Annotated in this window: 49 protein-coding genes and 1 other RNA gene (2 of these 50 only partly in view); 37 read left to right on the plus strand and 13 right to left on the minus strand. The window is 45.3% G+C overall.

Features of this window, described 5'->3' with window-relative positions:
• Positions 1 to 631 carry the beginning of a multifunctional CCA addition/repair protein gene (locus tag QQ041_RS22930; protein ID WP_285955138.1) on the minus strand. The gene continues 686 nt to the left of window position 1, outside the view, so only the first 631 of its 1,317 coding nucleotides appear in the window; the start codon lies at positions 629 to 631; the stop codon falls past the left edge of the window.
• Between the two features lie 36 nt (positions 632 to 667).
• Between QQ041_RS22930 and QQ041_RS22935 the strand changes: the two genes are divergently transcribed.
• Entirely contained in the window at positions 668 to 2,335 is a 1,668-nt protein-coding gene (locus tag QQ041_RS22935; protein ID WP_285955139.1) for an ExeA family protein, read from the plus strand.
• Entirely contained in the window at positions 2,335 to 3,288 is a 954-nt protein-coding gene (locus tag QQ041_RS22940) for a general secretion pathway protein GspB (protein WP_146490507.1), read from the plus strand. The genes QQ041_RS22935 and QQ041_RS22940 overlap by 1 nt, the downstream gene beginning before the upstream one ends.
• Positions 3,289 to 3,392: 104 nt before the next feature.
• Here QQ041_RS22940 and QQ041_RS22945 read toward each other — a convergent pair whose 3' ends face one another.
• The 3 genes from QQ041_RS22945 to QQ041_RS22955 form a co-directional block, all read right to left on the minus strand.
• Positions 3,393 to 4,004, minus strand: a complete 612-nt coding sequence (locus tag QQ041_RS22945) for a TIGR04211 family SH3 domain-containing protein (RefSeq protein ID WP_019826861.1) — start codon at positions 4,002 to 4,004, stop codon at positions 3,393 to 3,395.
• Between the two features lie 205 nt (positions 4,005 to 4,209).
• On the minus strand, positions 4,210 to 5,472 hold the full coding sequence (locus QQ041_RS22950; RefSeq protein WP_017061418.1) for an inorganic phosphate transporter: 1,263 nt from the start codon (positions 5,470 to 5,472) through the stop codon (positions 4,210 to 4,212).
• A gap of 128 nt (positions 5,473 to 5,600) precedes the next feature.
• Positions 5,601 to 6,281 carry a TIGR00153 family protein gene (locus tag QQ041_RS22955; protein ID WP_010434644.1) on the minus strand — a complete coding sequence of 227 codons (681 nt, stop codon included), beginning with the start codon at positions 6,279 to 6,281 and terminating at the stop codon, positions 5,601 to 5,603.
• Between the two features lie 207 nt (positions 6,282 to 6,488).
• On the opposite strand from QQ041_RS22955, the gene QQ041_RS22960 reads away from it, so the two are divergent.
• Positions 6,489 to 8,006, plus strand: a complete 1,518-nt coding sequence (locus QQ041_RS22960) for an inorganic triphosphatase (protein WP_146490509.1) — start codon at positions 6,489 to 6,491, stop codon at positions 8,004 to 8,006.
• A 51-nt stretch (positions 8,007 to 8,057) separates the two neighbouring features.
• On the opposite strand, the gene QQ041_RS22965 is transcribed toward QQ041_RS22960, so the two are convergent.
• A complete protein-coding gene (locus QQ041_RS22965) occupies positions 8,058 to 8,807 on the minus strand; it encodes a potassium channel family protein (protein WP_146490510.1) in 750 nt (249 codons plus the stop codon).
• Positions 8,808 to 8,904: 97 nt separating this feature from the next.
• On the opposite strand from QQ041_RS22965, the gene QQ041_RS22970 reads away from it, so the two are divergent.
• The 3 genes from QQ041_RS22970 to hldE all read left to right on the plus strand — a co-directional run bounded on the left by QQ041_RS22970 (position 8,905) and on the right by hldE (position 14,786).
• A complete protein-coding gene (locus QQ041_RS22970) occupies positions 8,905 to 10,161 on the plus strand; it encodes a methyl-accepting chemotaxis protein (RefSeq protein WP_146490511.1) in 1,257 nt (418 codons plus the stop codon).
• A gap of 224 nt (positions 10,162 to 10,385) precedes the next feature.
• The gene (glnE, locus tag QQ041_RS22975) at positions 10,386 to 13,235 is read left to right on the plus strand and encodes a bifunctional [glutamate--ammonia ligase]-adenylyl-L-tyrosine phosphorylase/[glutamate--ammonia-ligase] adenylyltransferase (RefSeq protein ID WP_285955140.1); all 2,850 of its coding nucleotides are present in this window, start codon (positions 10,386 to 10,388) and stop codon (positions 13,233 to 13,235) included.
• Positions 13,236 to 13,355: 120 nt separating this feature from the next.
• On the plus strand, positions 13,356 to 14,786 hold the full coding sequence (gene hldE / locus QQ041_RS22980) for a bifunctional D-glycero-beta-D-manno-heptose-7-phosphate kinase/D-glycero-beta-D-manno-heptose 1-phosphate adenylyltransferase HldE (RefSeq protein WP_285955141.1): 1,431 nt from the start codon (positions 13,356 to 13,358) through the stop codon (positions 14,784 to 14,786).
• Between the two features lie 116 nt (positions 14,787 to 14,902).
• Here the strand turns inward: hldE and tolC are convergent, their stop codons facing one another.
• The gene (tolC, locus tag QQ041_RS22985; protein WP_285955142.1) at positions 14,903 to 16,228 is read right to left on the minus strand and encodes an outer membrane channel protein TolC; all 1,326 of its coding nucleotides are present in this window, start codon (positions 16,226 to 16,228) and stop codon (positions 14,903 to 14,905) included.
• A gap of 228 nt (positions 16,229 to 16,456) precedes the next feature.
• On the opposite strand from tolC, the gene nudF reads away from it, so the two are divergent.
• The 6 genes from nudF to parC all read left to right on the plus strand — a co-directional run bounded on the left by nudF (position 16,457) and on the right by parC (position 23,434).
• Positions 16,457 to 17,086 carry an ADP-ribose diphosphatase gene (gene nudF, locus QQ041_RS22990; RefSeq protein WP_146490514.1) on the plus strand — a complete coding sequence of 210 codons (630 nt, stop codon included), beginning with the start codon at positions 16,457 to 16,459 and terminating at the stop codon, positions 17,084 to 17,086.
• A gap of 4 nt (positions 17,087 to 17,090) precedes the next feature.
• Positions 17,091 to 17,531: a DUF1249 family protein gene (locus tag QQ041_RS22995; protein ID WP_008222561.1), complete on the plus strand. Its 441-nt coding sequence runs from the start codon at positions 17,091 to 17,093 to the stop codon at positions 17,529 to 17,531.
• Positions 17,532 to 17,590: 59 nt separating this feature from the next.
• On the plus strand, positions 17,591 to 18,415 hold the full coding sequence (gene cpdA / locus QQ041_RS23000) for a 3',5'-cyclic-AMP phosphodiesterase (protein ID WP_285955143.1): 825 nt from the start codon (positions 17,591 to 17,593) through the stop codon (positions 18,413 to 18,415).
• Between the two features lie 31 nt (positions 18,416 to 18,446).
• The gene (gene yqiA / locus QQ041_RS23005; RefSeq protein ID WP_146490516.1) at positions 18,447 to 19,052 is read left to right on the plus strand and encodes an esterase YqiA; all 606 of its coding nucleotides are present in this window, start codon (positions 18,447 to 18,449) and stop codon (positions 19,050 to 19,052) included.
• A gap of 239 nt (positions 19,053 to 19,291) precedes the next feature.
• Complete coding sequence (gene parE, locus QQ041_RS23010; RefSeq protein ID WP_017061428.1) at positions 19,292 to 21,172, plus strand: DNA topoisomerase IV subunit B; 1,881 nt, start codon at positions 19,292 to 19,294, stop codon at positions 21,170 to 21,172.
• A 3-nt stretch (positions 21,173 to 21,175) separates the two neighbouring features.
• Entirely contained in the window at positions 21,176 to 23,434 is a 2,259-nt protein-coding gene (gene parC / locus QQ041_RS23015; protein WP_146490517.1) for a DNA topoisomerase IV subunit A, read from the plus strand.
• Positions 23,435 to 23,536: 102 nt separating this feature from the next.
• On the opposite strand, the gene degS is transcribed toward parC, so the two are convergent.
• The 3 genes from degS to zapG all read right to left on the minus strand — a co-directional run bounded on the left by degS (position 23,537) and on the right by zapG (position 26,699).
• A complete protein-coding gene (gene degS / locus QQ041_RS23020; RefSeq protein ID WP_060983027.1) occupies positions 23,537 to 24,601 on the minus strand; it encodes an outer membrane-stress sensor serine endopeptidase DegS in 1,065 nt (354 codons plus the stop codon).
• 159 nt (positions 24,602 to 24,760) lie between these two features.
• Entirely contained in the window at positions 24,761 to 26,116 is a 1,356-nt protein-coding gene (locus QQ041_RS23025) for a DegQ family serine endoprotease (protein ID WP_285955181.1), read from the minus strand.
• A 127-nt stretch (positions 26,117 to 26,243) separates the two neighbouring features.
• Entirely contained in the window at positions 26,244 to 26,699 is a 456-nt protein-coding gene (gene zapG, locus QQ041_RS23030; RefSeq protein WP_017629363.1) for a Z-ring associated protein ZapG, read from the minus strand.
• A gap of 220 nt (positions 26,700 to 26,919) precedes the next feature.
• Here zapG and zapE point away from each other — a divergent pair, with 220 nt between their 5' ends.
• The 8 genes from zapE (at position 26,920) to sspB (ending at position 33,258) form a co-directional block, all read left to right on the plus strand.
• A complete protein-coding gene (gene zapE / locus QQ041_RS23035; protein WP_285955144.1) occupies positions 26,920 to 28,023 on the plus strand; it encodes a cell division protein ZapE in 1,104 nt (367 codons plus the stop codon).
• Positions 28,024 to 28,270: 247 nt separating this feature from the next.
• Entirely contained in the window at positions 28,271 to 28,699 is a 429-nt protein-coding gene (rplM, locus tag QQ041_RS23040; protein ID WP_010434689.1) for a 50S ribosomal protein L13, read from the plus strand.
• Between the two features lie 13 nt (positions 28,700 to 28,712).
• A complete protein-coding gene (gene rpsI / locus QQ041_RS23045) occupies positions 28,713 to 29,105 on the plus strand; it encodes a 30S ribosomal protein S9 (protein ID WP_004740758.1) in 393 nt (130 codons plus the stop codon).
• A 330-nt stretch (positions 29,106 to 29,435) separates the two neighbouring features.
• The gene (gene petA / locus QQ041_RS23050; protein ID WP_004740757.1) at positions 29,436 to 30,026 is read left to right on the plus strand and encodes a ubiquinol-cytochrome c reductase iron-sulfur subunit; all 591 of its coding nucleotides are present in this window, start codon (positions 29,436 to 29,438) and stop codon (positions 30,024 to 30,026) included.
• Positions 30,026 to 31,291 (plus strand): cytochrome bc complex cytochrome b subunit, encoded by a 1,266-nt coding sequence (locus tag QQ041_RS23055; RefSeq protein ID WP_017629361.1) that lies wholly within the window; start codon positions 30,026 to 30,028, stop codon positions 31,289 to 31,291. Before petA ends, QQ041_RS23055 begins: the two co-directional genes overlap by 1 nt.
• Positions 31,288 to 32,025, plus strand: a complete 738-nt coding sequence (locus QQ041_RS23060) for a cytochrome c1 (protein ID WP_048658023.1) — start codon at positions 31,288 to 31,290, stop codon at positions 32,023 to 32,025. The genes QQ041_RS23055 and QQ041_RS23060 overlap by 4 nt, the downstream gene beginning before the upstream one ends.
• Before the next feature lie 97 nt (positions 32,026 to 32,122).
• Positions 32,123 to 32,758 carry a stringent starvation protein SspA gene (gene sspA / locus QQ041_RS23065; RefSeq protein WP_009848943.1) on the plus strand — a complete coding sequence of 212 codons (636 nt, stop codon included), beginning with the start codon at positions 32,123 to 32,125 and terminating at the stop codon, positions 32,756 to 32,758.
• A gap of 5 nt (positions 32,759 to 32,763) precedes the next feature.
• Entirely contained in the window at positions 32,764 to 33,258 is a 495-nt protein-coding gene (sspB, locus tag QQ041_RS23070) for a ClpXP protease specificity-enhancing factor (protein WP_061019061.1), read from the plus strand.
• Positions 33,259 to 33,347: 89 nt separating this feature from the next.
• Here the strand turns inward: sspB and QQ041_RS23075 are convergent, their stop codons facing one another.
• Genes QQ041_RS23075 through QQ041_RS23090 form a run of 4 tightly spaced genes read right to left on the minus strand, consistent with a single transcriptional unit; the run spans position 33,348 to position 36,765 of the window.
• Entirely contained in the window at positions 33,348 to 33,953 is a 606-nt protein-coding gene (locus QQ041_RS23075; protein ID WP_146490520.1) for a BON domain-containing protein, read from the minus strand.
• A gap of 16 nt (positions 33,954 to 33,969) precedes the next feature.
• Positions 33,970 to 34,560 carry a phosphoheptose isomerase gene (locus tag QQ041_RS23080; protein ID WP_004729817.1) on the minus strand — a complete coding sequence of 197 codons (591 nt, stop codon included), beginning with the start codon at positions 34,558 to 34,560 and terminating at the stop codon, positions 33,970 to 33,972.
• 2 nt (positions 34,561 to 34,562) lie between these two features.
• Positions 34,563 to 34,961: a YraN family protein gene (locus QQ041_RS23085; protein ID WP_146490577.1), complete on the minus strand. Its 399-nt coding sequence runs from the start codon at positions 34,959 to 34,961 to the stop codon at positions 34,563 to 34,565.
• Positions 34,948 to 36,765 carry a penicillin-binding protein activator gene (locus tag QQ041_RS23090; RefSeq protein ID WP_285955145.1) on the minus strand — a complete coding sequence of 606 codons (1,818 nt, stop codon included), beginning with the start codon at positions 36,763 to 36,765 and terminating at the stop codon, positions 34,948 to 34,950. Before QQ041_RS23090 ends, QQ041_RS23085 begins: the two co-directional genes overlap by 14 nt.
• 61 nt (positions 36,766 to 36,826) lie before the next feature.
• Here QQ041_RS23090 and rsmI point away from each other — a divergent pair, with 61 nt between their 5' ends.
• The 17 genes from rsmI to secA form a co-directional block, all read left to right on the plus strand.
• Positions 36,827 to 37,693, plus strand: coding sequence for a 16S rRNA (cytidine(1402)-2'-O)-methyltransferase (gene rsmI, locus QQ041_RS23095; RefSeq protein WP_019824587.1), 867 nt, complete (start codon positions 36,827 to 36,829; stop codon positions 37,691 to 37,693).
• Positions 37,694 to 37,868: 175 nt separating this feature from the next.
• An RNA gene (gene rnpB, locus QQ041_RS23100) (RNase P RNA component class A) lies at positions 37,869 to 38,308 on the plus strand.
• Positions 38,309 to 38,536: 228 nt separating this feature from the next.
• Complete coding sequence (gene rsmH, locus QQ041_RS23105; RefSeq protein ID WP_017059280.1) at positions 38,537 to 39,487, plus strand: 16S rRNA (cytosine(1402)-N(4))-methyltransferase RsmH; 951 nt, start codon at positions 38,537 to 38,539, stop codon at positions 39,485 to 39,487.
• A 3-nt stretch (positions 39,488 to 39,490) separates the two neighbouring features.
• Positions 39,491 to 39,808, plus strand: a complete 318-nt coding sequence (gene ftsL / locus QQ041_RS23110) for a cell division protein FtsL (RefSeq protein ID WP_061019056.1) — start codon at positions 39,491 to 39,493, stop codon at positions 39,806 to 39,808.
• A complete protein-coding gene (locus QQ041_RS23115) occupies positions 39,805 to 41,562 on the plus strand; it encodes a penicillin-binding transpeptidase domain-containing protein (RefSeq protein WP_146490522.1) in 1,758 nt (585 codons plus the stop codon). Before ftsL ends, QQ041_RS23115 begins: the two co-directional genes overlap by 4 nt.
• 18 nt (positions 41,563 to 41,580) lie before the next feature.
• Positions 41,581 to 43,065 carry a UDP-N-acetylmuramoyl-L-alanyl-D-glutamate--2,6-diaminopimelate ligase gene (murE, locus tag QQ041_RS23120; protein WP_285955146.1) on the plus strand — a complete coding sequence of 495 codons (1,485 nt, stop codon included), beginning with the start codon at positions 41,581 to 41,583 and terminating at the stop codon, positions 43,063 to 43,065.
• Complete coding sequence (gene murF, locus QQ041_RS23125; RefSeq protein WP_146490524.1) at positions 43,065 to 44,438, plus strand: UDP-N-acetylmuramoyl-tripeptide--D-alanyl-D-alanine ligase; 1,374 nt, start codon at positions 43,065 to 43,067, stop codon at positions 44,436 to 44,438. The genes murE and murF overlap by 1 nt, the downstream gene beginning before the upstream one ends.
• The gene (mraY, locus tag QQ041_RS23130; protein WP_048658030.1) at positions 44,435 to 45,517 is read left to right on the plus strand and encodes a phospho-N-acetylmuramoyl-pentapeptide-transferase; all 1,083 of its coding nucleotides are present in this window, start codon (positions 44,435 to 44,437) and stop codon (positions 45,515 to 45,517) included. The genes murF and mraY overlap by 4 nt, the downstream gene beginning before the upstream one ends.
• A 57-nt stretch (positions 45,518 to 45,574) precedes the next feature.
• Positions 45,575 to 46,891, plus strand: a complete 1,317-nt coding sequence (gene murD / locus QQ041_RS23135) for a UDP-N-acetylmuramoyl-L-alanine--D-glutamate ligase (protein WP_285955147.1) — start codon at positions 45,575 to 45,577, stop codon at positions 46,889 to 46,891.
• 22 nt (positions 46,892 to 46,913) lie between these two features.
• A complete protein-coding gene (gene ftsW, locus QQ041_RS23140) occupies positions 46,914 to 48,110 on the plus strand; it encodes a cell division protein FtsW (protein WP_146490526.1) in 1,197 nt (398 codons plus the stop codon).
• 12 nt (positions 48,111 to 48,122) lie between these two features.
• The gene (gene murG, locus QQ041_RS23145) at positions 48,123 to 49,184 is read left to right on the plus strand and encodes an undecaprenyldiphospho-muramoylpentapeptide beta-N-acetylglucosaminyltransferase (RefSeq protein ID WP_285955182.1); all 1,062 of its coding nucleotides are present in this window, start codon (positions 48,123 to 48,125) and stop codon (positions 49,182 to 49,184) included.
• 13 nt (positions 49,185 to 49,197) lie between these two features.
• On the plus strand, positions 49,198 to 50,658 hold the full coding sequence (murC, locus tag QQ041_RS23150) for a UDP-N-acetylmuramate--L-alanine ligase (protein ID WP_146490528.1): 1,461 nt from the start codon (positions 49,198 to 49,200) through the stop codon (positions 50,656 to 50,658).
• Positions 50,659 to 50,849: 191 nt separating this feature from the next.
• Positions 50,850 to 51,629 (plus strand): cell division protein FtsQ/DivIB, encoded by a 780-nt coding sequence (locus QQ041_RS23155; protein ID WP_285955183.1) that lies wholly within the window; start codon positions 50,850 to 50,852, stop codon positions 51,627 to 51,629.
• Complete coding sequence (gene ftsA / locus QQ041_RS23160; protein ID WP_010434747.1) at positions 51,622 to 52,890, plus strand: cell division protein FtsA; 1,269 nt, start codon at positions 51,622 to 51,624, stop codon at positions 52,888 to 52,890. The genes QQ041_RS23155 and ftsA overlap by 8 nt, the downstream gene beginning before the upstream one ends.
• 31 nt (positions 52,891 to 52,921) lie before the next feature.
• Positions 52,922 to 54,151, plus strand: a complete 1,230-nt coding sequence (gene ftsZ / locus QQ041_RS23165) for a cell division protein FtsZ (protein WP_146490529.1) — start codon at positions 52,922 to 52,924, stop codon at positions 54,149 to 54,151.
• Positions 54,152 to 54,247: 96 nt separating this feature from the next.
• Positions 54,248 to 55,165: a UDP-3-O-acyl-N-acetylglucosamine deacetylase gene (gene lpxC, locus QQ041_RS23170; RefSeq protein ID WP_010434751.1), complete on the plus strand. Its 918-nt coding sequence runs from the start codon at positions 54,248 to 54,250 to the stop codon at positions 55,163 to 55,165.
• A gap of 388 nt (positions 55,166 to 55,553) precedes the next feature.
• Positions 55,554 to 57,671: the 5' portion of a preprotein translocase subunit SecA gene (gene secA / locus QQ041_RS23175; protein WP_061019049.1), read on the plus strand. 609 nt of this gene lie beyond the right edge of the window; the window shows 2,118 of its 2,727 coding nt (coding positions 1–2,118); it begins with the start codon at positions 55,554 to 55,556; its stop codon lies beyond the right edge, outside the window.

Below are 57,671 nucleotides of genomic sequence, written 5' to 3' on the forward strand. Positions count from 1 at the left end.
TGTGCCACTCTTGCCAAACTCGTTCGGCTGTAAGGTGTGCCAGTTCTCCTGATTCAACGATTGTTGCCATCATCACCATGGTTTCTGGGGCAACTGTAAAGTTGAGATGGTGAAGCTTGGCGGCGAAGCGAGCCACACGTAGCACGCGAAGAGGATCTTCAACAAAAGCGTCCGATACGTGTCTTAAGATACGATCGGAGAGATCTTTCTGGCCATGGTAAGGATCATAAAGTTGGCCTTCATCATCTTGAGCAATAGCGTTGATAGTCAGATCGCGACGCATGAGGTCTTCTTCCAAACTCACATCTGGTGCAAAGTAACACTCGAAACCTGTATAACCCGAACCTGACTTTCTCTCCGTACGAGCCAGTGCGTGCTCTTCTTTGGTTTTTGGGTGTAAGAATACAGGGAAATCTTTTCCGACAGCAGTAAAGCCAAGGCTTTCCATTTCTTGAGGGGTACTTCCTACCACGACCCAATCTCTATCATAACTATCAATATTGAGCAGCTTATCGCGTACCGCTCCACCGACTAGATAGCGCTGTAGCCCATTGTCTTTTGGTAGGCTATCGTATATTTGCAACTTATCACCTCGAAATGTTTTATCACTGCTGGACTTTACTGCGAGCAATGGTACTTTCCATTAATCGTAATTATAGGGCAGCACATGTATAAGGAATATTTTGGCTTCGTTGAGATGCCATTTTCGATTGTACCAAATTCTCGCTATTTGTTTTTGAGTCAGCGCCACCAAGAGGCAATGCAGAACCTACAAGCCGGTTTAGGCGAGGGTGGGGGCTTTGCGATGCTTACTGGTGAGGTGGGTACAGGGAAAACAACGGTCGCTAAGGCGATGTTGTCTTCACTCGATAATCAGACTCAAGCCGGCCTTATACTTAACCCTACATTTTCCAATACAGATTTACTTGAAGCTATCTGCGATGAGTTTGAGGTCGAGTACCCAGAACAAGCATCGCTGAAGCAGCTGAGTCAGGCGATTCACTACTTCTTATTGGATAGCCATGCAGAGGGCATTCAAACCTTATTGGTGATAGACGAAGCTCAACACCTTGCTGCCGATGTGTTGGAGCAGCTTCGCCTTCTGACCAATTTGGAAACAGACAGTCGTAAGCTATTAAAAGTATTGTTGGTTGGTCAACCTGAATTACAACAGCATTTGCAGACCACGCAACTGCGTCAATTGGCGCAGCGTATTACAGGGCGTTACCATTTATTGCCTCTCAATATTGAAGAGACCGGTAAGTACATCGCGTTTCGTCTGGAGACGGCAGGTGGCGAGCAGATGTTGTTCTCGAATCGCTCCGTCAAGCTGATTGCTCAATATACTCATGGCATTCCAAGGCTGATTAACTTGGTGTGTGATAAGGCGCTGCAGTTAGCTTTTCATGAGGGAGAGCAAACACCGAGCAATGAAACGGTTAACCGAGCGTGTCAGCAGGTTATGTCCTTTCAGGCCGAGGTTTATCATGTCGATAAACCTCGCGCAGCGAGCGTGCTACCAAAGCTCGTTCAGTACGCTGGTGCAGCTACCTTGAGTGTCGCACTTGCGATGGCAACCTTTAACTTTGCCCCAACGTACATAGATTCATGGTTAACAACCAAACCTTCAAATGAAGTCCAAGCTGTAGGCTCAGCAAAGATGCAACGGTCGTTAGTCGCGGATACGCCTGAGGTGGTTGAGTTTGAGACAGACAAGTTCGCACTGCCAGCACATATTCAACAACACTTGATGCAAGGGACTAACCGCTCGCTGGCTATCAAGGATTTATACACCCTTTGGGGATACCAGTCTTCATTGCGAGACGGTTTATGTCTAAGCGAGCCGCAAAGTGTTTTCGTATGTGAACAGCAACAATCTAGCTTGGATGACCTACTTGAGTTAGGTGTTCCTGTGGTGTTGAACTTAGACATAGAACAAGAATCTGTGTTTGCTGTGCTTTATGGCGTATCACAAGATTCTGTCGAACTACTGGTTAACGAAAAACTCTTAGTCATGCCTAAGCAATCTCTAGAGCAGATCTGGCAGGGTGATTATGTCGCGGTTTGGAAACAGCCGCTGCGAGAGACGCTGAAAGAGGGTTACCAAGGTGAAGCTGTGGCTTTGCTCGATTTGTTGCTTTCTGAGGTGTTGGGAGAGGTTGTGTCTGGTAGTGATGTATTTGATTACGAATTAAAAATGAAGGTTGAAGCGTTTCAAACTTGGCAAGGTATGTCGGTTGACGGCATCGCAGGTCAACGAACATTAGCAAGGTTGCAAAGATTAGCTCAGCTTGATTCTCCGAAGTTGATGTCATTAAGTGGAGGGGCAAGCTAATGTCACGTATTATGCACGAGCTGAATCAGTCTTCGGTTACACAATCATCTATCAATAAACCTAGCTTTAAAGGCTACCAAAATCACCATGTGCCGAACTCGGCAAAGGGCATCAGCAACAAACGTGGTTCGTCGTTAGCCATGGGGTTACTTCTTTTGCTTGTGCCTTCTTTGTTGGTAGGCGGTACCTTGGTTTATCAATCATACAATCAACAGCAAAACTCGATTAGCCAAGTTGCCAATGTAGATCTACCAGAGTTAAAGCTTCCGTCAGACTTTGACTCTCAAATATCTGAGGCTGACATAGCAAGCATGGAAGCCGCGTCAGCGGGTGCGGAAGACGAAGTACTGTTCGCCGTTCGTCCGGCACCGGCAAGCCAACCTTTGAAAACACTTCCGCGCCAAGAAATGTATGCAAAGATTGACTCTGAAAGTACGAATGTCGCTGGTGGAGCTATTGTGCCTGTTGCTAGCTCGGAGAGCAGTGCGCGAACATCAGAAGAGTCAGAGCTATCACTGGCTCAGCCTGAGGTTCAGCCAGGTGCAAGCAATGAGGGTAGGGCTCTGCAATCGGACAGTGATTTATTGCAAGGGCTAGACCTCAGTGAGTTACCACCTGATTTAGCATTGAAGCTTGAATCTATCATGGGTGATCAACAAAGCGCACCTGAACCGATGGATTCAAGACCTGCAGGACAAGTAGGGTCACAGGTCATTGAGTTGGAAACGCATACCAATAGCTTGTCTGGGGTGTTACCTAAGTTAGACTTACAAACTCACATGTATTCGAGTAGCGAAACCAAGCGTTGGGTCAAAGTGAATGGCCAAGAGGTGGCGCAAGGGGATTGGATTGGGCGAGACATTCAGTTACTCGAGATTAAGCCACAATCGGTGATCATAGAGTTCAACCAGCAGAAGATAGAAATCCCAGCTCTGTACGAGTGGAAAGGCTAGCGAGTTTCAAGGGCACTAGATGACAGGCAAATAAAAAGGAGCACCTCGGTGCTCCTTTTTGATATTCGATACTGAATTTACTGTACCTGAGACAAGCGTTAAGTCTACGCCCAACCGTTTGGTGACTTTCTGCGACGAGGCATAATGTGTGGCAGAACAAGGCCTAGAAGTAGACCAATACCCGCAACACCACCACCGTACATGAAGTACTTTAATAGTAGGTCGTCTTTTTGAGTGTCTAGCTTAGCGCGCAGTTCACGGTTCTCTGTTTGAGAGCTCGTTAGCTGTTGGCTAATCTCGCTGTAGTTTTGCTCAAGTTCAGCAATCTGCTTGTTACGAGAATCTAGAGAGCTCGCTAGGCCTGCTTTTTCGCTGTCAGCACTCTGGCGAGCGTTCGCTAGCTTGCCTTTAACTTCAGTCAGCTCTTTCTCTAGCTTGGGCATACGTAGTGCCATGCTTTCTTTTGTGCTTACAAACTTACTTTCAACCCAACCTTTACGGCCGCGGTTGTCTTGAATCTGGGTGTAACCCGTGCTCTTGTTAGTTTGTAGGTATGTAATCTTTTCACCAGCATCAACACTGCCGATGATACGGAAGGTGTTGTTTGGGCCAGAATGCATATAAGTAAATAGTTTGTCAGCAATATAACGGTCTTGTGCAAAGGCAGCTGGAGCCGCAAGCATTGCGAACAAAACTAAGCTAATCAGTTTTTTCACAGTAAATCCCTTAACGATTCAAATTGGGTAGGCGTATGAGTCAGCCTCAATCAGCAAATAATATTTAGTTTCTTTATGCGGTGCAACAAAGAAGGGAGGCAAAGCCTCCCTTTCTGTGCGTTTGAGTCAATAATGACATGGCATTTACATATCGTTACTGAAGCTCACACTATTCTGACGCTAGTATTCACTAACGCAGTCGCGATTACATAGTAAACGCAGCTTGAATTCCGTAGAAGAACACAACAGCAAGTAGAGCACCTGCTGGCAGTGTCACAATCCAAGAAGCCACGATATTACGTACAACGCCTAAGTTTAGTGCTGCGATACCACGAGCAAAACCAACACCTAATACCGCACCAACGAGTGTTTGTGTAGTAGAGATTGGAAGACCAGTACCTGAAGCTAGTACAACCGTACATGCCGTTGCAAGTTGTGCAGCAAAGCCACGGCTTGGTGTTAATTCTGTAATACCAGTACCAACGGTTGCCATTACTTTATGACCCATTGTTGCAAGACCAACAACGATACCGAAACCACCTAGAGGAAGAATCCACCATGCGATAGTACTCTTACCTGTGATTTCACCCATGTGTTCAACGGTTGATACAACAGCAGACAGTGGACCAATCGCGTTCGCAACGTCGTTTGAACCGTGTGCAAATGCCATCGCACACGCTGTGATAACCATTAGTACCGAGAAGATGCCTTCAACACCGGCAAAGCCGTGGTCTTCTTCACGATTAGCAAATTTCTTCTGGATGTATAGGTAACCGCCGATCATAACAAGTGCAGAAACGCCAGCAGCCCAAACCCATGCTTCAGTGTTGCTTAGGTGAAGACCAACGTGCTTAAGACCTTTCTTGATGGTTACAAGTGCAATTACCATTGTTGTAATGAACATGTACACCGGTACAAAGCGCTTCGCGTTGAATAGCGGGTTCTCTGTATCAAAAATCAGTCGTTGAGCACTTACAAATATCACGTAAGCGAAGAAGCCGGAAATAACGGGTGTGATAATCCAACTGCCCACAATACCTTGAACACTGTTCCAGTCTACCGCTTCAGTACCTACAGAAATACAAGCAAAACCGATGATTGCACCGATGATTGAGTGAGTCGTAGAAACAGGCCAGCCCATGTAAGAAGCGAGAAGTAGCCATGTACCAGCAGCAAGAAGTGCTGACATCATGCCGTACACAAGTACATCAGGTTGATGAGCGAATAGAGACGTTTCGATAACACCTTTACGGATCGTGTCTGTTACTTCGCCGCCCGCAAGGTAAGCACCTGCGAATTCAAAGATCATTGCGATAATGATCGCTTGTTTAACGGTTAGAGCTTTAGAGCCTACTGAAGTGCCCATTGCGTTCGCAACGTCATTTGCACCAATACCAATAGCCATCAAGAAACCGAAAGCTGCTGCAACAATAATCAGGACAGTGCCGTAGTTAGCAAGGATATCCATCGTAATACCTAGTTGTTTGATAACAAGCGGAACAAATTTAGACGCAAAAAACCGCTCAGCGAGAGAAATACTCAGCGCATAAGTGGTTTGTTCAAAAAATGCTCTTCGTTATATGGTTAACGTATGATTTAAGATCGAGAAAGCATTACTTCAAGACGAGCGCCAACACGCTGTGCTTGATCTGCAATACCACCAACCCATTCAAGAATTTTGTATAAGAACATGATATCAACTGGATTCAGGTCGCCTTCAATCGCCATTAGTTGTTGGCGTAGTTCGATCTGCATCGCATCCGTGTCATCTTCAATTACATCTAATTGATGAATCATTTCGGCAACGAGTGTTACTTCACGGCCTTTAAAGCCAGTCTCAAGTAATTCGTCTAATTCATTGATTACGTTTTGTGCTTGGTTCGCTGCATCTAGACAACGTTTAACGTAAGCGATGAAGTTTTCTTGCATAGGAGCAGGAATGACAAGTTGACGACCATATACACGGCCAGCAATGTCTTTCGCTAGGTTTGCGAGTTTGTCTTGTTGCGTTAATAGCTCCAACATATCGGTGCGATCAACTGGCATAAACAAACCACGAGGAAGTTTAAGGCGAATTTCACGTTTTAGTACGTCAGCTTCTTTCTCAAGGTGAGAAATTTGAGCTCGAATTTCTGATGCTTTTTCCCAGTCACCTTTTGAAGAAACTTCAAAGAAATTAACTAGGTGAGAACAACATTCGTTCACGCATACTACGTGACGCTGCAAAGGTTTAATTGGGGACTTTGCAAATAACCCCATAATTGTATTTACTGGCATGGTCATCCAACCTAATAAATAATAACCTTAAAACAACATACACCATATTCATGGTGAAATGTTAAGCGATGGCTACAAAGTCGCGCATGTTAACCTAATCAATCTCTCATTAAAACTGTTTTAGATCATCATAAGGGCGATATTTCTGACTTGCCGACTTTTCAAATTGGCAATATCCTGTCCCTATCTTCACAGAAAGGTATAACTATGGAAACCGAGATAGAACTGAAGTTTTTTGTTTCTCCTGAATTTTCAGAGACTTTACGCAATAAAATTGCTGAAACTAAAGTACTTCAGCACAGTTGTCGTGAGCTAGGTAACATCTACTTTGACACCGCTGACAACTGGCTACGTAAGCACGATACAGGCTTACGCATTCGACGCTTTGATGACGTATTTGTACAAACCGTAAAGACGGCTGGTCGTGTGGTTGCTGGCCTACATCAAAGGCCTGAATACAATGCAGAACACGACAGCAACGAACCTAAGTTAGCCCTGCACCCAGAGGACATCTGGCCAGCAGGTAAAGACATCGAAACGTTGCAAGCTGAGCTGACTCCTCTATTCTCTACCAACTTCACGCGTGAGCAGTGGTTGATTGGTATGCCTGATGGTAGCCAAGTCGAGGTCGCATTCGACCAGGGCTTCGTTGAATCAGGCGACCTGCAAGAACCGATTTGCGAAGTCGAATTGGAGCTTAAATCCGGTCAAACGGATGCGCTATTTACATTGTCTCGTCAATTCTGCGAGCAAGGTGGCATGCGTTTGGGTAACCTAAGTAAAGCAGCTAAGGGTTACCGCCTTGCTCAAGGTTATCAAGGAGATGAAGTTACTCCTTTGACTTTAGTTGATACTGATAAAAGTGATACCGTTGAATCGTGTTTCATTCAATCTTTAGAGCACGCTCTCGCTCATTGGCACTATCATGAGCAGATCTTCACCGAGCGCCAATCTATTGAAGCACTGCATGAGATCAGCCACTCGCTCAGCTTTATTCGTCAAACCTTCACTATCTATGGTGGTATTGTCCCAAGACGTGCAAGTGCTATTTTACGCCAAGAGCTCAAGTGGCTTGAGCAAGAGCTCGATTGGCTGAAAAGCTATGATCACTTCGAAGACTTGTTGGAAGATAAAGGCCATGTGCTACGTAAACTCGATGCGCGCAAGTTCTTGGTTGCTGAGCTTAAAGAGATGCAAGAGCAACTTCCCGATCGTGAAGAGCTGCTTACCTTGTTGAGCTCTGCTCGTTACACTGGTTTATTGTTAGATCTGAGCCGCTGGATCTTATCTCGTGGCTGGCAACCTTTCTTAGATGAGAAAGCGCGTGAACAAATGGGGCGTGGTATCGAATGGTTTTCGGTGCAGCAACTCGATCGTACATGGGCTGACTTGATGGAAGCTTTCCCTCCAGAGCGAGTGATGACCAGCCAAGCGTATATCGATCAGCAATACCGTTTGATGCGTAATCTATACTCTGGCGTCGGTTTTGCGAGTTTGTATGACGACGATGAGCGCAACAGCTTCCGTTTGCCATGGGCCGATATGGTGCAAGGCATTGATGACTTGCTGGCACTGAAAACATTAGAGCCGTTAACTGAGAAGTTGGAAGGCGATGAGAAGGTTCAGCTAGAGCGTTGGTTGGCTCGTCAAGAAGTGTCCATTTTGCATGCGATGGAACAGACACGCCAAATCAGTGTTGAGGTTGAGCCATATTGGCAAGACTAAATTCAACACCTGTATCAATATAAGTATGAATTTGAAAATAGGGCTTCGGCCCTATTTTTTTATTTGTTGTTCGAGCTTCTCTAGTCGTTCGAGGATTTTCTGTTGTTGCTCAATGATCTTCTCAAGATGCTTCTCTTTGCTTTCAGCGCGTTGATTCTCAAGGTGAGTTGGGGAGGTAATCAAAGAAGTGATCAAGCCTGAAATCATACCAAACACACCCACACCGCAAATGATTACCAGAGAAGCGACTAATTTTCCTGAACTCGTGACTGGATAATGATCGCCATATCCTACGGTACTGATGGTAACGAAAGCCCACCACAAAGCATCTTGTCCAGTGGTAATGTTGGCGTTGGGGTCTTTGTGCTCTAACAGCAGTATTGTTCCGGCTCCTATGGTCAGGAGAATGACCAGCAGCAATATAATCGAGGCGAGGGTGGTTTCTTTGCGGTTGCGAAATAGCTCTCTGAGAACGCGTTTACCCGAACGAAGAACAAGAATGACACGCAGGATCTGAAAAATGCGAGCGAAACGAAGAGGCTCGATCATTGGGATGCTTGCCAAGAAATCGATCCAGTGTACTTTTATATATTCTTTTTTGTTTTGTGATCTGAATAGATCAATAGTGAGCTGAAAAAGAAAAACACTACAGATTATAAAATCGAGGCCGATAAGGACTTGTTTCGATTCTTTATCGATCGGTACGAACAATAAGCCTGAGATCACAAATAACGCTAAGAAAGAGAGAATCAGTGACAATAAGCTCATCGGCTTAGTGGCGTCTTTGGTATTATTCAACATTCATACGAGGCTCAAAATAAATCGCGAACTTTGACTGACATAGCCACCTCGCGGATATAGAAGCCATCAATATATAAGAATTAATGGAGAACTGACAATGACTAAACTGTCATTCAAGCCGTGGGAAAGGATAATCTCTGACGTTCGTCTCGTTCCGAAAATGATTATGCTGATGATATTCAGCACTATCTTGATCATTTCGAAGCAGCTTTGGGACGCAAGTACGTTTTACGATTCATTGCTTGCTGTAACCAACAATGCGCAAGTCGCACAACAGCATTACGAGACTTACCTAGTTCAAGTGGCTTGGCAAACAGCCTTGATGATCATTGTGTTTGTGATTCTTCTATTAGCTGCGGCTCGCGTTATGCTGCGTCAGACTCAATACCTTAATGACGCAATTAAAACTATGGCCGATAAGAACCTATCAGTGCCGATTCAAATGGATTGTAAAGATGAATACGGCGATGTGGCACGTGAACTTGAAAAAACTCGTGTCCAACTGAACGACATGATCAAAACTCAGGTGGCCTCTTCTGATGAACTGTTTGCTCTGACGGAAGTGATGACCATCAGCATGTCTGAAACCAAAGAGTCAGCTCAAGAAGAGTTCAATGAGATCGATCAGCTTGCGACAGCAATGAGCGAGATGACCTCTACGGTGCAAACTGTAGCCGAGCATGCACAAAGCGCTTCTTCATTGACGGAACAGGCATCAGGCCAAGCATTGACCGGTCAGAAGTTCGTTCAAGGCTCAGTTTCTAAGATGAGTGAGTTATCTTCAGATATCGCAGCATCTGCAGCAGCGGTAAACCAAGTTGAAGAGCGCGTTGACTCAATTGGTAGTGTGGTTGGTACTATCCAAGGCATTTCAGAACAGACAAACCTTTTAGCATTGAACGCTGCGATCGAAGCGGCGCGTGCAGGTGAAGCGGGTCGAGGCTTTGCGGTTGTTGCCGATGAGGTTCGTAACCTTGCGCAGCGTACTCAACAAGCGACGGTAGAGATTCAGGACATGATCAGTCACCTACAAAGCAGTGCTAATTCTGCGGTAGAGCTGATGGAGAAGAGTGTTGTTGAAGCGGCTGAAGGCGTTGATTTGGTGACTAATGCTGGCACAGAGCTTGATGGTATCGTAAGCCAAGTTAACCAAATCAATGACATGAACTTCCAAATCGCGACAGCTGCAGGTCAACAGAGCAGCGTTGCAGAAGAGATGAGTGTCAACCTGACCAATGTTCGTGAACTTGTCGAAGCTTCAGTTGTGGTTGTTGGTGAGCTGTTAGAGACCTCTCAGCTTATGGAGAGCAACGCGCAAGAACTCGACGGTAAGATTAAGCAATTTAAGGTTTAGTCCTTAGCACCTAATCTTCATCCGTAAAGGCTTATTCCCAGAGACTTTTTCTAGGTTGTAAGCTCAACCAGATAAGTTAATCGATAAAACGCCCACATTGCTAATGTGGGCGTTTTTTATTGGCGTAACTTTGGTATAACTTATCTTTAGTTATGAAAACTCGTTATTGAAGAACTGAATCGATAAACCGATTGTTCAGCGCGCAGCTTATACAAGGAAGAAACATGCCATTGCCTTCTCAAATCGTCACTCACTCACAGTCTGCTTTTGAGCAATTATTAGAGCATCAAAGTGAAGCCATCAATACTTGGCCTGAGCCACTGACTGAGGATCTTAAACGTGTACTCGGTTTAAGCTGTTTTATTAGTGATTGCTTGCAGCGTGATACGGTTTTATGTGGTGATTTACCTAATATGTTGGCATGCGAAGAACGTGCTGAAGGGTACCGAGAACGACTGGCTGAATTACTTTCTGGCTGCACCGATGAAATGAGCGGTCAGCGCGTGCTGCGTCAATTTCGCAATCGAGAAATGACCTACATTGCTTGGCGTGATTTTATGGGCTCATGGGAGCTAGAACAGAGCTTAAGTCACCTATCGATGTTGGCTGAGGCGATGATCTTCGAGACCTATCAATGGCAGTACGATATTTGTTGTAAAGAGTGGGGTACACCTTGTAATGAACAAGGTGAAGCACAACCGATGCTGATCATTGGTATGGGCAAGCTAGGGGGTGGTGAGCTCAATTTCTCTTCTGATATTGACCTGATTTTTACCTATCCTGAGAATGGCGAAACCCAGGGTGCAAGACGAAGTATCGCCAACGCACAATTTTTCACACGCTTGGGGCAACGTATTATCAAGGCACTTGACCAGCAAACCTTTGATGGATTCTGTTATCGAGTCGACATGCGTTTACGTCCATTTGGTGAGAGTGGTCCACTTGTGATGAGCTATGCGGCACTGGAAGATTATTACCAAGAACAAGGTCGTGATTGGGAACGCTACGCGATGGTCAAAGCGCGAGTGATGGGCAGCGAAATGTATCCTGAGTATCAAGAGCTTCGCCAAATGTTACGCCCGTTTGTTTTCCGTCGTTATATTGATTTCAGTGCGATTCAATCTTTGCGTCGTATGAAGTCGATGATCAGCAGTGAAGTTCGCCGTCGTGGCCTCTCAAATAACATCAAACTTGGCTCTGGTGGTATTCGTGAAGTGGAGTTTATTGCGCAAGTTTTCCAATTGATTCGTGGTGGGCGTGAACCTAGCCTTCGTGGTAGAGGTCTATTGGAAACGTTAAGTGCGATTGAGTCTCTTCATCTGCTAGAGTCCCAAGAGGTAAGGCATTTACGCGAGGCTTACCTGTTTCTGCGTCGCCTTGAGAACCTATTACAAGCGATGGCTGATAAGCAAACTCAAACCTTACCTGATGGTGAATTCGAACAGTTGCAACTCGCTGTCGCAATGCAATTCACTGATTGGGACAGTTTGATTGCGGCAACTCGAACTCATATGGCGAATGTACATACTGTGTTCGAAGATCTGATTGGTGTCGATGAAGATGACGCCAATCCAATCGCGAGTCACTTTAGTGAACTGTGGGATATGGCCCATAAACCAGACGTGATTGAACAAGTACTGGAGCATGATATTGCGATTGCTAGCCCGCCTGAAGCTGCGAGAACGATCATTCAGTTTAAAGCCGATTTGGCTAAAAAAACCCTTGGCCCACGTGGACGAGAAGTTCTGAATCGCTTGATGCCTAAAGTGTTTCAAGCGCTGTACACCGCTAAGGATGCCGAGTTTGGTTTATCTCGAGTGCTGCATCTACTGCAAAAAATCGTTACGCGTACCACTTACCTTGAACTACTAGATGAACACCCTGCTGCGTTGACTCAGTTAGTTCGCTTATGTACAGCAAGCCCGATGATCTCAGAACAGCTGGGTCGTTACCCAATTCTGTTAGATGAACTTATCGATCCTCAGCAACTCTACAATCCAGTACCCTTAGAGTCTTACAAGACCGAATTGCGTGATTACCTAGCCCGTATCCCTGAAGATGATATGGAGCAACAGATGGAAGGTCTGCGTCAGTTTAAGCAGACTTGTATTTTGAGGATCGCAGCTGCGGATATTGCGGGTGCTCTACCTGTCATGAAGGTTAGTGATCATTTGACCTACTTAGCGGAAGCCATTGTTGAAGCCGGAGTTAACCAGGCTTGGTTACAGGTGTCAGCAAAGTTTGGTGAGCCGACACATCTTAAAGATCGTGAAGGTCGTGGTTTTGCTGTTGTCGGTTATGGCAAAGTGGGCGGTTGGGAGCTTGGCTATAATTCCGATCTCGATATTGTGTTTATGCATGACTGCCCGGTACATATCTATACTGATGGTAAGAAAGAGATCGATGGACGCCAATTCTACTTAAGATTAGCGCAGCGTATTATTCATATTTTCTCGACCAGAACCGCTTCCGGCATTCTGTACGAAGTCGACACTCGTTTACGCCCTTCTGGTGCATCTGGCCTGTTGGTGAGTCCAACCGATGCCTTTGACGAGTATCAGCACAATGACGCGTGGACTTGGGAACACCAAGCTTTGACACGCGCTCGCATGATTTACGGCGATGACTTATTGGCTTCCGCATTCAATAAAACACGTCATGAGGTGTTATGCCTACAACGTGATGAAGCAACGTTGAAGAAGGCGGTAGTGGATATGCGAGAAAAAATGCGTGATCACCTCGGCGGTAAAAAAGCTGATCGATTCATGCTAAAGCAGGATGCTGGTGGCATTACCGATATTGAATTCTTGGCGCAATATTTAGTCCTTCGATACAGTAATGAGAAGCCAAAGCTTACTCGTTGGTGTGACAATGTCAGAATCTTTGAAAGCCTGTTGTCACAAGGGATTATGGACGAGCAACAAGGGATGGCATTAACCCATGCTTATACAACGTTAAGAGATGAAATCCACCACCGTAATCTACTCAATCTTGATGCGGATGTGGCGATTGAAAAGTTTGAAATGGAAAGAGAACATGTTGTTCAAGCATGGAAGCAGTGGATGGAAGCGTAGCTTGTCTTTCGCTTAGCTGTCACAGTGCCTATCGAGGTAGGCTTTACTCATTTTTCTAAGGTTTAGCCACTGTAATCAGTGTGCTAGACTCTAGCCAGATTCGATTTTTGGAGCTCAACAATGAAACCAATTCTACCTGACTACAGCCAATCAGGTGTTCTTATTGTCGGTGACGTCATGCTTGATCGTTACTGGTATGGTCCAACTGGCCGTATTTCACCAGAAGCGCCAGTGCCTGTGGTAAAAGTAGAAAATAACGAGGAGCGCCCTGGTGGTGCTGCTAACGTAGCAATGAATATTGCCTCGCTTGGCGGTCATGCTCATGTTGTTGGTTTAACAGGTAAAGATGAGCCAGCCGAGGTGTTGAAAAACACTTTGGGTGCGCTGAAGGTTAAGTGTGATTTTGTTGAGTTAGAAGACTATCCAACCATCACAAAACTACGAGTGATGAGCCGTGGTCAGCAGTTGATTCGTCTTGATTTTGAAGACAAATTTGAAAACACCAATCCAGAGCTTATTCTGTCTCGCATGGAGCAAGCACTGCCAAATGTCCGCTCGGTTATCTTGTCAGATTATGCGAAGGGTGCATTAGAGCATGTACAGAGCTTCATTCAAAAAGCACGCGCATCAAATGTTCCAGTATTCATCGATCCAAAAGGCGCGGATTTAGAGCGCTACCGTGGTGCGACATTACTTACACCAAACATGGCAGAGTTTGAGCTAGTTGCAGGTAAAGTTAAGTCAGAAGAAGATCTTATCGAGAAGGGTATTGCCTTGATCGAGAAGTATGACTTTGAAGCTTTATTGGTGACTCGCAGTGAGAACGGTATGACGTTACTACGTAAAGGTCAGGCACCATTCCATTTACCGACTCAAGCGAAAGAAGTGTACGACGTGACGGGTGCTGGAGATACGGTTATCTCAGTTCTGGCGGCTTCTGTTGCTGCGGGGAAACCACTTGATGAAGCGTGTGCATTAGCGAATGCGGCTGCTGGCGTGGTAGTTGGTAAGCTTGGTACATCTACACTGTCTACGATTGAGTTAGCGGAAGCGATTCACGGTAGCCAAGACACAGATTATGGTGTGATCTCGGAAGCTGCACTGGTTGAAGCAGTGAAACGTGCTCGAGCGAAAGGTGAGAAGGTCGTTATGACCAATGGCTGCTTTGATATTCTGCATGCCGGCCATGTTTCTTACATGAACCACGCAGCTGAGCTAGGTGACCGCTTGATCGTTGCCGTTAATACTGACGAGTCTGTTAAGCGCTTGAAAGGCCCTGGTCGCCCTGTGAACCCAACCGATCGCCGTATGGCGGTATTGGCTGGCTTAGGTGCAGTTGATTGGGTTGTGCCGTTTTCTGAAGACACACCTCAACGTTTGATCTCTGAGGTTTTACCAAGCATTCTTGTGAAAGGTGGTGACTACAAACCTGAAGATATTGCTGGTGGTGCGGAAGTAATTGCAGCTGGCGGTGAAGTGAAAGTACTTAACTTTGAAGATGGCTGCTCTACGACTGAAATTATTAAAGCGATTAAGGGTGGTCGAGGCTAGTTTCTAGTCTTTTGGTGCTAAGCTTTTAGCTAGGCAGTAAATATCGCTTTGAATAGATAATAAAAATGCCGCTCAATGAGCGGCATTTTTGTAGCTGTAGCTAGTGTAATTTAGAATTACTTACTTGCGACTTTTAGACCTGCGTTTACATCAACAATATCTTGTTCGCTTAGAGTACCAACCGCTTGACGAAGCTGAAGTACACTTAGGATGTAGTTGTAACGAGCATCTGAAAGGTTCTTGTTCGCGTCGTATAGACGACGAGTCGAATCTAATACGTCAACGATAGTACGAGTGCCTACATCAAAGCCGGCTTCAGTTGCTTCTAAAGCAGACTGAGCAGAAACTACAGACTGTTCGTAAGCGCGTAGAGCACCGATCGAAGCACTGATGTTGTTGTTGAACGCACGTACGTCTTTTACAACGCTGCGGTAGGTTGCTTCTAAGTCTTCACTTGCTGCAACGTAGTTGTATTCAGCCTGTTTAGTCAATGAAGTTGTGTTACCACCCGTGTATAGAGGTACAACTAAGTTCAAGCCTAGGTTTAGGTTGTCTTGGTCATAATCTTGAGAGCTGTTTGATTGATCTGCAAGAGAGTAGCTACCATCTAATGTCAGGCTTGGTAAGTGACCAGAGCTTGCTAGTGAGATGTTATCTTTTGCTACGTCTTGAGAGATACGCGCTGCAAGTAGGCTAAGGTTCTTCTGCTCAGCCTGTTCAACAAGTGCAACAGCCGACTCGGAAGATTTGCTTGCAGAGAAACGGTCAGTATCTAGGATGCTTAGGTTAGAGTGTTCTTGACCTGTGATCTCACGTAGACCTTCATAGTTATTAATCAGAGTGTTTTCTGCTAAGACTTCGTCTGCCAAAACGCCATCGTACTGAGCTTGTGCATCATGTACATCGGTGATTGCTGAAAGACCTACTTCAAAACGTTGTTTTGTTTGTTCTAGTTGACGAGCAACTGCTGCTTTTTCGGCACGAACAAATTCTAGGTTATCTTGAGATCGAAGTACTTCGAAGTATGCGGTTGCTACACGCAGGATCAAAGCTTGTTGCTCTGCCGCGTATGCTGAATCAGCCTGACGAGCACTTTTTTCTGCTGTATCGAGCGTGATCCATGAAGAACGTTGATAAAGCTCTTGAGTGAAGCCGATAGCTGCTCCCCAAGTGTTGTTATCGATACTTGAGCTACCTTGACCTGAAGTATCTCTGTCACCACGGTTAATGTCGTAGTTCGCTGTTAGGTTAATTTGTGGTAGCAAATCACTACGGCTTGACGTTACTGCTTCAAAAGCGGCATCGCGCTGCGCTGCTGAACGAAGAAGTTGTGGATCGTTCTGTTTTGCTTGGTCGTAAACTTCAGCTAGCGTATCAGCAAAAGCTGATGAACTCAGGCTGCCAATTGCTGCACTGATAAATAGTGGAAGCAGTTTTTTCATTTTCCTATTCCTGCCTTTAATAGAATTTTTCTTTAAAAGAGTTTAACCCAGTTTGGTGGTAATTTACTCGAAACTTTGCACTTTTTTACAATTAACTGTCCACTCGTGCAATATTTATTTTTTAAAACTTAACTTTAATTATAAGTTTTGTATAAAAAGTTGAACCTTATCCTTGGTAGTTAACTCGGACAATGAGTAAACTATAAAGATCACTTAGTGAGGTACCAAATGCAACAGTCTGACAATCAACGACATGAGTTTACTCCGCAAGATGTGGAAATAGTCTCAAAAGAGACGCTGTTTCGTGGTTTTTTTAAAATGGTTAAGTACACATTTAAACATAGATTGTTTGAGGGGGGGTGGAGCCAACCAATAGAACGTGAAATGTTTGAGCGTGGTCATGCTGCCGCTTTGCTACCTTATGATCCTGTTCGTGATGAAGTTGTGATCGTCGAACAGATCCGTGTCGGTGCTCTAGAGCATGAAAACCCATGGCAATATGAGATTGTTGCCGGGATTATCGATACTGACGAGTCACCACAAGATGTTGCCCGTCGTGAAGCGATGGAAGAAGCTGGAGTCGAAGTCGGATCTGTATTACCTATTACTTCGTATTACCCTTCATCTGGCGGTTGCTCGGAAAAGCTCGACGTCTTTGTTGGCTGTGTTGATGCAACGACAGCTAAAGGGGTGCATGGATTGGATTACGAAGGTGAAGACATTAGGGTACAAGTGATGACTCGCGAGGCCGCTTATCAGTTGGTAACAGATGGTGTGTTTGAAAATGGCGCCACAATCATTGCGCTACAGTGGCTACAATTGAACTACCAAGAATTACAGTCAGAGTGGATAGATTAACGTCATGCCAAATATAGCGGTCAAAAAACCGTATCATGTTGATCTTGCTGAGTTGATGCGAGTTTACGAGACTAACTATGCCAAGCTTAACGCTTTGTTACCGGTTGGGCATGAGGTTGGTGACGTTCGCTGTTACCAAGCCGTTAATATGGTGTATCAATTGACAGTGAATGAGGTCACAAAATACACCACTTTAATAGACATATGTCAGAGTGACGCGATGCCAGTGTTTCCTTTGCCAAAAATGTCTGTCAGGCTATATCACGATGCTCGAGTTGCAGAAGTGTGCGCTAGCGGGGATTTTTCACGAGTCAAAGCTAAATATGACTATCCCAACACTAAGCTTCTGCAAAAGGACGAGAAATTTCAATTGAATAAATTTCTTGGGGAATGGTTAACGTTTTGTTTAAAAACGGGTATCAGCCGAACTCCAATTGCCTTTTAATTGAGCTTATTGAACAACACTTTTAAAGTCTAAACAGTAACGTATCTGGATTTGTTATTTTGGAATTATCACACACTTCAAAATTTGATGAGAGCACTATTAAGCTTGTGCAGCTAACGGACACGCATTTATTTGCGCCGAGCAATGGCAGTTTATTAAGCATCAACACTCAAGATAGCTTTCGTGCTGTAGTCGGTGGCATTGTTAGCCAGGGCTTTGACTATCAAGCGATTTTAGCAACCGGTGATATCTCTCAAGATCACAGTGCAGAGTCGTACCAGAAATTTGAGTCAGGGATTCAGCCTTTGGAAAAGCCATGTTATTGGCTGCCAGGAAACCATGACTTTAAGCCTAATATGGGCAGTGTTTTACCATCAACCCAAATACAGTGCGTTGAGCATGTCTTGCTAGGCGATAGCTGGCAGATGGTGATGCTGGATTCGCAAGTGGTGGGTGTGCCTCATGGTCGCCTCAGCGATCAACAGCTTGATCTGTTAGATCAAAAGCTGACGGAATTCCCTGAACGTAATACATTGGTTCTATTGCACCACCACCCGTTATTGGTTGGCAGTGCATGGTTGGATCAACATAACCTAAAAGACGCAGACCAATTTTGGGATGTGGTTCAACAGCACACCAATGTTAAAGCGGTACTGTGTGGCCACGTTCATCAAGATATGAACCGAGATCATCATGGTGTACAAGTCATGGCAACACCGTCGACTTGTGTGCAATTCAAACCTAACTCAGATGACTTCGCGGTAGACACTTTGTCTCCGGGCTGGAGAGAGATTGAACTGCATCAAGACGGAACGGTCAGCACGAAAGTTCGTCGTTTGCCTGATGGGCAGTTCTTGCCTGATTTTGAAGCGGCTGGTTATTAATGCTGTTGATTATTGATGTAGGAGTCTATTAATGTCTGGTTCTGAACTGCAAACCACTAAGCCATCACTGCTCCTCTATATTCACGGTTTCAACAGTTCATCACGTTCTCATAAAGCGAACGTGATGGCAGATTATTGTGCTAAGTATCGCTCTGATATTAAAGTCGTTACCCCTCAACTGCCGAGCTTTCCTCAGCAAGCAGCTCTGCATTTACAGCAGTTGGTGGAGCAATATAAAGAGCAATATCAGATAGCGTTGGTGGGTAGCTCATTGGGTGGCTATCTTTCAACATGGCTGAATAGTCACTATGGTTTTAAAGCTGTGGTTGTAAACCCAGCAGTAAAGCCATTTGAGCTTCTTGCTGACTATTTAGGTGAACAAGTAAACCCATACACTGATGAGCGATATGTACTGGAAACAAAGCATATCGATGAACTGAAGGCGTTAGAGGTTCCGGTTATCACTAAGCCGAGTGATTTCTGGTTACTTCAGCAAACGGAAGATGAAGTTCTGGATTACCGACAAGCGGTAGAGAAGTACCAAGGTGCAACACAGACAGTAGAAGAGGGGGGGGATCATAGCTTTGTTGATTTTGAACGCTACCCACAACAAATCATCACCTTTCTAAATATCTAATCTGTTCCACCAACTAAGTGATTTTCTCTTGTTTGCCTGTTATTTCATCTATCAATGGTGAAATATCATAGTTTGATGTCTTAGTTTTTGAACTAGCTTGACATCATTACTCAGCTTCCAGACTATATTCCCCAATACTTCGCTCGTTCGCTCTACTATGACGGTTCATAGTAATGATTCTGCTTTAGTGAAACTGGAGCCAGCGAACTGACGCAAACTTTTTGAGTAAACTCCGTATTATGACTGAACAATATAATGCAAAAGACCTCGAGGTACTTGAAGGTCTCGATCCTGTGCGACACCGCCCGGGAATGTATACCGAGACAGAAAGACCTAACCACCTTGCCCAAGAAGTCATTGATAACTCGGTCGATGAAGCACTAGCGGGACACGCTAAGAAGATCAAAGTTGTGCTTCATGCAGACCAATCGTTAGAAGTTACCGATGACGGCCGTGGTATGCCTGTCGATATTCACCCTGAAAAAGGGATCTCAGGTGTTGAGCTGATTTTAACTAAGCTCCACTCTGGCGGTAAATTCTCGAACAACAACTACAAGTTCTCAGGTGGTCTGCACGGTGTAGGTATCTCGGTTGTAAACGCACTGTCAAAACGTGTTGAAGTGACCGTACGCCGAGAAGGTCAGGTTCATGAGATCGCACTTGAAGGTGGTCATGCTGTAACAGAACTGACTGTAACGGGCACTTGTGGCCATCGTAACAGTGGTACATCTGTACATTTTTGGCCTGATCCTAAGTATTTCGATAGCCCTAAATTTTCGACACTGCGTCTGATTAACAACCTACGTGCAAAAGCAGTGCTTTGCCCAGGTTTAGAAATTACCTTTATCGACAAAGTCGGTGGCGAAGAGCATAAATGGTTCTATGAAGATGGTCTAAAAGACTACCTTGCCGAAGGCGTGAAAGGTTACACCTTACTGCCTGAAGAACCGTATGTTGGCGAATTCGTAGCTGAAACAGAAATGGCGAACTGGGCGATCATCTGGCAGCCAGAAGGCGGTGATATGATTACCGAGAGTTACGTGAACTTAGTACCGACTAAACAAGGTGGTACACACGTAAACGGTCTTCGCCAAGGTCTGCTTGATGCAATGCGTGAGTTCTGTGAATTCCGTAACTTGTTACCACGCGGCGTTAAGCTAACGGGTGATGACATCTTTGACCGTTGTTCTTACGTATTATCGGTGAAGATGCAAGATCCGCAGTTTGCTGGTCAAACAAAAGAGCGCTTGTCTTCGCGTCAAACCGCTGCGTTTGTTTCTGGTGTGGTTAAAGATGCATTTAGCTTGTGGTTGAACGAAAAGCCACAACTGGCAGAGCAGTTAGCAGAAGCTTGTATTGCGAATGCCCACCGCCGTATGCGCGCAAGCAAAAAGGTTGTGCGTAAGAAAATCGCTTCAGGTCCAGCTTTGCCAGGTAAGCTAACGGACTGTTCAGTTCAAGACTTAAGCCGTACCGAAATCTTCTTCGTGGAAGGGGACTCGGCGGGTGGTTCCGCTAAACAAGCACGTGACCGTGAGTTCCAAGCGGTGATGCCACTTCGCGGTAAGATTTTAAATACATGGGAAGTGTCAGCAGACCAAGTATTGGCTTCGCAAGAAGTGCACGACATCTCGGTGGCTCTGGGTATCGACCCGGACAACGATGATTTATCAGGCCTGCGTTACGGTAAAATCTGTATTCTTGCCGATGCGGACTCGGATGGTCTTCATATCGCGACACTGCTATGTGCTTTGTTTACTCGCCATTTCCATGCATTAGTTGAAGCGGGTCATATCTATGTGGCAATGCCTCCTCTGTATCGTATCGATTGCGGTAAAGAAGTGTTCTACGCACTTGATGACGCAGAGAAAGACGGTGTGCTTGAGCGACTATCGCAGAAGAAAGCCAAGATCAACGTGCAACGATTCAAAGGTCTGGGTGAAATGAACCCACTTCAGTTGCGTGAAACCACCATGGATCCAAACACTCGTCGCCTTGTGCAGTTAACGATTGATGACAGCGAAGCGACCAACGAGATGATGGACATGCTGCTTGGTAAGAAACGTGCAGATGATCGCCGTACATGGCTACAGACTAACGGTGATATGGCCGAGGTATAATGGATGTCTAACGAAATTACATATGATGGCGTTGAACAGCTGCCAATGCGCAAGTTCACCGAAGATGCCTACTTAAATTACTCAATGTACGTGATCATGGATCGTGCATTGCCGTATATCGGTGATGGCTTGAAGCCAGTACAGCGTCGTATTATCTACGCGATGTCTGAGCTAGGCTTATCGGCTGCATCGAAATACAAAAAATCAGCACGTACCGTTGGTGACGTATTAGGTAAGTATCACCCACACGGTGACTCTGCTTGTTACGAAGCGATGGTATTGATGGCGCAGCCTTTCTCTTACCGTTACCCATTGGTCGATGGTCAAGGTAACTGGGGTGCTCCGGATGACCCGAAATCGTTCGCTGCGATGCGTTATACCGAAGCGAAATTATCTAAGTTTGCTGAGGTTCTTCTAGGTGAACTAGGTCAAGGCACTGTTGACTGGCAACCAAACTTTGATGGCACGATGAAAGAGCCTCAAATGTTGCCTGCTCGTCTGCCTCATATCCTACTTAACGGTATCACTGGTATCGCGGTAGGTATGGCGACCGATATTCCACCACACAACGTGCGTGAAGTCGCTAATGCAGCCATTCACCTAATTGATACGCCTAAGTCTGAGCTTTCAGATGTGATGAGTTTCATTCAAGGTCCAGATTATCCGACAGAAGCTGAGATTATCTCTCCGAAATCGGACATCGAAAAGATCTACCGTACTGGACGTGGCAGCATCAAGATGCGCGCGGTTTGGCACAAGGAAGGCTCTGATATTGTTATCACGGCTTTACCTCATCAAGTGTCAGGTGCGAAGTTACTTGAGCAAATCGCGAACCAGATGCGCGCTAAGAAGCTGCCAATGGTTGACGACTTGCGTGATGAATCTGATCATGAGAACCCAACGCGTATCGTTGTCGTTCCTCGTTCAAATCGTATCGACTGTGATCAATTGATGAGTCACCTGTTCGCGTCGACGGATCTAGAGAAAAACTTCCGCGTTAACTTGAACATGATTGGTTTAGATAACCGTCCTCAAGTTAAAGGCTTAGTTCAGATCCTGAAAGAGTGGATTGAGTTCCGTCGCACAACAGTTCGTCGTCGTTTGCAGTATCGTTTAGATAAAGTATTGGCACGTTTGCACATCTTAGAAGGCTTGCTTGCTGCTTATCTTAATATCGATGAAGTGATTGAGATCATTCGTACAGAAGACGAACCATGTCCTGTATTGATGAGCCGTTTCAACATTTCTGAAATTCAAGCCAATGCGATTCTTGATATTAAACTTCGCAACTTAGCTAAGTTAGAAGAGTTTAAAATCCGAGCGGAACAAGAAGAGCTTGAAGCTGAACGTGAAAAGCTTGAAAAGCTACTCGGTTCAGAGCGTCGCTTGAATACGCTGATCAAGAAAGAAATCCAAGCAGATGCGGATAAATACGGTGATGATCGTCGTTCACCTCTGATTGAGCGTGCTGAAGCGAAAGCGCTAACAGAGCGCGACTTAGTACCAAGCGAACCCATTACGGTTGTGTTGTCTGAGAAAGGTTGGATTCGTCATGCTAAAGGGCATGAGGTTGATGCTGAAGGCTTGAACTACAAATCAGGTGATAAATTCTTAGCGAGTGCTAAGGGTAAGAGTAACCAGCAAGCGGTGTTCCTCGGCAGTGATGGCCGAAGCTACTCCCTTGAATCTCATTCATTACCGTCGGCACGTAGCCAAGGTGAGCCAATTACAGGCCGCTTGAATGTCAGCCCTGGTACTTCTATTCGCCAAGTGGTGATGGGAGAGAATGAGCAATTATGGTTAGTCGGTTCTGATGCTGGTTATGGCTTTGTTTGTAAGGGTAGCGATCTGCTGTCTAAGAACAAGAGCGGTAAAGCGTTGGTTAACTTGCCACAAGCTTCTGAGGTGATGATGCCAAGCCCTATTGCTGACTTGGACAGTAACCAGATTCTGGCGATTACTAACCAAGGCCGTATGTTGTTGTTCCCTATTAAAGACCTACCTCAGTTGAGCAAGGGTAAAGGCAACAAGATCATCAATATCCCTTCTGCGAAAGCAAAAGAGCGTGAAGAGTTTGTCTCGCACTTGATGGCTATCCCAGAGAATGCGACGCTGACTATCTACGCAGGTAAACGTAAACTTGGCTTGAAACCAGCAGATCTTGAAAACTTCCGTGGTGAACGTGGTCGCCGTGGTGGCCTACTACCAAGAGGTTTACAGCGAGTGACTCGCATCGATATCGAAGAGCCAAGTGAATCGTAGAGATACCTGATACAATCTTTAGATAAAAGAAAACCCAGCTTGTGAGCTGGGTTTTTTGTATTTGTGTATTAGCAGCTTGAATCACTGCTTACAGAGTTTACTCTACAGGCGAGTATCTTCAGCAATCGTTACTTTGAGGGTTTTGTTTTCACCTTGGCGTAAGATGCCTACATCAATCACGGTACCTGGACGCAAATCAGTAACAGTATCCATCACACTCTGACGACCATTTACCTGGTTATTGTTGATGCTGACAATAATGTCTTGAGCTTCAAAACCGGCATCCGCTGCAGGGCCATTTGGATCGATACCTAACACAACAATCCCACCTATATTCTTAGTACCCAACATGCGTGAGGTGACAGAGTTGATGTCTTGCCCATCGATACCGATATAACCACGAATTACACGGCCATCGGCGATGATCTTCTCCATGATTTTATTCGCAAGTGGATAGGGGATAGCAAATGAGATCCCATAGGTTTCCATGTCGGTAGCTTGTTGGAAAGAAGCGGTATTGATACCGACTAGCTCACCTTGCGAGTTAACCAACGCGCCACCTGAATTACCTTCATTGATTGCCGCGTCGGTCTGAATAAAGGCTTGATGACCATCGGCACTGATCGAAGAGCGGCCGGTTGCAGAGATGATACCAAAGGTTGTTGTTTGACCTAGGTTATATGGGTTACCGATAGCCAGTACTACATCACCGACATTGGCTTTGTAATTAGGGTTGAGTGGGATCACCGGTAGGTTGTCACCGCTGACTCTAAGTATCGCGATATCGGTGCGCTTGTCTGAACCGACAAGTTGCGCAGCTGCTACTCGGCCATCTTGAAGCGCCACAACTATTTGGTCTGCTTGAGCCACAACATGGAAGTTGGTAATGATGTAGCCTTTCTCGCTAACAATCACCCCAGAGCCCAAACCTTGAGTGAGCAGTTTGTTGCGATCACTTTCAGCGTATTTGCGGCTATAAATGTTAACCACAGCGGGTGCCGCGCGGCGAACTGCTTGGTTAAATGAAATCTGAAGAGAGCCAATATTATCAACTTTAGGGCTAGTGACGTCAGCAACAATCGCTGGTCTTAAGCTCGGGAATGCGAGAAGAATAAGCGCCGCTGAAACGAGTCCAAGGGAAATAGAACGAAATAGAAAGGACAGCATGTTTCCCTCTTCGACAAGTAAGGTATTGAGCCTCCGCACACGGGTGACCTGTTTGAGTTACTTGTGAAGCATAGCATTTTGATTGATCTAAAGAAAAGGGAGACTGAGTAAGTTTAAAGCAAACTTACCGAGCCTCTCTGTTATTACGCTGACGTACGACTATCGAATAACGAGGTAGATAGTCCTGTCGCCACGTTGGATATTTAGCGCCAATACGCCCGGTTGTTTCTCAAGAATCTTTCTAAATTCAGCAAGGTTTTTAATGGTTTGGCGATTGACGCCAATAATGATGTCGTCTTTGAGAAGTTGGTAAGCCTCTGCTGGTGAGCCTTGAGCAACACTTGACACCTTCACGCCTGTTGCTGAGTCGCTGTCTGTTGTGTTGGTAAGCTCAGCTCCAGCAAGCCCTTCATGGAGTTTTTCAGCTTGTGTCTTGCTATTGCTGGATTCACCAAGCGTTACGTCAAAAGTTTTATTCTTTCCGTCGCGAACCACACCTAACTCGATTTCTTTACCTGCACCGAGTGTGGCGACCTTAGCTCTTAACTCGCTGAAGGTATCAATGCGTTTGCCATTAATAGAGACAATAATATCACCGGCTTTCAGCCCTGCTTTATCTGCTGCACTGTCAGGAACTATTTGGCTAACAAAGGCACCCTTACTGGATTCATAACCGAGTGCTTCTGCTAATTCTGAGGTAATTTCTCCGCCTTGAACGCCAAGCATGCCGCGTTTTACTTCACCGAAATCGAGAATTTGTTCTATCAGGTTTTTCATCATATTAGATGGGATTGCAAAGCCGATACCGACATTACCTCCGTTAGGGCCAAGAATGGCAGTGTTGATACCAATCAGTTCACCGTTGAGGTTCACTAGTGCGCCACCAGAGTTACCGCTGTTGATGGCGGCATCGGTTTGAATGAAGTTCTCAAAGTTCTCTAGATTCAGGCCGCTGCGACCAAGCGCAGAAACAATGCCTGATGTCACGGTTTGACCGAGCCCAAATGGGTTACCGATTGCGACACTAAAATCACCGACTCTTAACTTGTCTGAGTCTGCGACTTTTATCTGGGTAAGGTTCTTGGCTTTTTCGAGTTTAAGCAGTGCGATATCAGACATCTGGTCGCCACCGATAAGTTCGGCATCGTATTCTCGACCATCATGAAGTTTTACTTTGATATCGTCGGCACCATTAATCACATGGTAGTTAGTCACGATATGGCCTTTCTTGGCATCAATGATTACACCAGAGCCTAATCCGCGGAATGGGCGCTCTCGTGTTTGTTCGGGGCCAAAAAAGAATTGAAATTGTTCAGGGATTTGCTGACGTTGTACCTGTTTGCCTTCTACGGCAATACTAACCACAGCGGGGGTCACTTGTTCAAGCATAGGCGCGAGGCTTGGCAATTGCTCATTACCCACACTTAATGGCAGTGCGGCCGTTGCTTGAATGGGGGTGATGATTGAACTTAAGCTTAAAGTCAGTACTGATAAAGCAAGCAAAGGTTTTTTCATCATAAACTCCTCTCTAGTTAAGGTCTTACCCCTCTCACTACGTGTAATAAGTATGAGAAGTTTCAAATGACCTGAGTGAAAGTTATGACTCAAAAACCTTTGTAAAGTTCACAGAAGTGTTAAATGTTTATGATGCTTTTGCTGTCACTACATCAGGAGCATCAATGATCTCTTTCTTCTGTTCTGTAAATAAACCGGTTGCGCCATTCGCGTAATCTTTCGGTTGCTCCTCAAGTGTCGCTTCTTTAATTGACGGCTTATCTTGTGATTTGTCCGAATGAGCGGCGGCTGTTTTCACAAACGGGTTGTCTTGCTCTGGCAGGTTAGGAATCAGCTCTGAGCTTGTTTTTTCCATGTGTTGGTACAGTTTTGTGTAGTCCTTACCTAAGGTGTCCAACATTTCTGCTGATTTCGCAAAGTGGTCAGCCAGCTCTTGTCGCTGCTGTTCCAGGGCAAACTTTGCGCTATCCAATTCTTTCTGTACGTTCTTTTGTTTTTTGTATTCAGGTGTCATGAGACGAGAAATAGCGACCCCTAAAATAACTCCGACTAGTAAACCGGCAACGGCATACATCCAAGGCATAACAGCTCCTTATTATTGTTTTTTAACATGTTTGTTACTGCTTAGTTACACGTGCTACGGCTCCATGGTACTATGAGAAAGCCGCAGTATAAAGAGAAATGCGTGTGCGCTAGTTAGCAGTTTAGTGCTGCATTATTCACCGCATTACTTAATCTATCGGACTGTCTGGGCCCGTTTTTATTTGCTGTCTGAATATCGCTTTCATTGTGGAAATGTTGTCATGAATCCCATTAAAAAATACGAACAAGATATAAAAGAACATGGATTTCAAAGAGATCCAGCACAAGAGCAAGCAGTTAAGTCTTTAGATGAACTCTTTCATCAATTCCAAGATTACATGAATACGCCCATTCCTCAACTGACTCGATTCCAGAAATTATTGGGCAAAAAGCCAAAACTGCCACAGCCACCAAAAGGTCTCTATTTCTGGGGGGGCGTCGGGCGCGGTAAAACTTATCTAATGGATACGTTCTACGATGCCTTACCGACCACTAAAAAAATGCGTGTTCACTTTCACCGCTTTATGTATAGAGTGCATGACGAGTTGAAGGCACTTGGTAACGTCAGTGATCCATTGCCTTTGGTCGCAGATAAATTGAAAGAAGAGGCGGATATTATCTGTTTCGACGAATTCTTTGTTTCTGATATCACGGATGCCATGATCCTAGGAACTTTGTTCCAAGAGTTATTCGCTCGTAACGTTATCTTGGTGGCAACGTCAAACATTCCGCCGGCAGATCTGTATCGCAATGGTTTGCAACGCGCGCGTTTCTTACCTGCGATTAAGCTGATTCAAGACAACTGCCATATTCTTAATGTCGATAGCGGCATTGATTATCGCCTACGTACCCTAGAGCAGGCTGAAATTTATCATTACCCATTGGATAGCCAAGCGAATATCAACCTAGAAAAATATTACGCACAATTAGTCGGTGAAGATAAAGAGAAGCTGAAGCAGATTGAGGTTAACCACCGTAAATTAGATGTAGTCGAAGCGAGTGATGGTGTGCTGCATGGTACTTTTGCTCAGCTTTGTCAGTCGGCTCGTAGCCAAAATGACTACATTGAGCTCTCACGTGTTTACCATACCGTTCTGTTGGCTGATGTATTGCAAATGGGCGCGACTTCAGATGACGCAGCGAGACGTTTTATCGCGTTGGTGGATGAGTTCTACGAGCGTAATGTGAAATTGATTATTTCAGCGGAAGTTGAGCTAGAAAAATTGTATACCCATGGGCAGCTAGAGTTTGAATTTAAACGTTGTCAGTCGCGTTTAATCGAAATGCAGAGCCATGAATATTTGGCAAAAGAACACTTAAGTTAGCTCTGATTATCTCGAATAAGAAATAGAATTAAAAAAATCGTGATTTTGTTCAAAAAGAGGTGATTTTTTCTTCGCTCTTCTCTATAATCCTGCGACCTACCGTTACTGCGGGCCTCTAGCGATGAGTAAAATCACGTTATGCCAAGAGTTTTCCAACACTCGAAGGGGTGATGAATGGTAACTCTTAGACAGTGGGAATACGCGAGTATTCCTTAAGTGTAAATTTTTTAAATAGGTAATTATTAGCATGAAAACTTTCGTTGCTAAACCAGAAACTGTAAAACGCGACTGGTATGTTGTAGACGCTGAAGGCAAAACTCTTGGCCGTCTAGCAAGTGAAATCGCTTCTCGCCTACGCGGCAAGCACAAAGCAGAATACACTCCTCACGTAGACACTGGTGATTACATCATCGTTGTTAACGCTGAGAAAGTTGCTGTAACTGGTAACAAAGCTAAGGGTAAGGTTTACTACCGTCACTCTGAGTTCCCAGGTGGTCTTAAAACTATCACTTTTGAAAAGCTAATTGCTAAGAAACCAGAAATGGTTCTAGAACTAGCAGTTAAAGGTATGCTTCCACGTGGTCCTCTAGGCCGCGCGATGTACCGTAAGCTTAAAGTGTACGCTGGTACTGAGCACAACCATGTTGCTCAACAGCCACAAGTACTAGACATCTAAGGGGATTATGAAAATGGCAGAGAATCAATACTACGGCACTGGTCGTCGCAAAAGCTCAGCAGCTCGTGTTTTCATCAAACCAGGCTCTGGTGAGATCGTAATCAACAAGCGTAGCCTTGATGTTTACTTCGGTCGTCCAACTTCTCGTATGGTTGTTAAGCAACCTCTTGAGCTAGTTGAACTAACTGAGAAACTTGACCTTTACATCACTGTTTCTGGTGGTGGTATTTCTGGTCAAGCTGGCGCAATCCGCCACGGTATCACTCGCGCTCTTATGGAGTACGATGAAACTCTACGTCCTGCTCTACGTGCAGCTGGTTACGTTACTCGTGACGCTCGTTGCGTTGAACGTAAGAAAGTTGGTCTACGTAAAGCACGTCGTAAACCTCAATTCTCTAAGCGTTAATTTTTCTTTACGAAAAAGTACACGCTCCCAGTTTTACTACTGGAATTGTGGTTCAAAGCTCGGCTATATGCCGGGCTTTTTGTTTTTATACCCACTCTAAACGCTTCCTCTCCCTCGTTTTATTCCCAAATTCTTATATTTTGAAAGCTTTTGTAACCCAATGTGCGCTTTGCCTCATGATTGTTACAAAAAGGTAGCTTTATCTTGTCAAAAAGTAGGGTTTTATTTATCATTTGCCGTCAATAAATAGAACTAAATACATATTTTGTTAGCCATGCTCTTTAATCGGAATTATTTCAATCCATAAGGAGCAAATGGGAGAATGTTTGGATGAGCAACGCGCCTTTAAATAACGGTCGCAGGCGTTTCTTAACCGCAACAACAGCCGTTGTTGGTGGTTTAGGAGCAGCTGCTGTAGCCGTGCCTTTTATTAAATCATGGAATCCGAGTGCCAAGGCGAAAGCTGCGGGCGCACCGGTGGAAGTGGAAGTCAGTAAGTTAGAACCGGGACAAATGGTTCGTGTCGAGTGGCAAGGTAAACCTGTATGGGTTGTACGCCGTGCTGAATCGGTATTAGAAAACCTAAAGTCTATTGGTGGTCAACTTCGTGACCCTCAATCTGAAGCTGAACAACAACCTGAATACGCACAGAACGAATTCCGTTCAATTAAGCCGGAATTCTTCGTTGCTGTTGGTTTCTGTACGCACTTAGGTTGTTCTCCAACTTACCTGCCAGATTCTTTTGCAGAACAAGTTCAGGGCGTTAAGTCTGGTTTCTTCTGTCCTTGTCATGGTTCGAAGTTTGATATGGCAGGTCGAGTATTCCAAGGTGTACCTGCACCGTTGAACCTTGTTGTGCCAAAGCATATGTATTTAAGTGACACCAAGATCCTTATCGGTATTGACGAGGGAGATGCATAATGCAAGGACTACTAGACTGGGTAGAGAAACGTATACCCGCGATGAATGCTTATAAAAAGCACTTGTCTGAATACCCAATGCCTAAGAACTTTAACTTTTGGTACCTTTTCGGTTCTTTAGCTATGTTGGTACTGGTTAACCAAATTCTTACGGGTATTTGGTTAACAATGAACTACGTACCGTCTGGTGACGGTGCATTTGCTTCTGTTGAATACATCATGCGTGATGTGGAATACGGCTGGCTACTGCGTTACATGCACTCAACAGGTGCTTCGGCATTCTTCGTTGTTATCTATCTGCATATGTTCCGTGGTCTAATTTACGGTTCTTACCAAAAACCTCGTGAGCTACTTTGGATCTTCGGTATGTTGATCTTCTTAGTGCTTATGGCTGAGGCTTTCATGGGTTACCTACTACCATGGGGTCAAATGTCTTACTGGGGTGCTCAGGTAATCATTTCTCTGTTTGGTGCGATCCCTGTTATCGGTGATGACCTAACGCTTTGGATCCGTGGTGACTACATCATCTCTGGTGCAACGCTGAACCGTTTCTTCGCACTGCACGTTATCGCGCTACCAATCGTACTTCTGCTGCTTATCGTGCTTCACGTACTAGCGCTACACGAAGTGGGTTCGAACAACCCTGACGGTATCGAAACTAAACTTCCTAAAGGCACAATGGGCGACGATTACAAAACTCAGTTCCCATTCCATAAGGATTACACTAAGAAATACGACATCATCGACTCTATTCCTTTCCACCCATACGGGACGGTGAAAGATATGGTAGGTGTTGCTGGTTTCCTATTCTTGTTCTGTTACGTGCTGTTCTTTAACCCAGAAATGGGTGGATACTTCCTTGAACCGCCTAACTTTGAAGCTGCGAACCCGCTGAAAACACCTGAGCATATCGCTCCAGTTTGGTACTTCACGCCGTTCTACGCTGTACTTCGTGCTGTTCCTGATAAGCTGTTAGGTGTAGTCGCAATGGGCGCATCAATTGTTGTGCTATTCCTATTGCCATGGTTTGACCGCTGTAAGGTTCGTTCTTACCGTTACCGTAGCAAACTGCATTTGATCAACATCATCCAATTCACAATAAGCTTTATTGCGCTTGGTGTACTTGGTGCGCTTCCTGCAACGCCAACATACACGTTACTGGCTCAAATCTTTAGCTTAGGTTATTTCATGTTCTTCGTTCTACTGTGGTTCTACAGTAAAAATGAAGCGACGAAACCATTACCAGAAAGGGTGACATTCAAATGAAAAAGTGGATTGTAATTTTATTTGCTATGTTGCCGTCATTGGCGATGGCAGCTGGTGCAAACGTACCATTAGACAAAGCGAACAATGACTTAACAGACAAAGCTTCATTGCAAAATGGCGCTAAGATGTTCATGAACTACTGTTTCGCTTGTCACTCAACGCAGTACCAGCGCTATGAACGTGTTGCGAATGATTTAGAGATCCCTGTTGATCTAATGAAGGAAAACCTGATTTTCGACCCAGAGGCGAAAATTGGTAGCTTGATGGTTAACGCTATGCCTTCTGAGCAAGCGGCAAGTTGGTTTGGTGCTCCGCCACCTGACCTAACTTTGGTGGCTCGTGTTCGTGGCGCAGATTGGCTATACACGTACCTTCGTACATTCTATGAAGATCCGTCTCGTCCGTTTGGCGTGAACAACATTGTTTTCCCAAGTGTAGGTATGCCGCACGTTCTTGAAGAACTGCAAGGTATCCCAACACCAATCTACGATACGCATATGGTAGATGGCGAGGAAGTGACGGTTGTTGTTGGTACTGAAACTGACGGTTCTGGCGAATTAAGTGCCGGTGAATACGACGAAGCGGTTCGTGACCTTGTTAACTTTTTGGTTTACTCGGGCGACCCAGTTCAACTTGAGCGTCATGCTATGGGTTGGTGGGTAATGGCCTTCTTAGTAATCTTCACTATCATCGTGATTTTGCTGAAGAAAGAGTATTGGCGTGATGTGCACTAATTGTGCTATAATACCGTGCTAATTCCCAAATTATGTTAATGTTCAATGGAGGCTTTAGGCCTCCATTGTTTTTATTTAAAGTGTACTGGAGGGCTCCATGGCTGTAGCTGCCAATAAACGTTCTGTAATGACTCTTTTCTCAAGTGCTTCTGATATGTATAGCCATCAGGTGCGCATTGTTCTTGCTGAAAAAGGCGTAAGTGTTGAAGTTGAGTTGGTTGATGAAAAAAATCTACCAGCAGAACTTGTTGAACTGAACCCGTACAAATCAGTACCTACTCTTGTTGATCGTGAGCTTGCTCTATATGACTCAAAGATCATCATGGAATACCTAGATGAGCGTTTTCCTCATCCACCATTGATGCCTGTATACCCGGTTGCTCGTGGTAATAGCCGTCTAATGATGTACCGCATTGAGCGTAACTGGTATTCAGTTGCAGAGAAGATCGTTAAAGGCAACGCTGAAGAATCTGAAGCAGCCCGCGTTAAATTGCGTAACGACCTACTGACTCTTGCTCCTATCTTCGCTGAGTATGAATACTTCATGAGCGAAGAGTTTAGCCTAATTGATTGTTACCTAGCTCCGCTATTATGGCGTTTACCTGAGCTTGGTATTGAACTAATTGGTCCAGGTTCTAAAGAGCTTAAGATTTACATGAACCGCGTATTTGAACGTGATTCATTCCTAGCTTCTCTAACTGAAGCTGAGCGTGAGATGCGACTCGTTCGCTAAGCGTTATGGATATTTCAAATATGACTCCACGCCGACCATATATGCTTCGTGCATTTTATGAATGGCTGGTTGATAACGAACTAACTCCACACCTTGTTGTTGAAGCAACACTACCAGGTGTGCGAGTTCCAGAAGAGTTTGTCCAAGATGGTCAGATCATTCTGAACATCGCGCCTCGTGCGGTTGGACAACTTGAACTGGGTAACGAAGCTGTGACGTTTAGTGCTCGCTTTAGTGGTCGCCCACACTCTGTGATTGTACCACTTTATGCTGTACAAGCGATTTACGCTCGTGAGAATGGTGCTGGTACTATGTTTGAACCTGAAGAGGCTTACATGGAATCGTTTGAAGAAGGGATTGAAGAAACTCCTTTTGAAGAACCAGAAAAAGGTCCATCTTTGAGCGTAGCAACGGCAGACGTAGATGCTGAAGAGCCTGACTCAGATCCTGAGCCACCTCGTCCAGTGAAAGGTCGCCCAAGCCTTCGTGTTATCAAATAACGTTAGTTAAAACGACTCAAATAAAAAAGCAGCGATTCGTCGCTGCTTTTTCTTGTCTGCTAAATGGCATTTAATTGACTGGCTTAAGGCTAGTTAACGGCTGTTTCTTCTTCGCCATATTCAAATGCTCGAATGACCTGTTTTACACCTGAGATGTTACGCGCAACTTCTGTCGCGATATCAGCATGCTCTCGAGTGACGAGTCCAAGCAGGAATACTTCTGAATCCTCAGTAATCACTTTTACTTTGATGCCGTTAAGCTCAGCATTCGCAAGCAGAGCTGATTTCACTTTAGTGGTAATCCAGCTGTCTTTGCTAATCGCGCTAACTGACAAAGGCTCTTTGACTCGAATCTGGTTATGTATACTTTCGACGCCTGTTACTTCCTTGGCTTGGCTTTCAAAAGCACGACGTTCAGCGTCTGTCGTTGCTTGGCCCATTAACACTACAGAGCCGCGGTAAGAGCTTGCGGTGACACGCACGCTACCACGGTATGGTTGTTTATTGGTGATAGCTGCAACTTCAAATTCGATATTGTTATCGTTCCAAATCTCTTTGGTCGTTCGCGTATCTGTGACTAGGTTTGCTGTGGTTGCTGCACCAGCAATGAAAATGCCAGCACAACCAGATAGGGATAGTGTAAGTAGCGAAACACTAATCAGCTTAAACAGCATCATAGAGGTTAATGATTTCATTGTGATGCTCCGTATATCACTCTTCGTGAGCAGGGAAGAGTACTTGATCGATTAGGTCACATAGGCAGTGTAGTGTCACCATGTGTACTTCATGAATGCGCGCTGTACGGTGTGAAGGGATACGAATTTCTACATCGTGTTCACCAAGCAAGCCTGCCATTTCACCCCCATCTTTGCCTGTAAAGGCGATGATTGTCATGTCGCGAGTTACTGCGGCTTCCATTGCTTTGATGATGTTTTTGCTATTACCGCTAGTAGAGATAGCCAACAGAATATCGCCAGTTTGACCAAACGCACGTACCTGCTTAGAGAAGATCTCTTCATAGTGGTAATCGTTAGCTACTGCCGTTAGCGTAGTGTTGTCTGCAGTGAGTGCCATCGCTGGAAGGCTAGGGCGCTCTGTCTCAAATCTGTTGAGTAGACACGATACAAATTGCTGAGCATTCGACGCCGAACCACCATTACCACAACAAAGAATTTTGTTTCCGTTAAGCAAGGTCGCAACCATTGCTTGAGCGGCATGCGTGATTGCGTCAGGCAGAGCTTCTGCAGCCGCAATTTGGATTTGAATACTTTCTGTAAAACTTTCTTTAATGCTGTCTAGCATGTTTATCCTTGGGTAATCGCGTTTTGAATCCAGTCGATATTGTCATTCGGCCCTTCAATGGCAACGATATCAAACCTGAAATCTGTAGAGTGCACCGACAAGCCTTGCTGCATAAGCCAAACATTGGCTGTTTTGAGCAGCTTCTGTGACTTCTTGGCAGTCACCATTTCAGCGGCATGTCCGTAGCGGGTTTGCTTGCGGTATTTTACCTCAGCAAACACAACCGTATTGTTATGGCGCATTATAAGATCAATCTCGCCACATTTTGCTATGAAGTTTTCTTCTATTAACGATAAACCGTGGTTAATCAGATAAGATTTTGCCACGGCCTCGTATTTATCACCCACTTGTTTGTGGGTGATAGTTGGTTTGGATCGGAACTTTCGGCTAAAAAGCCCCATGCTCTGCCCAGCTGATTTCACGTTGGACCACACAGTTGTTATCGATGGTTAACACCCCCGTTTCACCTGGAATACTATATCCCTGTACGGCTTTCATCTGTGGTAGTGCATCCATTAGGTAGTATGCATCCATTCCCAATGCTTGCAGACGTTTTTGGCCATTTGAATGTGCTGGCCATAGGTCGTTTAGCTCTTTATTAAGCTCGTTTTTGTTTTCAACCAATAGTGGGATATCGCTGTAGAATACACCGGTTAGGTCTTCATACTGCTTATCACCGCTGTTGCTGCGTGAGTTTGAGAAAAGAGCGGGTTGGCTAGCATCAGGGTTAATTGCCACTTCAATGAAGGGTTTGATTAGCGTTAGCTCTGAGTTCTTAGCCACAATGTAGACAGAATCGATATCACGACGGCTGCGTGGCTCTGTTTCTAGGTCTAGATTAAGTAACCCGTCCATTTGAGCGATACGCTGTTGGCTCTCTTGCAAGCCGAATACCTGATTCACATTACGTTGCAGTTGGCGTTTGTCAGAGAACAAGCTGATAGCAACATCGTTGCTGCTGTATTTTTTCCACTCTTCTTTAAACGCTTGCTCAACACGCTCACCTAAACGCCCTCTTGGCGCAAGGATAAGCGGGTACTTGTAGCCTTGAGCAAATAGGTGCTTCGCTGCCTGAGCGACTTCTTGCTCTGGCGATAGAGCGAGATAACAAATGTTGGTATCTGGTTCTAGTTGCGTTGGAATGTTCAAAGCTAAAGCTGGAATCGAGTTCTCGTGGTTTTTCTGCGCTTGCTGAAGCTTAGTGATGTTGCTCTTAATCAGCGGGCCAACGATGAAATCAACGTTGTTCTCTTCGAGTGTCGCTTTAATCTCAGCTGCACTTTGCACGTTGGTATCCATTACCGTCAGCGTTGCATCTTCTTCACGCTCTTTGTCATTCATCATCGCAAAGATGAAACCGTCACGCACAAGTTGTGCCTGCTTGCCGTACTTACCGGTTAGAGGCAGTAATAGTGCAGTGCTAGTTGGCTTGCTGATCTCTAGCGCCAAGATGTCAGTGATCGCCTGAGGTGTATATGTCGCTGCTGGGTGCTGAGGATTCTCTGCTAGCCAATCAGACAGGGTTTCCTGTAGGTTTGGAAGATTTGAATTCAGCGTCTTCATGTAAATCGCCAGTTGTAACCAACCTGCAAGAACGTCTTCTGTAGGCGACGTCTTAAGCTCTAGAATCTCATATTGAGAGTAGCTATTTAGGTTTTGCCAAATACGGTCAGCAGCTTGTTGTTGGAGCTCGTCGTCAGCCTCTAGATACTCTGAATAAAGAACTAACTCACGGCTTGCTTCAAAATACTCGTTTTGCATTTCAGAAATGTTCGCGCGTAGCTCGTGATAATCTTTCCACTGCTCGTTCGGAATTTTCCACCAAGGCTGAAAGTTCAGTTGGCTATAAGCTTGCTCCGGCTGCGAGTTATTCACCAACAGTTGAGCACGAGCTAATTGCCATTCCGCTTGTTGCGTTTCGCTCAGCTTTTGTTTGGCTAAGCGTTTGATCAGCAGAGTTGCTTGATCGGTTTTTCCAGCTTGCACAGAAGCCTTAAGCGCCATGATTAACCAGTCGTTTTGTAGACTTCCTTTACTACTATCCGCCTGCATCATGTAACTTTCAGTTGATTGCGCTGGATCTAGTGTAATATCAACGCTCGTTGGTGCTTGAGGACCTGAAGAACAAGCCGCCAATGTAATTGCTAATGCAATTGGAGTGAGTAAGCGTGGTACACTGAGTCTCTTATGGTTCATCGTTGCCATGAGTTCTTTAAATTCCGTATAAATTTGTATCTATATTAATCGTTGAAGTGATGGTAAACAAATGACAGATAACAAAACCTTGCTCACAGAGAGCCCAACTCTCTACATTGTGCCAACCCCAATCGGAAATTTGGGAGATATCACTCAAAGAGCAATTGAAATTTTATCAAGTGTCGATGTTATTGCAGCCGAAGACACACGCCACACGGGTAAGCTGCTTGCTCACTTCAATATATCAACCAGAACGTTCGCTTTACATGATCATAATGAACAAACTAAAGCGCAAGTTCTAGTCGAAAGGTTATTAGAAGGTCAGTCTATCGCATTAGTCTCTGATGCGGGTACTCCTTTAATTAGTGACCCAGGTTACCATCTTGTCTCACAATGTCGTCAAGCGGGTGTGAGAGTTGTGCCACTTCCTGGTGCTTGTGCTGTGATTACGGCGTTGAGTGCTTCTGGTTTACCGTCAGATCGTTTCAGCTTTGAAGGCTTTTTACCGCCAAAGAGCAAAGGTCGTAAAGACAAGTTCTTAGAGATCGCAAAGGCAGAGCGCACCTGCATCTTCTATGAATCACCACACCGTATTTCAGATTCTCTACAAGACATGCTTGAGATTCTTGGCCCTGACCGTGAGGTTGTATTGGCGCGAGAGCTAACCAAAACCTTTGAAACCATCCAAGGTCTACCACTGGGTGAACTTATTGAGTGGATTGAAGAAGACGCGAACCGTAAACGCGGTGAGATGGTATTGCTGATTCACGGTCACCGTGAAGAAGCGAGCACAGAATTGCCAGACGAAGCGACTCGCACACTAGGTATTCTAACCAAAGAGTTGCCCCTTAAAAAAGCGGCGGCGATGACGGCAGAAATCTACAATCTGAAAAAGAACGCTTTATACAAATGGGGCCTAGAGCATCTAGACAACTAGAAACCTCTTTATAGAGTAGCTAACCTGTATTGAAAAGCTTGTGAGGAATGAGGGTAATACCGTCACTCCTCTTTTTTGTCTTAATTGTGTGAAATTCATGCAGTTGCTTAGAGGTTTGCAGCATATTTGTGATCTCGCTAGACACTGCGCTCTAATCTCTATACAATCCGCCCTCGGAGTTGAACGGGTAATCGCTGCTTTGCTGATGTCCTTCGGGAGACTGACGTTGAGGTCCTTCGGGAAACTGACGTTGAAGTCCTTCGGGAGACTGGTAGAGGGGAGGAACGTCCGGGCTCCATAGAGCAGGGTGCCAGATAACGTCTGGGGGGCGCGAGCCCACGACAAGTGCAGCAGAGAGAAGACCGCCGATGGCCTCATTTCTTCGGAAGGGGCACAGGTAAGGCTGAAAGGGTGCGGTAAGAGCGCACCGTGCGACTGGCAACAGTTCGTAGCAAGGTAAACTCCACCCGGAGCAAGATCAAATAGGCCCTCACATTGCGTTGCTCGCGTATGGGGGCGGGTAGATTGCTTGAGCCTGTGAGCGATTGCAGGCCTAGACGAATGGTTACCGCCGCGCAAGCGGAACAGAACCCGGCGTATGTGTCAACTCCACCTATATAAAGAACCCATCATTACTTAACGGTAGTGATGGGTTTTTTGCTTTATATTGACGTAAATTATTTAGATTTCCTTAGAATCCTTCATCCTGATATGAGCTTGGGTCAAAAATTCCCAAAGCCTATACACAATATGGTGGAGATACAGCGTGAAATCAGTACACTAAAACGTTAATAGAACAAATTATTGCCGAACTAATGGCTCAATCCACTCACTGAGAAGACTATGACAGAAGCATTCAAACATATTTCAGTATTGCTTAACGAATCTATTGACGGACTTGCGATCAAACCTGACGGTACCTACATCGATGGTACTTTTGGTCGTGGTGGTCACAGCCGTACAATCCTGTCTAAACTGGGCGAGAATGGACGACTCTTTAGTATCGACCGCGATCCACAAGCGATTGCAGAAGCACAAAAGATTGATGACCCTCGTTTTACGATTATTCATGGCCCATTCTCAGGTATGGCTGAATATGCAGAGCGTTACGACTTAGTCGGTCAAGTGGATGGCGTATTACTGGATTTAGGTGTTTCTTCACCACAGCTGGATGACGCAGAGCGTGGCTTTAGCTTCATGAAAGACGGCCCGCTTGATATGCGTATGGATCCAACAACTGGCATTCCTGTATCTCAGTGGTTAGTTGAAGCTGACCTTGATGACATCACATGGGTTATCCGTGAGTTTGGTGAAGACAAACACGCTCGCCGTATCGCGAAAGGCATCATTGCTTATCAAGAGAATGAAGAGAACGAACCGCTAACGCGCACTGGCCAGTTGGCTAAGCTTATCTCAGATGTAGCACCAAAAAGCTTTAAAGAGAAAAAGCACCCAGCGACACGTGCTTTCCAAGCATTCCGTATCTACATCAACAGCGAGCTTGAAGAGATCGACACGGCACTGAAAGGTGCTGCAAGTATTCTTGCTCCAGAAGGTCGTTTATCTGTTATCAGCTTCCATTCACTTGAAGACCGCATGGTGAAGCGCTTTATCCGTAAAGAGAGCCAAGGCCCGCAAGTACCACATGGCTTGCCACTAACAGAAGAGCAGATCAAAGCGCTAGGCAGTGCTGATCTTAAGCCTGTTGGTAAAGCGATTAAACCATCAAAAGGCGAAGTGGATGAGAATACTCGTTCACGTAGCTCAGTATTACGAATCGCAGAAAAGCTATAGTCAATGAAGACCTCCAAACCTAACTTAGCCAAGATAATATTTTTTGATTTGATCTCCGTGGGTAAGATCCCATTGATGCTTCTTATCTGTATCTTTGCAAGTGCGATGGGGGTCGTTCTTACGACACATATGTCACGTCAGGCGATCACTCAAAAAGACATGGCATTGGTGGAGCGAGAACAGCTTGATGATGAGTGGCGAAATTTAATGCTTGAAGAGACGGCTCTGGCTGAACACAGTCGCGTTCAAGCATCGGCAAAAAGAGAGCTAGACATGAAACGTCCAGACTCTGACAAAGAAGTTGTGATCACACTGAAATGACCGGTAAAAAGGAAAAAGCACCCGCGAAAACCGTTAAGAAATCAACGAAAGAGCGTGTGAAGAGCGAAAAGGATTCGGATCCAATTCTTATTAAATGGCGTTTTAACGTCGTTATTGCTTTCGTGTTTCTTGCCTTTGCTGCACTGGTTGGCCGTGTGGCTTACATTCAAATTATTGAACCAGATAACTTAATTCGTCAGGGCGACCTTCGTTCAGTACGTGTTAAGGCCATTCCTTCTGCTCGCGGTATTATTTCAGACCGCAATGGCGAGCCGCTTGCTGTGAGTGTTCCAGTTGAGGCGGTATGGGCTGATCCAAAAACGATTTTTGACAAAAACGGCATGGCCAACATTGATCGTTGGTATGCGCTAGCTGATGTGCTTGGGTTAGAACGACAATCAATGATCGACAAGATCTCTAGCAACAAATCCCGTCGATTTATTTACCTGCAAAGACAAGTTAGCCCTGCGATGGCTAAATATATTCGCGATCTGAAGCTAGTGGGTATTGGTCTGAAAGCTGAATCTCGACGTTACTACCCTGCAGGCGAAGTCAGCGCGCACCTTATCGGCGTTACCGGGATTGATGGGCACGGCCTAGAAGGTGTTGAGCGCAGCTACGACAAATGGCTTACGGGCGAGGCGGGTAAGCGAACGATTCGTAAAGACCGCTATGGACGCGTTGTTGAAAACATTGCTTTAGAAGAGCGTGAAGAAGGTAAGCCACTCGAGCTCACAATCGATCAACGATTACAAGCGATAGCTTATCGAGCGATCAAGCAAGCTGTAGCCGATCATAAGGCGACTTCGGGCTCTGCAGTGTTACTCGATGTGAAGACGGGCGCAGTGTTAGCCATGGTCAATGCACCGTCTTACAACCCGAACAACCGCTCTGACTTACAAAGCTTTAAGATGCGAAACCGCGTGCTCACTGATGCCATGGAGCCTGGTTCGACAGTAAAACCTTTCGTGGTGTTAGCTGCACTGGAGAATGGGACGGCAGACGCGGAAACCATCATTGATACAGGTAATGGTATCATGCAGATTGGTGGCAGTCGCGTACGTGATACGTCGAAAGTCGGCAAAGCTGATTTAGCGTTGATCCTCAAAAAATCGAGTAATATCGGTGTAGCGAAGTTAGCGCTTGATATGCCACTTGAAGCCTTGCTTGGGATGTACAGCTCTGTCGGTTTAGGTGAGATGTCAGGGTTGAACCTGGTGGGGGAAACAGCGGGTATTTTCCCGAACCGTCGTCGCTGGTCTAAGTTTGAAATCGCTACCTTGGCATTTGGTTATGGATTAGCAGTTACGCCACTTCAATTGGCTCATGCTTACGCAACGTTAGCTAACAAAGGTATGTATGAACCAATTCACATCATCAAAAGTAACGACCAAGATTTCTCTAAGCAGATCATCAAGCGTGAGAACGCTGAGCTGGTTCTGCAAATGCTAGAAGGGGTAACTCAAAAGGGTGGTACGGCAACGAGAGCTGCTGTGCCGGGTTACCGAGTAGCAGCAAAAACAGGTACATCTCGTAAAGCAGAAGCTGGTGGGTACAGCGATGAATATATCGCTATTACATCTGGCTTTGCCCCAGTCAGTGACCCTAGAGTGGCGCTGGTTGTTGTGGTTAACGAGCCTCAAGGTGACCTTTACTATGGCGGTTCAGTCGCAGCCCCCGTTTTTTCTGAAATCATGAAGGGTGCACTGCAAATACTTAATGTCCCTGCTGATGAAAACAAATTTCAAGAATAGAGCCAATCAGGATTCAATATGAGTAATAGCCTCACGCTGTCATCTTTACTTTCTCCTTGGGGAGACTTCGGTTCTTCTGAGCTAGATGCGATTGCTGTTGAGCAGTTGGAGTTGGATAGCCGTGCGATCAAGGACGGTGATATTTTTGTTGCCGTAGTCGGACATGCTGTCGATGGCCGTCGTTTCATTGACAGAGCGGTCACACAGGGAGCTCATGCTGTTATTGCACAGGCCGATGCTGAAAAGCCCCATGGTCTGATTGAGTGGTTGGGTACTGTTCCGGTCATTTACATTAAAGACCTTAACTTGGTGTTATCTGAGTTGGCCGGCCGTGTTTACTCGTCTCAAGCGACTAAGTTGATTGGTGTTACCGGCACCAATGGCAAAACTACCATCACCCAATTGATTGCTCAGTGGCTTGATTTAGTCGGCCAACGTTCGGCAGTAATGGGCACCACGGGTAACGGTTTTCTAGGTAACCTTAAAACGGCGGCGAATACCACCGGCAGTGCCATCGAAATACAACGCACACTGAGTGAGTTGGCTGAAGAAAACGCCGTTTATACAGCAATGGAAATATCTTCTCATGGTTTGGTGCAAGGTCGAGTTAAAGCCTTGGACTTCGAAGTAGGTGTATTCACGAATTTGAGCCGTGATCATCTTGATTACCATGGCACGATGGAAGAGTACGCTTTGGCTAAGAAGAGCCTGTTTACTGTGCACAAATGCAATCACGCTGTCATAAACGTTGATGACGAAGTAGGTAAAGCTTGGATGACAGATTTATCGAGTGCGATTGCTGTTTCATTACTTCCATTAACGGGCTACCAACAGTCGGTATGGGCATCTGATGTTGCCTATGCAGAAACTGGGATTAAGCTCTCTTTTGATGGTAGTTGGGGACAAGGCGATCTTTCGGTTCCACTGATTGGCCAGTTCAACGCATCAAACGTATTGGTTGCCTTTACGACCTTGCTGTCATTAGGTATCGATAAGCAAACCTTGGTCGACACTGCGCCTCAGCTACAACCTGTGATTGGTCGTATGGAACTGTTCCAAGTGCCGAGCAAAGCAAAAGTGGTTGTCGATTACGCGCACACGCCAGACGCTTTAGAAAAAGCATTAGCAGCATTGCGTGTTCATTGTTCTGGAAAACTGTGGGCTATCTTTGGCTGCGGCGGTGACCGTGACACTGGTAAACGCCCTATGATGGCTGCGACCGCAGAGCAGTTCGCCGATAAAATCATTATTTCAGATGACAACCCTCGTAGCGAAGCTCCTGCCTTGATTGTCCAAGACATGTTGTCAGGCTTAAGCAAACCTGAATCTGCATTTGTGGAACACGATCGCTACCAAGCGGTTAAGTTCGCGCTTGAACAGGCAGACAGCAATGACATTATTCTTTTGGCTGGTAAAGGCCATGAGGATTACCAAGTATTGAAAGACAAAACGGTACATTACTCAGACCGAGAGTCTGCGCTTCAACTTTTAGGTATTTCATAATGATTGATGTATCACTCGAACAGATTTGTTCTGCGGTCAGCGGTGAGTTGATTGAGTCTAGCAACTCAAACAATGCCGTAATTAATGCCGTTTCTACCGACACTCGCACCGTTGAAGAAGGCGCATTGTTTGTCGCTCTTGTTGGAGAACGCTTTGATGCGCATGACTTTTGTCATCAAGCGGTTGAGGCAAATGCGAGTGCGTTGTTAGTCGAACGAAAACTTGACCTAAATATTACTCAAGTTGTTGTTGAAGACACTAAACTTGCTTTAGGTCAGCTAAGTGCTTGGATCCACAAACAATGTGACGTGCCAACCATGGCGATAACAGGAAGCTGTGGCAAAACGACCGTCAAAGAGATGGTGGCGAGCATTCTGCAACAACGTGGCAAGGTGCTGTATACGGCGGGTAACTTCAATAATGATATTGGAGTACCACTAACCTTACTGCGCAGTGAACCAAATGACGACTATGCCGTGATAGAACTGGGTGCGAACCATATTGGTGAAATCGCCTATACTACGCAACTTGTGAAACCACAGGTGGCCTTAGTTAATAACGTCGCAGCCGCGCATCTAGAGGGCTTTGGCTCAATTGATGGTGTTAAAAAAGCGAAAGGTGAAATTTTTCAAGGGCTTGCTGCCGGTGATGCTGCTATTGTTAATTTAGATAGCAACGGTGGTGACTTTTGGAATGAAGTACTTGCCGATAAAACGGTACTGACATTTTCAGAAAGCGACAGCAATGCAGATTACTTTGCTAAGAACATTGGTATTAATGAGCAGGGTGAAGCCTGCTTTGAGATGCAAACTCCGCAAGGCGCTATGCCGGTTGAGCTCGGTATTATCGGTCAACATAACGTAGCGAATGCATTAGCAGCAGCGGCGTTGAGCATCCAATTTGGCGCCACGCTAGATGAAGTGAAAAATGGTTTAGCAAATCTTATCTCTGTCAAAGGACGAGTTGAGGTTCAACAATTAAGTCAGAATATCAAGCTGATAGATGACAGTTACAACGCCAGCGTACCTGCGATGAAAGCGGCAGCTAAACTGCTGTCGAGCTTCAAAGGTCAACGTTGGTTGATTTTAGGCAATATGGCTGAATTAGGCGACGAAAGCCTTGCACTTCACCGTCAAGTCGGTGAATATGCTGCCCCATTCGCTTTTGAGCATGTACTCACTTACGGTGATGATACCAAGGTGATTAGTGAGGTCTGTAATGGTACTCACTTTGCAACGCATCAAGCGATGTTCGCGCACATAGAGCAGCACTTAAGCTTGCCAGAAAACGCGTCGCATACCTTGTTGGTAAAAGGCGCTAATAGTGCAGGAATGAGTAAAATAGCCGCTGCTTTAAAGGAGAACTTTTCATGATAATTTGGCTTGCAGAGCTACTACAGCCACACTTTTCTTTTTTCCGTTTGTTCGAATACCTATCGTTTCGTGCAATCGCGAGTATTTTGACGGCTTTATGCCTGTCGCTGTGGATGGGACCTCGTTTAATCGAGCGTCTGCAAATGCTACAAATTGGCCAAGTTGTTCGTAACGACGGCCCTGAATCTCACTTTAGCAAACGTGGCACACCTACCATGGGTGGCGTGATGATCCTAGCTGCCATCATTATTACGGTATTAATGTGGGCTGATCTTTCTAACCCTTACGTTTGGGCTGTATTGGTTGTCCTTGGCGGTTACGGTGCGGTTGGCTTTGTTGATGACTACCGTAAAGTGGTTCGTAAAAACACAGATGGCTTGATTGCGCGTTGGAAATACTTCTGGCAATCGGCTATTGCACTGGTTGTGGCGTTTGCGCTGTATGCTCACGGGCACGATACTGCGGCAACCCAATTGGTTGTTCCTTTCTTTAAAGATGTGATGCCACAATTAGGTTTATTGTACATCGTACTGACTTATTTTGTTATTGTGGGTACCAGTAACGCGGTGAACCTAACAGACGGCCTAGATGGCTTGGCGATTATGCCAACGGTTATGGTTGCTGCTGGTTTTGCTGTGATTGCTTGGGCGACAGGTAACGTTAACTTCGCAGCATATCTACACATTCCATACATCCCATACACATCTGAGCTTGTGGTTGTATGTACTGCCATAGTCGGTGCTGGACTTGGTTTCCTATGGTTCAACACCTACCCAGCACAAGTATTCATGGGCGATGTTGGTTCGCTAGCGCTTGGTGGTGCATTGGGTGTGATTGCTGTGTTAGTTCGCCAAGAGTTGGTACTGGTTATTATGGGCGGTGTGTTTGTAATGGAGACTCTGTCAGTGATTCTGCAGGTGGGCTCTTACAAATTGCGTGGTCAACGTATTTTCCGCATGGCACCGATTCATCACCACTATGAACTTAAAGGTTGGCCAGAGCCGCGTGTAATCGTGCGCTTTTGGATCATCTCAATGGTATTAGTACTGGTTGGTCTAGCGACACTGAAAGTTCGTTAATCCTGTGTGAGCCTCTGAGTTGGGGCTCTTTAAAACTATTAAGAGCATCTTGTTTAAATGGAACGTTGGCAAAATATTCAAAATGTAGTGGTTGTGGGGCTCGGTATTACCGGGCTCTCTGTCGTTAAACATCTCGTAAAATATCAGCCTCATACTCATGTGAAGGTGATTGATACTCGAGAACTACCACCAGGAAAGGAATCTTTACCTGAGTCGGTAGAGCTACATTCTGGTAGTTGGAATAGCCAATGGTTAGCGGAAGCTGATTTGGTAGTTGCTAACCCAGGTATCGCCTTAGCGACCCCTGAAATACAAGATGTTATTCAAGCGGGAACTCCGGTTGTTGGCGATATTGAACTGTTTGGCTGGGCGGTAGACAAACCCGTCGTGGCAATAACAGGTTCTAATGGCAAGAGCACCGTGACCGACCTTACTGGTGTACTTGCAAAGGCTGCGGGTTTGAATGTCGGTGTGGGTGGCAATATTGGTATCCCTGCCTTAGAACTTTTAGAGCTTAATGCTGATTTATATGTTCTTGAGCTTTCAAGTTTTCAGTTAGAGACAACATCAAGCCTAAACTTAGCAGCAGCAGCATTTCTGAACCTGTCTGAAGATCATATGGATCGTTATCAAGGCATGGCCGACTACCGCGATGCCAAGCTAAGAATCTTTAACAATGCTCAATATGCGATTGTAAACCGCGACGATAAAGAGACGTATCCAGACCACAGCATGTCATTAGTAACATTCGGGCTCGACGACCAAGAGTTTGGTGTCGCGACAGTTGATGGTACCGAATGGCTAATGGACAACGGTAGACCTGTACTTTCTACCCAAGATTTAACATTGGTTGGACGTCACAATGTGGCAAATGCGTTAGTCTCGCTAGCACTGCTTAAACAAGTCGGTATCGATTACAGAAAAAGCCTTGAAGCCCTGAAAGCCTATAATGGTTTAACGCATCGTTGCCAAGTAGTGGCTGACAAACACGAAATTAAATGGGTTAACGACTCAAAAGCGACCAACGTAGCCAGTACATTAGCGGCTCTGTCGGGCTTAGAGTGCCAAGGTACTTTGTATCTTCTGGTTGGCGGGGTTGGTAAAGGTGCCGACTTCAGTGAGCTTAAGCCTGTGTTGTCGCAACTAGTACGCGTTCAACTGTGTTGTTTTGGTGAAGATGCCGATCAATTCATGCCTCTACACCCATCTGCACAAAAGTTCGATACCATGCAGCAGATAATCGAATCCATCTCACCACAGCTTGTGGCTGGGGATATGGTGATGCTGTCTCCTGCGTGCGCAAGCTTCGATCAATTTAATAACTTCATGGCAAGAGGTGATGCGTTCACTGAACTTGCTCATGAGTATGCCTAACGTGTTGAAGGACTAGCATTCAGTGCAAAGAGTGAAAGAGATCAATCAATCTATTTGGCAATGGCTTAACCGTGCCACACCAGAGGCGCTCTATGATCGTCAATTGGTATGGATTGCTCTTGGACTGATGCTGACGGGTTTGGTAATGGTAACGTCGGCTTCGTTCCCAATCAGTGCTCGTTTAACCGATCAGCCGTTTCACTTTATGTTCCGTCATGCCATCTTCCTTGTGTTGGCATTAGGTGTCTCCAGCGTCATATTGCAAATCCCTATGCAGCGCTGGTTTCAATACAGTATGTATCTACTGGGCTTATCCTTTTTCTTGCTGATTGTGGTATTAGCCGTCGGTAAATCGGTTAACGGCGCATCGCGTTGGATCCCATTAGGGTTATTTAACTTACAACCTGCTGAGGTAGCCAAGTTATCGCTGTTTATCTTTATGGCGGGCTACTTGGTTCGTAAACAGGACGAAGTGAGAAAAACCTTCTTCGGTGGTTTTGCCAAACCCATCATGGTGTTTGGCGCCTTTGCCGTGTTGCTATTGGGCCAGCCCGATTTAGGTACCGTAGTCGTAATGCTAGTTACTTTGTTTGGCATGCTATTCATTGCTGGTGCCAAGCTTTCACAGTTTATCGCCTTGATGGTGGCGGGTATTGCCGCAGTCGTCGGCTTGATTGTTATAGAGCCTTACCGTGTTCGACGTGTTACCTCATTCTGGGAACCTTGGAACGACCCTTTCGGTAGTGGTTACCAGTTAACTCAGTCATTGATGGCGTTCGGCCGTGGTGATTGGATGGGGCAAGGGCTTGGTAACTCAATTCAAAAGCTCGAATACCTACCCGAAGCGCACACCGATTTTGTATTTGCTGTGTTGGCAGAAGAATTGGGTTTTGTTGGCGTAACCTTGGTGTTGATGCTGATCTTTAGCTTGGTTTTTAAAGCCATTCTTATTGGTAAAAAGGCCTTTGAAAATGACCAAGTGTTCAGTGGCTACCTGGCATTTGGCATCGGCATTTGGTTTGCTTTTCAGACGCTTGTTAATGTGGGTGCTGCTTCAGGTATCGTCCCGACCAAAGGTCTAACCTTACCGTTGATCAGTTATGGTGGTTCAAGTCTTATCGTGATGTCGGTGGCGGTTTCTATGTTGCTGCGTATCGATCACGAGTGCCGGATACAACAAAAAGAACAAGCCGATAATCAAAACGAATTAGTAGAATAAGAATCTAACGTGATGACAAAAAACAAAAAACTTTTAGTGATGGCTGGTGGTACTGGCGGTCACGTTTTCCCTGGCTTAGCCGTGGCTAAAAAGCTTCAGCAACAAGGCTGGGAAATTCGCTGGTTAGGAACTGCAGACAGAATGGAAGCGGATTTGGTGCCAAAGCATGGTATTGAGATCGACTTCATCAAGGTGAAAGGCCTTCGTGGTCAAGGCATTAGCAAGCTAATTAAAGCGCCGTTCCAGGTTATTAATGCCATACTTCAAGCAAGACAACACATTAAAGCATGGCAGCCTGATGTGGTGCTCGGCATGGGTGGTTACGTGAGTGGTCCCGGTGGTATCGCGGCTTGGTTGTCTGGTATTCCAGTAGTTCTGCATGAACAAAATGCAGTGGCAGGTTTAACCAACCAATGGCTGTCTAAGATTGCTAAAAAGGTTTTCCAAGCTTTTCCGGGTGCGTTTCCTACTGCAGAAGTCGTGGGTAACCCAGTACGCGAAGATGTTGTTGCCTTAACTGAACCCGATCAACGCATGGCTGAGCGTGATGGTGACATCCGCATTTTGGTTATGGGGGGTAGCCAAGGCGCTAAAATCCTAAATGATACACTGCCTTTGACATTGGCTCAGTTAGGCGCTGGTTTTACTGTGATGCACCAAGCCGGTAAAAACAATCAACAGCAAGTGATTGAACAATACAAATCACATTCTGTAGATAATGTACAAGTGACTGAATTTATTGATGATGTGGCGCAAGCTTATGAGTGGGCAGATCTATTAGTGTGTCGGTCAGGGGCATTAACCGTATCAGAAGTATCTGCAGCAGGTGTTGGTTCTATCTTCGTTCCGTTTATGCACAAAGACAGACAACAAGCGCTGAACGCCGATCACTTAGTTGAGTGTGGCGCTGCGTTGATGATTGAACAGCCTCAACTGACGGCTGATAAGCTAGCGAACACGATCGCTGAGCTTGATAGAAATGAATTAAAAATGATGGCAACAAAAGCTCGTCAAGCAGCCAAGCTTGATGCTGATGTGACCGTCGCTGAAGCGATTAAAGCTTTAGCAAAATAATGAGATTGAATTGATGACGATTGAACATACCCAAGACTTAGCGCAAATCCGTGCAATGGTGCCAGAGATGCGCCGTGTTAAATCTATCCACTTCATTGGTATTGGTGGTGCAGGCATGAGCGGGATCGCTGAAGTCCTGCTAAATGAAGGCTATCAAATCACAGGTTCTGATATTGCTCAAAATCCAGTGACTGATCGTTTAGTTAGCAAGGGCGCGACTGTTTACATTGGTCACCAAGCAAGTAACGTTGCCGATGCAAGTGTGGTGGTGGTTTCAACCGCTATCAACGAAAAAAATCCAGAAATTATTGCTGCTCGTGAAGCGCGTACACCTATCGTTCGTCGTGCAGAAATGCTGGCTGAGCTGATGCGTTTTCGTCACGGCATTGCTGTGGCAGGTACGCACGGTAAGACAACCACGACTGCGCTAGTGACACAGATTTACTCGGAAGCAGGCCTAGATCCAACCTTCGTAAACGGTGGTTTGGTGAAAAGTGCAGGCACTAACGCACGTTTAGGTTCAAGCCGTATTCTTATCGCTGAAGCCGATGAGAGTGATGCGTCATTCTTACATCTGCAACCAATGGTTAGTATCGTAACTAACATCGAAGCGGATCATATGGATACCTACGGTGGCGATTTTGAAACGCTAAAGCAGACGTTTATTGACTTCTTACACAACCTGCCATTCTACGGTCAGGCTGTGATGTGTGTTGATGATCCTGTAGTGCGTGAGCTTATCCCTCAGGTAAGTCGCCAAGTGATTACTTACGGTTTCTCAGAAGATGCGGATATTCGTATTGAGAACTACGTACAAGAAGGTCAACAAGGTAAGTTCACGGTGGTACGTGAAGGTAAAGCTAACCTTGATATCACATTAAATATTCCGGGTCGTCACAATGCACTGAATGCGTCAGCGGCGATCGCTGTTGCAACAGAAGATGACATCAGCGATGAAGCGATTCTAAAAGCGATGGCGGGAACCGAAGGCACTGGTCGCCGTTTCGATCACCTAGGTGAGTACGAAACAGGTAAAGGCGTTGCTATGTTGGTTGATGATTACGGTCATCACCCAACCGAAGTTGATGTGACGATTCAAGCTGCACGAAGTGGCTGGACTGATAAACGTCTTGTGATGATCTTCCAACCACACCGTTATAGCCGTACTCGCGATCTGTATGATGATTTCGCGAACGTTCTTGAACAGGTTGATGTCCTAATTCTGTTAGATGTTTATTCTGCAGGTGAGAAACCTATTGCAGGGGCAGACGGACGTTCATTAAGTCGAACTATTCGCGGGCGTGGTAAGATAGATCCAATCTTTGTTGCCGATATCAACGCGCTGCCGTCGGCTTTAGCCAATGTAATTCAAGGCGGTGACCTTGTTTTAACGCAGGGGGCAGGCGATGTTGGTCGAGTGGCGAAGCAGTTGGAATCGTTACAGTTAGACATTAATAAAATGCAGAACGCGTAACAGAATACTGTCTACAGACTGTGGTCAATCGCTCACTTCTTGCGATTGACCTAAAATTGACCAAAAATCTTATTATCAACGTTTGATAGTTTGATTTTGCTCAGTATAATTCATAGGTTAAAGTAAGTGCTTTTACCTCTATTACGAAGATAGGGAATAGAATTGCGAACCAACGACAGGGAATGCGGGCTTTGGTAGAAAGTACTTTTAGCGAAAACCGCCACCTATTCAGTTTACCGTCGCTCAAGAAACACGCCTTAGGTGGGGCTTTTTTTGTCATGGTATTGCTTTTCATTGGGTTTCTTTTCTATACCACACTGACTTGGATGTGGGACGATCAGCGATTGCCTCTCTCCAAAATAGTACTTCAAGGCGACTTAACTTACGTAACCGCTGGTGATGTTCAACATGCGTTTAGCGAGCTAGAGCATATCGGAACATTCATGTCGCAAGACATTGGTGTGTTGCAAGACAGTTTAGAAGCGTTACCTTGGGTTTCAGTGGTCTCCATTCGTAAGCAGTGGCCAGACACAATAAAAGTATTTTTGACTGAGTACCATGCAGCAGCAATCTGGAACGGCAACATGCTGCTGAATGACGATGGTCAGGTGTTTAATGGTGATATCGGCCTGTTGAAGGGTGATAGAGTTAAGCTTTACGGCCCAGACGGCACCAGCCAAGAAGTGATAGAAAAGTGGCGACAGATAACCCCTTTGATTAACAGTCTAGGGTTAACCGTTACCTCACTCGTTCTCAATGAGCGTCGCGCTTGGCAAATAATCCTAGATAACGGTATCCGTTTAGAACTAGGTAAAGATTCTTTAGATGAGCGTGTTGAACGCTTTATTTCGCTTTACAACGAACTTGGTAGTAAAGCGAATCAAGTGAGCTACATCGACCTCAGGTATGATACGGGAGCCGCTGTAGGCTGGTTTCCAGAGCAAGAGTTAGAAGAGAGCACAGATGACTAAGACCGCAGATGACAACATAATCGTTGGTCTTGATATAGGCACTGCGACCATATCAGCTCTGGTTGGTGAAATATTGCCTGATGGTCAAATCAATATCATTGGCTCTGGGCAAAGCCCATCCAGAGGTATGGATAAAGGTGGTGTAAACGACCTAGAGTCGGTAGTGAAGTCGGTTCAGCGAGCTATTGATCAAGCAGAGTTGATGGCGGAATGCCAAATCAGCAATGTATTTATCTCGCTATCGGGTAAACATATCGCAAGCCGAATTGAAAAAGGCATGGGCACTATCTCTGATGAAGAAGTGTCTCAAGACGATATGGATCGAGCGATCCATACCGCGAAATCAATTAAAATAGGTGATGAGCAGAGAATTCTGCACGTGATCCCACAAGAATTTACCATTGATTATCAAGAAGGGATTAAGAACCCACTTGGCTTATCTGGTGTTCGAATGGAAGTCAGTGTTCACCTAATTTCTTGCCATAGCGACATGGCGAGAAACATTATTAAAGCTGTTGAACGATGTGGTCTCACAGTAGAACAAATCGTGTTTTCAGGACTTGCCTCAAGCAATGCGGTAATTACTGAAGACGAGAGAGAGCTTGGAGTGTGTGTGGTCGATATCGGTGCGGGTACGATGGATATTTCCATTTGGACTGGCGGCGCACTTCGACACACAGAAGTCTTTTCCTACGCAGGAAATGCAGTAACCAGTGATATTGCCTTCGCTTTCGGCACGCCAGTGAGCGATGCTGAAGAGATAAAAGTAAACCATGGTTGCGCTCTGAGTGAACTCGTAAGCAAGGATGACTCTGTTAACGTCCCAAGTGTTGGTGGTCGCCCATCGAGAAGTTTGCAACGACAAACTTTGTCGGAAGTGATCGAACCACGTTACACTGAACTTATGGGTCTCGTTAACCAAACTATTGATACGGTTCAATTACAGCTACGCGATGAGGGTATTAAACACCACCTTGCAGCTGGCGTCGTTCTCACTGGTGGAGCGGCACAAATTGACGGGTTGGTAGAGTGTGCGGAACGTGTTTTCCGCAATCAAGTTCGAGTTGGTAAGCCGTTAGAAGTTAGTGGCTTAACTGACTATGTTAAAGAGCCGTATCATTCTACGGCGGTTGGTTTACTTCATTACGCAAGAGATTGTCAGATCAGTGATGAAGGTGATTATAGCGAACCTAAGCGTTCAGCACCTTCTATGTCTGGTTTATTTGGTAAATTGCGTAATTGGATACAAAAAGAGTTTTAACCTGAGTTGCAGGAAAAAACGGAGATAACACATGTTTGAACCGATGATGGAAATGTCTGACGATGCGGTAATTAAAGTCGTTGGAGTTGGTGGCGGTGGCGGTAACGCTGTTGAGCACATGGTGCGTGAGTCAATCGAAGGTGTAGAGTTCATCAGTGTTAACACTGACGCACAAGCACTTCGTAAAACAAGCGTGAGCAGCGTGATCCAAATTGGTGGTGATATCACTAAAGGCTTGGGCGCTGGTGCAAACCCACAAGTAGGCCGTGATGCAGCTCTCGAAGATCGAGAAAGAATTAAAGAAGTTCTAACTGGCGCCGATATGGTATTTATCGCAGCTGGTATGGGCGGTGGTACAGGTACAGGTGCTGCTCCAGTTATTGCTGAAGTTGCGAAAGAGTTGGGTGTGCTAACGGTTGCTGTGGTAACTAAGCCATTTAGCTTTGAAGGCAAAAAGCGTTTAGCGTTTGCTGAGCAAGGTATTGAAGAGCTTTCTAAACATGTGGATTCTTTAATTACGATTCCAAATGAGAAGCTACTTAAAGTACTTGGCCGCGGCGTAACTCTGCTAGAAGCTTTCGCAAGTGCAAATGATGTACTTAAAAATGCTGTACAAGGTATCGCAGAGCTAATTACTCGCCCTGGTATGATTAACGTCGATTTCGCGGATGTTCGCACCGTGATGTCTGAGATGGGTCATGCAATGATGGGTAGCGGTATCGCAAAAGGTGAAGACCGTGCTGAAGAAGCTGCTGAAACGGCAATTTCTAGCCCACTACTAGAAGACATCGACCTAGCTGGCGCGCGTGGCGTTCTTGTGAACATCACAGCAGGCCTAGATATGCGTCTAGATGAGTTCGAAACAGTAGGTAATACAGTTAAGGCATTCGCATCTGATAACGCAACAGTTGTGATTGGTACTTCTCTAGACCCTGATATGACGGATGAAATCCGTGTAACTGTTGTTGCAACAGGTATCGGTACAGAGAAAAAACCAGACATTACATTAGTTGCTGGTGGTAAAGCTAAGGTTGCAACAACTCCTCAACCACAGGTAGCGGCTCAAACTGCACCAAAAGTGGAAGAGAAAGTGGCACAGCCATTGCAGGAAAAAACTGAGGTTAAACCTCAAGTTAAGCCGCAGCCAACAACGTCTCCTGTTTCTTCAGGTACAGGCGCTAGCCAAAGTGCAGCACCTAAAGCTGAGAAAGAGAGTGGATACTTAGATATTCCAGCATTCTTACGACGTCAGGCTGATTAACAAATACCCAAAATTTGACTATCGTCGAATTAATGGTAAAATTCGCGGTCGGTAAATACTGACCGTGATTTGTAGCACTGATAACGAGGCAAGCAGATGATCAGACAACGTACTCTGAAAGAAATTGTGAAAACAACTGGTGTGGGTCTCCACTCTGGTCGTAAAGTCACACTTACTCTTCGCCCGGCAGCTGCAAATACAGGCATTGTTTATCGTCGTACAGATGTAAATCCACCTGTAGATTTTCCAGCTGATCCAGCGTCAGTTCGTGACACTATGCTATGTACAGCTCTTGTTAATGACGAAGGCGTACGTATCTCTACAGTGGAACACCTTAACGCAGCTCTAGCGGGTATGGGCATCGACAACATTATTGTTGAAGTAGATGCTCCTGAGATCCCAATTATGGATGGTAGCGCAAGCCCATTCGTATACTTGCTACAGCAAGCTGGTGTAGAAACACTGAATGCAGCGAAGCGTTTTATTCGTATCAAAAAGCCTATCCGTTTTGAAGATGGCGATAAGTGGGCAGAATTTGTTCCATTTAACGGCTTCCGCATGGACTTTGAGATCGATTTTAACCACCCAGCAATTGAATCTGATGAGCAACGTTTGTTGTTTGATTTCTCTTCACAAGGCTTTGTGAAAGAGATCTCTCGCGCTCGTACTTTCGGTTTCATGCGTGACATTGAGTATCTACAATCTCAAAACCTAGTACTTGGCGGTAGCTTCGATAATGCTATCGTTCTAGACGAATACCGAATTCTTAATGAAGAAGGTCTACGTTTTGACAATGAGTTCGTAACTCACAAAGTACTCGATGCGATTGGTGACTTGTATATGTGTGGACACGCTATTATTGGTGAGTTCCGTGCATACAAATCAGGTCACGGCCTAAACAACCAACTACTACGTGCAGTACTTGCTGACGCAGAAGCTTGGGAATGGGCAACATTCGAAGAGGAAGTGGGCTCTCCTGTTGCATTTGCTGAGCCAGGAATGGTTCTAGCGTAATTGTTGTTTACAACAATATAAGATTTCGAAAACCAGGTCATTGACCTGGTTTTTTTGTATCTACTTTCCAGATACAGTGTTGTCAACATCCGAAAGTTGACTACCAATGGGCTACAGTCTGGCTAATCCGTCAGCAATTAGAAAGAAAAGTTCCAAGCACATCAAACAAATGGGGTTATTAATGGTCGTTGGTGTGAAAATTACTTACACTAAAGGGCATTAATTTTAACTCAAGCCTTGAAAACTCTACTCTCAAGTACAATATCAAAGATACTAGATTTATCTCAGTATCCTTGGTTAGTAACTGAAGACTAGTTCATAGCTAGTAGAGACTGACGGCATTTAAAATAGATCGCGGACGATCTGAGAACGAAGAGATTCCAAGCACATGATTACTAAGCTGCTGACAAAGGTAATTGGCAGTCGCAATGACAGAACACTGCGCCGCCTTAGAAAAATTGTAAAAGAAATTAATAACTACGAACCAACGTTTGAAGCACTTTCAGACGAAGAGCTAAAAGCAAAAACGGTTGAGTTTCGTGAGCGCTTAGATAAAGGTGAATCGCTAGACCAACTTCTACCGGAAGCATTTGCTACGGTACGTGAAGCGTCTAAGCGTGTTTACGGCATGCGTCACTTTGACGTGCAAATGATTGGTGGCATGGTTCTAAATGCTGGCCAAATTGCAGAAATGCGTACTGGTGAAGGTAAGACTCTTACAGCAACCTTACCAGCTTATCTTAACGCCCTACCTAGCAAAGGTGTTCACGTAGTAACGGTGAACGACTACCTAGCGAAACGTGATGCGGAAACAAACCGCCCATTATTTGAATTCCTTGGTATGACCGTTGGCGTGAACGTGCCAAATATGGCTCCACCAGAGAAGAAAGAAGCGTACCAAGCGGATATTCTATACGGAACAAACAACGAGTTTGGTTTCGACTACCTACGTGACAACATGGCTTTCCGTGCTGAAGATCGTGTTCAACGTGAACGCTTCTTCGCTGTTGTCGATGAAGTTGACTCAATTTTAATTGATGAAGCTCGTACACCACTTATTATCTCTGGCCCTGCTGAAGATAGCTCAGACCTTTACACGCGTATTAACACGTTAATTCCGAACCTTGAGCGCCAAGATAAAGAAGATTCTGAAGAGTACCGTGGTGAAGGTCACTACACCATGGACGAGAAATCGAAGCAGGTTCACCTGACTGAAAACGGTCAAGAATTTGTAGAAGAGCTAATGGTGAAAAACGGCCTGATGGAAGAGGGCGATACGCTTTACTCTCCAACAAACATCAGCCTATTGCACCATGTTAATGCAGCGCTTCGTGCACACGTATTGTTTGAGAAAGACGTCGACTACATCGTTACTGAAGAAGGCGAAGTGGTTATCGTTGATGAACATACTGGTCGTACTATGCCAGGTCGTCGTTGGTCTGAAGGTTTACACCAAGCTGTTGAAGCTAAAGAAGGTGTGAAGATTCAGAATGAAAACCAGACTCTAGCATCGATTACATTCCAGAACTTCTTCCGTCTATACGAAAAACTGTCAGGTATGACAGGTACTGCCGATACTGAAGCTTTCGAATTCCAGTCTATCTACGGCCTAGAAACTGTGGTTATCCCAACCAACAAGCCAATGGTTCGTAACGATATGCCAGATGTGGTTTATCGTACTGAAGAAGACAAGTTCAATGCGATCATTGAAGACATCAAAGACCGTGTAGCAGCTGGTCAACCATCATTGGTTGGTACGGTTTCTATCGAGAAGTCTGAACTACTGTCTAACGCACTGAAAAAAGCAAAAATTAAGCACAGCGTTCTAAATGCTAAATTCCACGAAATGGAAGCAGAGATCGTTGCACAAGCTGGTATGCCGAGTGCGGTAACTATCGCAACTAACATGGCTGGTCGTGGTACCGATATCGTGTTAGGTGGTAGCTGGCAGGCACAAGTTGAGAAGCTAGAGAATCCAACCAAAGAGCAGATCGATAAGATCAAAGCTGATTGGAGAATCATCCACGATAAAGTACTTGAGTCAGGTGGTCTGCACATCATTGGTACTGAGCGTCATGAATCTCGCCGTATCGATAACCAGCTACGTGGTCGTTCTGGTCGTCAAGGTGATGCGGGTTCTTCTCGTTTCTACCTATCAATGGAAGATTCTCTGTTACGTATCTTTACATCGGATCGTATGGCTGGTCTTATCCAAAGTGGTATGGACGAAGGCGAAGCGATCGAATCTAAGATGCTTTCTCGCTCAATTGAAAAAGCACAACGTAAAGTTGAAGGTCGTAACTTCGATATTCGTAAGCAGCTTCTTGAGTACGATGATGTAGCCAATGACCAACGTAAAGTGGTTTATGAGCTTCGTGACGAACTGATGAGTTCTGACGACATCAGCGAAATGATCGAACACAACCGTGAAGACGTGTTTACTTCGGTTATCGATGAGTACATTGCTCCTCAATCTCTTGAAGATATGTGGGATATCGCTGGTCTG

The sequence above is a fragment of the Vibrio sp. TMPB1044 genome, assembly GCF_030442075.1.
In the GTDB taxonomy this organism is placed as follows: domain Bacteria; phylum Pseudomonadota; class Gammaproteobacteria; order Enterobacterales; family Vibrionaceae; genus Vibrio; species Vibrio satsumensis.

Bases quoted from the DNA above. Each gene is read 5' to 3' on its own strand.
- QQ041_RS22935 (WP_285955139.1), top strand. From the start codon at position 668: ATGTATAAGGAATATTTTGGCTTCGTTGAGATGCCATTTTCGATTGTA.
- QQ041_RS22940 (WP_146490507.1), top strand. From the start codon at position 2,335: ATGTCACGTATTATGCACGAGCTGAATCAGTCTTCGGTTACACAATCA.
- QQ041_RS22950 (WP_017061418.1), bottom strand. From the start codon at position 5,472: ATGGATATCCTTGCTAACTACGGCACTGTCCTGATTATTGTTGCAGCA.
- QQ041_RS22955 (WP_010434644.1), bottom strand. From the start codon at position 6,281: ATGCCAGTAAATACAATTATGGGGTTATTTGCAAAGTCCCCAATTAAA.
- QQ041_RS22960 (WP_146490509.1), top strand. From the start codon at position 6,489: ATGGAAACCGAGATAGAACTGAAGTTTTTTGTTTCTCCTGAATTTTCA.
- QQ041_RS22965 (WP_146490510.1), bottom strand. From the start codon at position 8,807: ATGTTGAATAATACCAAAGACGCCACTAAGCCGATGAGCTTATTGTCA.
- QQ041_RS22970 (WP_146490511.1), top strand. From the start codon at position 8,905: ATGACTAAACTGTCATTCAAGCCGTGGGAAAGGATAATCTCTGACGTT.
- glnE (WP_285955140.1), top strand. From the start codon at position 10,386: ATGCCATTGCCTTCTCAAATCGTCACTCACTCACAGTCTGCTTTTGAG.
- hldE (WP_285955141.1), top strand. From the start codon at position 13,356: ATGAAACCAATTCTACCTGACTACAGCCAATCAGGTGTTCTTATTGTC.
- tolC (WP_285955142.1), bottom strand. From the start codon at position 16,228: ATGAAAAAACTGCTTCCACTATTTATCAGTGCAGCAATTGGCAGCCTG.
- nudF (WP_146490514.1), top strand. From the start codon at position 16,457: ATGCAACAGTCTGACAATCAACGACATGAGTTTACTCCGCAAGATGTG.
- QQ041_RS22995 (WP_008222561.1), top strand. From the start codon at position 17,091: ATGCCAAATATAGCGGTCAAAAAACCGTATCATGTTGATCTTGCTGAG.
- yqiA (WP_146490516.1), top strand. From the start codon at position 18,447: ATGTCTGGTTCTGAACTGCAAACCACTAAGCCATCACTGCTCCTCTAT.
- parE (WP_017061428.1), top strand. From the start codon at position 19,292: ATGACTGAACAATATAATGCAAAAGACCTCGAGGTACTTGAAGGTCTC.
- parC (WP_146490517.1), top strand. From the start codon at position 21,176: ATGTCTAACGAAATTACATATGATGGCGTTGAACAGCTGCCAATGCGC.
- degS (WP_060983027.1), bottom strand. From the start codon at position 24,601: ATGCTGTCCTTTCTATTTCGTTCTATTTCCCTTGGACTCGTTTCAGCG.
- QQ041_RS23025 (WP_285955181.1), bottom strand. From the start codon at position 26,116: ATGAAAAAACCTTTGCTTGCTTTATCAGTACTGACTTTAAGCTTAAGT.
- zapG (WP_017629363.1), bottom strand. From the start codon at position 26,699: ATGCCTTGGATGTATGCCGTTGCCGGTTTACTAGTCGGAGTTATTTTA.
- zapE (WP_285955144.1), top strand. From the start codon at position 26,920: ATGAATCCCATTAAAAAATACGAACAAGATATAAAAGAACATGGATTT.
- rplM (WP_010434689.1), top strand. From the start codon at position 28,271: ATGAAAACTTTCGTTGCTAAACCAGAAACTGTAAAACGCGACTGGTAT.
- rpsI (WP_004740758.1), top strand. From the start codon at position 28,713: ATGGCAGAGAATCAATACTACGGCACTGGTCGTCGCAAAAGCTCAGCA.
- petA (WP_004740757.1), top strand. From the start codon at position 29,436: ATGAGCAACGCGCCTTTAAATAACGGTCGCAGGCGTTTCTTAACCGCA.
- QQ041_RS23055 (WP_017629361.1), top strand. From the start codon at position 30,026: ATGCAAGGACTACTAGACTGGGTAGAGAAACGTATACCCGCGATGAAT.
- QQ041_RS23060 (WP_048658023.1), top strand. From the start codon at position 31,288: ATGAAAAAGTGGATTGTAATTTTATTTGCTATGTTGCCGTCATTGGCG.
- sspA (WP_009848943.1), top strand. From the start codon at position 32,123: ATGGCTGTAGCTGCCAATAAACGTTCTGTAATGACTCTTTTCTCAAGT.
- sspB (WP_061019061.1), top strand. From the start codon at position 32,764: ATGGATATTTCAAATATGACTCCACGCCGACCATATATGCTTCGTGCA.
- QQ041_RS23075 (WP_146490520.1), bottom strand. From the start codon at position 33,953: ATGAAATCATTAACCTCTATGATGCTGTTTAAGCTGATTAGTGTTTCG.
- QQ041_RS23080 (WP_004729817.1), bottom strand. From the start codon at position 34,560: ATGCTAGACAGCATTAAAGAAAGTTTTACAGAAAGTATTCAAATCCAA.
- QQ041_RS23085 (WP_146490577.1), bottom strand. From the start codon at position 34,961: ATGGGGCTTTTTAGCCGAAAGTTCCGATCCAAACCAACTATCACCCAC.
- QQ041_RS23090 (WP_285955145.1), bottom strand. From the start codon at position 36,765: ATGGCAACGATGAACCATAAGAGACTCAGTGTACCACGCTTACTCACT.
- rsmI (WP_019824587.1), top strand. From the start codon at position 36,827: ATGACAGATAACAAAACCTTGCTCACAGAGAGCCCAACTCTCTACATT.
- rsmH (WP_017059280.1), top strand. From the start codon at position 38,537: ATGACAGAAGCATTCAAACATATTTCAGTATTGCTTAACGAATCTATT.
- ftsL (WP_061019056.1), top strand. From the start codon at position 39,491: ATGAAGACCTCCAAACCTAACTTAGCCAAGATAATATTTTTTGATTTG.
- QQ041_RS23115 (WP_146490522.1), top strand. From the start codon at position 39,805: ATGACCGGTAAAAAGGAAAAAGCACCCGCGAAAACCGTTAAGAAATCA.
- murE (WP_285955146.1), top strand. From the start codon at position 41,581: ATGAGTAATAGCCTCACGCTGTCATCTTTACTTTCTCCTTGGGGAGAC.
- murF (WP_146490524.1), top strand. From the start codon at position 43,065: ATGATTGATGTATCACTCGAACAGATTTGTTCTGCGGTCAGCGGTGAG.
- mraY (WP_048658030.1), top strand. From the start codon at position 44,435: ATGATAATTTGGCTTGCAGAGCTACTACAGCCACACTTTTCTTTTTTC.
- murD (WP_285955147.1), top strand. From the start codon at position 45,575: ATGGAACGTTGGCAAAATATTCAAAATGTAGTGGTTGTGGGGCTCGGT.
- murG (WP_285955182.1), top strand. From the start codon at position 48,123: ATGACAAAAAACAAAAAACTTTTAGTGATGGCTGGTGGTACTGGCGGT.
- murC (WP_146490528.1), top strand. From the start codon at position 49,198: ATGACGATTGAACATACCCAAGACTTAGCGCAAATCCGTGCAATGGTG.
- ftsA (WP_010434747.1), top strand. From the start codon at position 51,622: ATGACTAAGACCGCAGATGACAACATAATCGTTGGTCTTGATATAGGC.
- ftsZ (WP_146490529.1), top strand. From the start codon at position 52,922: ATGTTTGAACCGATGATGGAAATGTCTGACGATGCGGTAATTAAAGTC.
- lpxC (WP_010434751.1), top strand. From the start codon at position 54,248: ATGATCAGACAACGTACTCTGAAAGAAATTGTGAAAACAACTGGTGTG.